Below are 56,130 nucleotides of genomic sequence, written 5' to 3'. Positions count from 1 at the left end.
GGCCCGCGGCCCCGGGTCAACCGGGCGCGCCAGGCTCGGCGGCCCGCGGCCCTAGGCCGATTCGGCGAGGATCTCGCGGATCACATGCCGTGAGTTCTCCGCCAGCGGCGGGTTGGTCTCCCAGTAGTACGGCAGTTGGATGAGCGAGATCGACAGGGCCCAGCCCCGGCCACGCGCCCACTGGGCGTCGTCGGCGCCGACGGCCCGGCGGAAGGCGTCCCGGGCGGTCGCGGGCAGCAGGTTCCAGGCCACGATCAGGTCGACCGCCGGATCGCCCACCCCCACGGTGCCGAAGTCGATCACGGCGCTGAGCCGGCCGTCGGCGACCAGCACGTTTCCCGGGGACAGATCGCCGTGCGCCCAGACGGGCGGGCCGGTGTGCCCCGGTGCGCGCAGGGCCTCCTCCCACCGGGCCGTGACCGCCGCGGTGTCGACCCTGCCGTCCAGCTTGTCGATGGCCTCGCGAGTGGCCGCGTCCCGGGTGGACAGCGGGACGCCCCGGTGGCCGGCCGGCCCGCCGTGCGCGTCGATCCGGCGCAGGGCGCCGACGAACGAGGCGAGGTCCTCGGCGAGCGGTCCGGGCTCCTCGACGGCCCCGGCGACGGGATTGCGTCCGTCCAGCCAGCGGTAGACGGTCCAGGGCCAGGCGAAGCCCGCGCCGGGCCCACCTCGCCCCAGCGGCTCGGGAGTGGCGACCGGCAGCAGCGGCCCGAGCCGGGGCAGCCAGTGCTGCTCGTGCGTCACGTCCGCCACCGCACCGGGACGCCGGGGCAGCCGTACCACCAGATCGGTGCCCAGCCGGAACATGGCGTTCTCGGTCCCGGAGGACATCAGACGCTCGGCGGGCAAGGATGCCCAGTCGGGGAACTGTCCGGCGATCAGCCGGCGGACGACCGAGGCATCGAGGTCCACCTCGTCCTCATGCATTCTCACGGCACACACGTGGGCCATTCCAGCCGTCAACGAGCCTGCTGTCGAACGAAATTGGAGGGCGATCGTCGCGCACGGACCGGGGGCGGCGTCCCGCGACACCGCCCCCGGCACAGCCCCGGCCTCGGATACGGCCTCAGATACGGTCGGCCACGATCAGCAGGTACTGGAAGCTGCCGTTGCGGTAGGCGGACAGGAAGGTTTCCTCGATGCCCGTCACCAGGTGGCCGGCGTCCTTGCGCAGTTCCCAGTAGGGGATCGTGGCCTCGGTCAGATCCTCCACGTGGACCGGCACCAGCCGGTTGCGGGCCATGGCCCGGAAGTACTCCGACCGCGGGTGGATGTCGCAGATGTAGTGCGCGTTGATGAGGGACACCTCGCGCGAGGCCCGGCCGTAGGTGTCGTTGTAGCAGCCGGTGATCACCACATAGCGTCCGCCGCGCCGCAGCAGCCGGGCGTGCTCGGCGAACAGCAGGTCCAGCTCGACGTACATGGTGGACTCGTTGTTCCACGAGGCCGCGTACGCGCCGGACTCGAAGCCGGTGTCGAGCATGTTGCGGTGGTGGTAGCGCACCTTGTCGTCGATGTCCCGACGGCGGGCCGTCTCATTGGCGAAGTCGGCCTGCTTGGCGGAGATGGTGACGCCGTCGGCGTGGCAGCCGTACCGCAGATTGGCCACCACACTGCCGCCGCCCCGTCCGCAGCCGGCGTCGAAGACGCGGTCGGCCGGGATGAGCGGGCCGAGCCGGGAGGCGAGGAACTCGGCCTGGGCGTGCTCCAGGCGGTGCAGTTCGGCGGTGATCCGCTCCCGGCGCAGGTCGGGGTCTGGCTCGTCGAGCACGGTCCAGTCGACGTTACCGATGCCGTAGTGATGGTGGTACAGGTCGTCGATCTTGCCGAGTTCGAGGTTGACCGGATTTTCCTCGGCGTTCCAGTAGTCCGCGACGCGGTTCTGGTACGTGGACTGGGTCGGCACAGCCGCGGCCGTGGTCCGGGCGACGGGGGCGGTGGTCAACAGTGACTCCTCGTGACGCGTCTGACGGTGTTTCAGATGTTGCTCTGTGGTGCGGAATTGGCGCTGTTACCAGTAGTCGGGCAGGTGGTATCGATGGGTGTTGGTGGCATGCCACTCGTGGTTGCCGGACACCCAGGCGGCAAGCCCCTGGGCATAGCGCTCCACGAGCGGCGAGGTGGCGGACAGCAGGGCGGACTCCTCCTCGAAGGCCTCCATGATCCGGTTGTGGATCTCGACGGACCTCAGATAGGCGGCCTTCAGCCCGCACCGTTCGTCGGCTGCGACGACCTGCGGCAGGTTGAGGTGGTCCGGGTCGCTCTCCAGCTCCTTGGTGAAGGAGTAGAGGTCGTTCATGACGGTGGTGGCGTTGCACGCGAGGGCGGTGATCCGCTGGATCTCGGGGCGGGCGTAGACCTGCTCGGGCAGTTCGTAGCCGTCCACCGCGTCGACGAGCGACAGACAGGGGCGGAAGTTGTTGAACTGCCGCATCACCAGGTACTCCCACACCCGCGGCCGGTACCGGGTCTCCATCCAGGCGGCCTCGCCGAGATAGCCCAGGTGCAGCCGGGCCATGTCGTGCACGAACCTGCTGGTCTGGCTGGGCGTGGCGAAGCCGGCGTAGTCCACGAGGGCGGACCGGTACGAGCGCAGCGGTCCGTCGGCCGACAGGCCCTGGCGCCACTCCTCCTCCAGCTCCGGGGTGCCGTGGAAGGGGTCGAGTGCCGACTGGGCGATGATCAGCGGGCCACCCAGGCCGCGCCGTGATCCGCCCCGGCCCTCGTCCTCCTCGCAGTAGCAGGAGTCCACGATGTTCTCGGCGAGCAGCAGCTTGCCGGCGGCGGTGAGGCGGTCCAGGTCGAGGGCGCCGGGATGCTGGAGGGTGACGGCCCGGCCGAACTGGAAGCCCGCGAAGTCCCCCTTCCAGGCCCGCGGGAACAGATCGAGGTCATGGGCCCAGGCCTCCAGCCTGCGGTCGATCTCGGCGGCCTTGTCCGGATCGGCGGGAGCGGCCGGCCGGTGGTGAAGTCCGGGGATCACCCCGGTGCGCCGGGTCGTGCGCAGGCTCCGGGCGATGTTCGGCGGCCCAGGGAGCGTGTACGAGTGGGTGGGTGTGCTCATGGTGTGCTCCACGCCGGGGTGGTGTGCGAGTGGTGTGCGAGTTGGTGGTGCGCCTGGACAAGCCAAACAGCCGTGGTGATCTTCCGGTACGGCGCGAAAGGGGCGGTTTCTGTCCTTGGTGGTGCAAACCTGTCGTTCGGGGTGTACGGCACAGGGGAGCGTGATCGCGCGCGCAGGTTCCGCCCCCGCGCCCCGGGGGCTTGTGGATCATCCGGGGTTTGGGATCAGGAAAGATCGTTCACCAGGACGGCCGCCCCGTCGAAGCGGCCGGCCTTGAGGTCCCTGAGGGCCTCAGGCGCCTGCGACAGCGGATAGGCGTGGGTCGTGGCGCGGACCCCGTGCACCGCGGCCTCGGCGAGGAACTCACGGGCGTCCGTACGGGTGTTGGAGGTGACGCTGCGCAGTTCCTTCTCGTAGAACAGATCGGTCTCGTAGTGCAGCGGCGGTACGTCGCTCAGGTGGATGCCGGCGACGGCCAGGACCCCGCCCCGGTCCAGGGCCCGCAGCGCGACCGGGACCAGGTCGCCGACCGGGGCGAACAGGATCGCCGCGTCCAGGGGCTCCGGGGGCAGCTCGTACGCGTCCCGCGCCGAGGCGGCGCCCAGCTCGAGGGCCAGCCGCCGGGCATCCGCGCCCCGTGTCAGGACGTGCACGGTGGCCTCCTCGGCGAGCGCCACCTGCGCGCACAGATGGGCGCTGCCCCCGAACCCGTACAGCCCGAGCCGGCCTCGGTGCGGCAGCGAGGTGCGGCGCAGCGCACGGTAACCGATGATCCCCGCGCACAGCAGGGGGGCCAGTGCCACGTCGTCCAGTTCGTCAGGCAGACGGTGGGCGAAGCCGGCCGGGACGGTCGTGTACTCGGCGTAGCCGCCGTCCGCGTCCCAGCCGGTGTACCGCGACCGGGGACACAGGTTCTCCGAGCCCCGCAGACAGTATCGGCACTCGCCGTCGGTCCACCGCAGCCAGGCCACGCCCACCCGGTCGCCCACGGCGAAGTCCGCCACGGCCGCCCCGGTCCCGGCCACCACGCCGACCACCTCGTGCCCGGGTGTCACCCCGGGCCGGCGCACGGGCAGGTCCCCCTCGGTGACATGCAGGTCGGTGCGACAGACCCCGCAGGCGCGCACCTGGACCAGGAGCTCGTCGTCACCGGGCGCGGGCACCGGCCGCTCGACGAGCCGGAGGGGGTCCTCCTCGACCGGTCCGGGCCGGGTCACCGACCACGCCCGCATCGTGCCTGCGGCCACCGAGTCCGTCATGCCGCGCCCCTGTCCTGCCGACGCCCGCCGTCTCCGCATTCCAGTGTCCGGCAGACCGGTCGGTTCGGCGCGCGGGCCGACGAGGGGATGGCTAGCGTGTGGAGCGTGACGATCCAGGCAGTCCGTCGATCCTGAGAGGTCCCGCGCCATGGCCGTTCAACCTGAAGGTACCCCCTGCTGGGCCGACGCGATGTTCAGTGACGTCGAGGGAGCCAAGAGCTTCTACGGTGATGTCCTCGGCTGGACCTTCGGCGAGGCGTCGTCGGAGTACGGCAACTACACGCAGGCCTATGCGGACGGCAAGGCGGTGGCGGCGGTCGTCCCGCCCATGCCCGGTCAGGAGGGCCAGTCGCAGTGGTGCCTCTACTTCGCCTCGCCGGACGCCGCGGCCACCGCCGAGACGATCCGTGAGAACGGCGGCGAGGTGCTGATGGAGCCGATGCAGGTCGGCGACTTCGGCACGATGTGCCTGGCCCGCGAGCCCAGCGGCGCCGTGTTCGGCGTCTGGCAGGGGGGCACCCACGAGGGCTTCGAGGCGACGGCCGTGCCCGGCGCCTACTGCTGGGCCGAGGTCTTCACCCGCGAGCCCGAGCAGGCCGACACGTTCTTCTCCGCGGTGTTCCCGTACACGGCCAAGCAGATCGACGACGCCTCCGTCGACTTCCGGATGTTCAACCTGGGGGAGAACACGGTCCTGGGCCGGATGAGGATGACCGACGACTTCCCGCCCGAGGTGCCGTCGTACATCAACGTGTACTTCACCGTCGGCGACTGCGACGCGGCCGTGGCCAAGGCCACCGAGCTCGGCGCCATCCTCCGGTTCGGGCCCATGAGCAGCCCGTTCGGCCGGTTCGCGGCCCTCAGCGACCCACAGGGCGCGAACTTCTCGGTGATCGACATCACGACCACCGAGGGCGAGATGCCGAAGACCATGGACGTCTGACCCGCGCGGGTCGGGGGTCCCCGCGACCGTGGCATGATCGGGGCCATGCGTGAACGTGTTGTGGCCGCGTGCGACGGGGCTTCGAAGGGGAACCCCGGACCGGCGGGCTGGGCCTGGGTGGTGTCCGACGATTCCGGGACCCCGTCCCGCTGGGAGGCGGGGCCGCTCGGCAGGGCGACCAACAACGTCGCCGAACTGACGGCGCTGGAGCGGCTGTTGGTGGCGACCGACCCCGGCCTGCCGCTGGAGATCCGGATGGACTCGCAGTACGCGATGAAGGCCGTCACCAGCTGGCTGCCGGGCTGGAAGCGCAACGGCTGGAAGACGTCCGCCGGAAAGCCGGTCGCCAACCAGGACCTGGTGGTGCGCATCGACGAACTGCTCGACGGCCGCTCCGTCGAGTTCCGCCACGTCGCCGCGCACCAGGTGGACGGTGATGCGCTGAACGACTTCGCGGACCGCGCCGCCAGCCAGGCGGCCTCGGTCCAGGAGTCCGCGGGCAGCGCGCTCGGCTCGCCCGAGCCGCCGCCCTCGTCCGTCACCGCGGCGTCCGCCGCCCCGCGCCGCAAGGCGGCACCCCGCAAGCAGGGCGGCGGTTCGTCCTCCCGCACGATCAAGGCGAAGTTCCCCGGCCGCTGTGTGTGCGGCCGCTCGTACGCGGCCGGCGAGTCCATCGCCAAGAACACGCAGGGCTGGGGTCATCCGGAGTGCCGGACGGCCGAGGCCTGATCAGACGTCGAACGTGTAGAACTTCGTGTGGTCCAGCAGGTCCGCCGGCCGCACGTCGTTCCACGGCTTCATCGTGTCGTTCAGGTCGACCACGTCCGGCGTCCCGCCGGTCGGCGCGTAACCCGCCCCCGGGTGCCGGCGCTGCCAGTCGGCCCACAGCTTGTCGATGAAGGCGTGGTGCAGCCAGAACACCGGGTCGTTGGGGGAGACACCGGTGGCCATCTGCCCGCCGACCCAGACGTGGACCCGGTTGTGCAGGTTGACCCCGCGCCAGCCCTCCAGATGGTTGCGGAAGCCGTCCGAGGCGCTGTTCCAGGGCGCCATGTCGTACGTCGTCATCGCCAGCACGGAGTCGACCTCGGCGCGGGTCGGCAGCTCGCGGACACTGGTCCCGAGCGACCTGCGCAGATAAGTACGGCCGTCCACCCGCACGTTGAGCGGCCAGTTACCGGCGCCCGCGGCGAACGGCCCGTCCGTCACCCGGCCGTCCGAGCTGCGTCCCGTGCCGCCGAGGAAGTCGGGCGCCCACAGCGAGGCACGCACCGTGCGGTCGGCGGTCCAGTCCCAGTACGGCAGCGCCACCGACGCGTCCACCGACTGCAGCGCCCGTTCGAAGTCGAGCAGGAATCTACGGTGCCAGGGCAGGAAGGACGGTGAACGGTGGCCGGTCCGCTCGGAGTTGTCCATGTCGGACATGATGAAGCCGTTGTGCGTCGTGACGAACGCGTCGTAGCGTCCGCTGCGCTTGAGCTCGAGGACGGCGGCGACGAAGCGCCGCTTCTCGTCGGCGGTCAGGCTGGCCTGGTTCTTGCGTACGGTCATGTGCGGGTGACTCCGGATTTCCTTGCGGGGGCGGTCAGTTGGCGGGGAAGGGGAGGAGCTTGGCGCCCTGGAGCTCGTCGACCGCGGCGCGGGCGGCGGCACGCGGCGTGGGCACCGGGTCGTAGTGGCTGACGACGCTGATCCAGCTGCCGTCCGCGTTCTGCATCACATGCAGCTCCGCCCCGTCCACGAACACCCCGTAACCGGCGCCGTGCTCGTGGTGGTGACCGCCCCCGCTCATCGGACGGCCCTGTATCCGGCGGCCCTTGTAGACCTCGTCGAAGGAATCGGGGGAACCGTGCTGATGCCCTGCGGCCGAGGCGGCGGGCGCGACGAGCGTCTGGGCTCCGGCGGCCGCGGCGAGGGCGGCCGCGGCGGTGAGCGCGCGGCGACGGGTGAGTTCCGGCATGCGGGACCTCCTGGTGCGTTCGGGTGATGTCCTCGCATGCCTATCGGTCCCGCCGAGAGCGGGAGAAATCGTCCGGAGTCGGTTGGCTGCGATCAGGACAATTGGCCACATGCCGTACGGGATTGAACGAAGGTGATCTTGCTGTGGGCCGGTGCTCCCGACCCCCGGAAGGGGCAATTCCTTGCCGTCGCGGGGGTGTTCACGGAGATCTTTCGCGATCGGCGGCGCCCCGAGTGGCGCGGCTCACTCCGGCAGACTGACGCGATTCGAAAGTCTGGCCGCATGCGCCACTCGCGTTCCCCTGTGGAACCGGCCGGTCGCGTAGCGTGACGTCGCCCGTCGCGCACCGCTCGACGGGTGCGAGGGGGCCGGCGTTGGTGAATGACCATTCACCGAGTAAGGTGAATTCATATTCACCTCATATTCCTGACGTCAGCTGGAGTGCCGATGGACCAGCCCGCTCCGATATCCTCCCCGCCCGGAGCGAGCGCCGGGGCCACCCGAGTCCGGGACCGGCTCACCATTCCTGTACTGGCAGCGGGTGGCATTCTCATGGCCGTCATGCAGACCGTGGTCGTCCCGCTGCTGCCGGACCTGCCGCGACTGACCGGGTCCTCGGCGGGCGCGGTCTCCTGGATGGTCACCGCGACCCTGCTCTCCGGAGCGGTCCTCACCCCGGTCCTCGGCCGGGCCGGCGACATGTACGGCAAGCGGCGGGTGCTGACGGCGGCCCTGTCCCTGATGACCGTGGGCTCGGTGATGTGCGCCCTGTCCTCCGACATCGGCGTGCTCATCGCCGCCCGGGCGCTGCAGGGCGCCGCCGCCTCCGTCGTCCCGCTGTCGATCAGCATCCTGCGCGACGAACTGCCGCCCGCGCGGCGCGGCTCGGCGGTCGCGCTGATGAGCTCCACCGTCGGCGTCGGCGCCGCCCTCGGCCTGCCGCTGGCCGCGGTGGTCGTGCAGTACGCCGACTGGCACACCATGTTCTGGCTGACCAGCCTGCTCGGTGCGCTGGGCGTGACTGCAGTGTGGTGGGCGGTGAAGGAGTCGCCCGTACGCGAGCCGGGCCGCTTCGACGTGCTCGGCGCACTCATGCTGGCCGTCGGGCTGACCTGTCTGCTGCTCGGGGTGTCCCAGGGCGGGCAGTGGGGCTGGGGCAGCCTCCGTGTGCTGGGCCTCTTCCTCGGCGCGGCCGTCGTACTGGCCCTGTGGTGGTTGCAGCAGCTGCACACCGCGCAGCCCCTGGTCGATCTGCGGCTGGTGACCCGGCCCCGGGTGGGCCTGTCCCATGTGGCGGCCCTGCTGACGGGATTCGCCTTCTACGCCAACTCACTGGTCACCGCCCAGCTGGTACAGGCACCCGAGGCCACCGGGTACGGGCTCGGACTCTCGATCGTCGCCACCGGCCTGTGCCTGCTGCCCGGCGGTGTCACGATGCTGCTCTTCTCGCCCCTCTCCGCCCGCATCTCGGAGAAACGCGGCCCGCGCATCACCCTCGCCCTCGGCGCCGCCGTCATCGCCTGCGGCTACGCCGTCCGCATCGCCGACAGCCGTGACCTGTGGATGATCATCCTGGGTGCCACGGTGGTCGCGACCGGCACCACGCTCGCCTACTCGGCGCTGCCCACCCTGATCCTGCGCGCCGTCCCCGCCGCGCAGACCGCGTCCGCCAACGGCGTCAACGTCCTGATGCGCACCATCGGCCAGGCCACGTCCAGCGCCGCCGTCGCCGCCGTCCTGGTGCACCACACCAGCCTCGTCGGCGGCGCCCCCATACCCACGCTGCACGGCTATCTGCTGGCCTTCGCCATGGCCGGCGCGATCGCCCTCGCCGCGAGCGCGGCCGCGCTGACCATTCCGGGCGAGAGCCGTCCCGACGGCACGCGGCGGGCCCGAGGCGGCACCCGGGGCGCCCGCGACGAGGCGATGGAGGGAGCATGAGTCCGTGAGCACTCCATCCGGCGTCCCCGCCGTCTCCCCCTCCCGCCGGGATGCCGAGACGACCAAGGCGGCCATCCTCAAGGCGGCCCGGTACCTCCTCGCCCGGCACGCCCACGCCGACATCACCCTCAAGGCCGTCGCCGAACGCGCCGGTGTCAGCCCGCCGTTGATCCTGAAGTACTTCGGCAACAAGGACGCCCTCTTCGCCCGCGTCATGTCCTTCGAGGCCGACGCGGACGCCCTGCTGGACGCGCCCCTGGCGGACCTCGGCCGGCACATGGCCGAGCACGTCCTGCGCAGCCAGCGCGAACGGGGCGCCGACCCCCTGCTGCGCATCGCCTTCGCGCCCCTGCACGGCGACCAAGGCGACATCCTGCGCGCCAACTTCCGCGCCCAGGTGACCGAACGTCTCGCCGACCGGATCGGCGGCCCCGACGCGGGCCTGCGCGCCGAACTCGCCGTCGCCACCCTCATCGGCCTGGGCGTGATGTACGGCATCGCACGCGGCGAACAACTGCGCGCGTCCGCGATCGACACCATCGCCGACCGCTACGGCCCCGTCGTCCAGGCACAGCTGACACCCTGACTCACCGCCGGGCACCGGGACCGGTCAGCAGCGCTTCGGCGGCCTTGCGCGGCAGGGCTGTTCCGGTCCGCCCGGGCTCGGCACCTTCGCCTCGGTCGATCTCCACACGGCCGGCGACCTGACCCGGAAGCTGCTGTACCGGCGTCCGGTACGGCCCGGCAAGCGGAAGGTGGTCAAGGAACGGTCCGGCCGCCGGTGGATGACAGACTGGGCGGCATGGACGAACGTGTAATCGGCAGGTCGGGGCAGCGGGCATCGGTCGTCGGGCTCGGCACTTGGCAGTTGGGCGCCGACTGGGGCGAGGTGGACGACAAGCAGGCCCGCGCCGTGCTGGAGGCGGCGGCCGAGTCGGGGGTGACCTTCTTCGACACGGCCGACGTGTACGGCGACGGGCGCAGCGAGCAGGCCATCGCCGCCTTCCTCGGCGGCAGGCCGGATCTGCATGTGCTCGTGGCCACGAAGATGGGCCGCCGGGTCGAACAGATCCCCGAGAACTACGTCCTCGACAACTTCCGCGCCTGGAACGACCGCTCCCGCCGCAACCTCGGTGTCGACCGCATCGACCTGGTGCAGCTGCACTGCCCGCCGACGCCCGTCTACTCCTCGGACGAGGTGTACGACGCCCTGGACACCCTGGTCGAGGAGGAGCGCGTCGCGGCCTACGGCGTGAGCGTGGAGACCTGCGCCGAGGCGCTGACCGCGATCGCCCGGCCGGGCGTGGCGAGCGTGCAGATCATCCTCAACCCGTTCCGGATGAAACCCCTGCACGAGGTGCTCCCCGCCGCCCGCGAGGCCGGCGTCGGCATCATCGCCCGTGTGCCGCTGGCCTCCGGTCTGCTGTCGGGCAAGTACACTAAGGACACGGTCTTCGCCGCCGCCGACCACCGCACCTACAACCGGCACGGCGAGGCCTTCGACCAGGGCGAGACGTTCTCCGGCGTCGACTTCGGGACCGGTGTCGAGGCGGCCGCCGAGTTCGCCGCGCTCGCCCCCGAGGGATACACCCCGGCCCAGCTGGCGCTGCGCTGGATCGTCGAGCAGCCCGGCGTCACCACCGTGATCCCGGGCGCCCGCTCCCCGGAGCAGGCCCGTGCCAACGCGGCCGCCGCGAAGCTGCCGGCGCCGCCCGAGGAGACGTTCACGGCGATCCGGGAGCTCTACGACCGCCGGATCGAGGACCAGGTCGAGAACCGCTGGTAGTCCGCGTGCCGCCGGGATCGGCCGCCCCGGCGCTCCGGGCGGCCCCGTTCGTTTGGGTGATCGGCGCCGCGGTTACTCGCAGGGCATGACGCAGGAAGTGAGACGGAAGGGGCGCGACGAGACCGAGGAGGAGCGGGCCGACCGGATGTGGAGCGACATCATCCAGGAGGTCCGCGTGGCCCAGACGGGCGTGCAGATCCTGTTCGGTTTCCTGCTCACCGTCGTCTTCACCCCGAAGTACGACGACCTGACCCATACCGACCAGGTCATCTACATCGTGACCGTCATCCTCGGCGCGTCCGCCACCGGCGCGCTCATCGGGCCCGTGTCCCTGCACCGCCTGGTGACCGGGCGGCGGGTCAAGCCCCGGGCGGTGCGGCTGGCGTCCCGGCTGACCTTCGTCGGCCTGCTCCTGCTGCTGGCCACCATGACCGCGGCACTGCTGCTGATCCTGCGGGTGGCGACCCACGACGGCCTGGTGCCCTGGCTGGTCGCCCCCGTGGTCGCCTGGTACCTGATCTGCTGGTTCTGGCTGCCGCTGTGGGTACGACGCCGTCACACGACCCGCTGAGGCCACTCCCGCAGCGCCGCCAGCTGCCGGTCGTGCACCCGGCTGAGCACCAGCAGCGAGAGCGTGGCCCCGATCAGGGCGCAGAACATGTCCCACTGCGTGTCCCACACATCGCCCTGGGTGGCGAGGAAGGCGTCCGCGCCGTGTCCGCCGATCTCGGCCGCCGCCCACTCCAGCAGTTCGAAGCACGCGCTGAAGGCCAGGCAGGCGCACACGGTCAGCGGGGCCGGCCAGCGGCTGCCGCGCAGCGGCGAGGTACGGCTGAGCAGCTTCCGTACCAGGACGGCCGGGACGAAGCCCTGCATGAGGTGGCCGAAGCGGTCGTACGGATTGCGGTCCAGGCCGAAGGTGTCACGCACCCAGTCGCCCAGCGGCACCTGCGCGTAGGTGTAGTGACCGCCCACCGCGAGCACCACCGCGTGCGCGGCGAGCAGGCCGCACAGCAACCCGGTGAGCGGGAACCGCCGCCGGGTCAGGACCACCGGCGGAAGTCCGATCAGCACCCACACCGTCTCCAGGAACCGGGTCGTGCGGTCGCGCGCACCCCAGGCCGACAGGGCCGTCACGGCGACGACCGACGCGGCCAGGACGACGGGCAGGGTGACTCGGGTGGCGCGGCGCGGGGCCTGGTGCACTGCGGTCATGGCAGGCTCCTTGTCGTGGAGGCCCCATCGTGGTGCCGGGGGACCGGCCAGGGCATGAGTACGACTACTCAGCCCGTGGCCAGGATCTCCGCCAGGACGTCATCGACCCGGACCTCCTCCTGCCCCGGCGGCACCACCTCCCGGGTCTCCCGCACAAAGGCCGCGACCGCGGGCGCCCAGGCGAACGCCACCGCGCGATGCCGGCCGCCGTCGGGCCGGACGTCGCCGAGGAACTCCATGCGCAGCTCCTGCCACATACCGGTGGCCACCGGGCGGAATCTCACGTCCCCGACGCCGACCGGCCCGCGCAGGCCGTCGGCGAGCATCTGCCGGTCCAGCCGCCAGCGGGCCAGCACATGGCCGTCATGGGCGAACACCGCCGTGACGGCGAACGGGTCCTCGGCGTCGTACGTCAGATGGGCGAGCACGGAGAAACGGTCCGTGCCGCCCGCCTGGATCTGCACCACCAGGGTCTTGCGCACGAAGGGGTTCACGTGGGGGCCTCCGAGAACAATCGACGTAGGGCCCTCTAGTACCCGTCCCGCGGCGAATCTGCTCATTCGCCGGGCTGATTTCCTCCCGCGCCCCGCAGCGCGGTGAGGCAGGTGCCGATCGCCCGCTGCAGATCCTCGAGGCGCTGGACCATGTCGTCCTCGTAGAAGTCCTGCGCATCGTCGAAGGTCAGCTCCTCGAACGCCCTGGTGGCCTTCTGCAGGCTGTTGTAGAACTTCGTCCGCCGTTCCTGGACGCGCAGTTCCGGGTCGGCCTCCACCGCCTCGGCCACGAGCGTCTTCATGGTGTCGTAGGCCTCGGTGGCCCACTCACCGCTGTCCTCGCCCTCGTCCAGCTCGTCGAGCAGCGACAGGTGCCGCTCGGCCTCCTGGCGCACGTCGGCGGGTGCGTCCACCCTCTGTCCGGCGGGCGTCCTGATCTGCCCCGACTCGGCGATCTGCCGCACATATCCGATCCGGTCCGCCGACCGGCTCTCGCTGGCCACCGCCTTCTTCAGATCGTCCGTGCGGACCACGTCACGGGCCAACTCGGCCTGGAGATCCGGGTCTTCCCGCACCCGGTCCAGCAGGGCCGTGCGCGCCGCGCGGGCCGTGGAGGGGTCGGCGAGGATCGCTGCGCGGAGCGCGGTGGGGTTCTCCGCGACCTCCAGGGCCTTGGTGGGCCGGATGCCCTCGGCCTCGGCGGCCTCGGCGATGGCCGTACCGCGCTCGGAGCCGGCGCTCGAGCGGGAGACGTAATAACCCAGCCACACGTCCGCGTCCGGCAGTTCGACCTCCTGGCCCGGGGCCAGGGCCTCGAAGTGGGGGACGAGACCGTCGTCCGCGGCCCGGTCCCAGGCCTTGTAGTAGCGCATGACCCGCTCGGTGGAGCAGCCGGCGAGCTCCGCGAACTCCTTGGCCGACACCTTCGGCGTCTCGTCCGCGCCCTGCCCGCCGGGCCGCACGCTGCGCGCCACCATCAGCCCGAAGGCCCACCCACCGGTCCGCGCGTGGACGCCGAACTCACGCGCGTCCCGCGCCACTAGGTCGGACAGGGGTGCCGGGGATGCGGGGGACGCCTCGGACGGGACGGTCGCTACGGTCACGGATGACTCTCCTGGGAGCGCGGCTGGTCGGACTGCACTGTGCAGACCGACCACCCTATATGGACCAATTTCACCACCGGAACGTGCCCAGGATCGTCTTCAGCGCCAGCCGGTCGGCGGTGGTGTTCCAGGCGGTGGCCGGAGCCGTGAAGCGCAGTGAGTAGCTGTGCCCGCCGCCGATCAGGAAGCCGCGGCCGAAGGTGCGCACCCGGTCGCTGCCGGATCCGGAGAACCATTCCATGTCGGCGCCTTTGTAGCCCTGGTAGGTCGTCGCCTCGATGTCCCCGATCCGCTGGAATCCGTCCGTGCGTCGCAGATCGGGCTGGACCTCGTCCCGCCAGACGGCGACCGGGTCCGGGCCGACCCGCGAGTTGTAGGTGACGGCCAGGGTGCGGGGATCGTCGCCGCCGGGTCCGAACGTGACGCGGTAGGCGAGATCGCCCTCGCGTGCGGTGGTCTGCCTCTTCCAGCCGGCGGGGAGGGCGACCGAGAAGCCCTCGGGGGCGGTGTAGCGGCGGTAGCCGGTCGGCAGGGCGCCGGAGGTGGCCGAAGCGGAGGGCGAGGCCGTCGCGGTGGGGGTGGTGGTGCCGCGCGTGGGTGCCGGCGTGGGGGTGCGGGAGCCGTTGCCGTCGGTGCGGTTGCCGGACGGGCCGGCCGCGGCGGACGGCGGGGTCGCCGGTCCCGCCGTGTCGGAGGTGCCGCCGCCGGGGAGCCCGTGGGTGACGGCGAACACGGCGGCGGACACGGTGAGGACGGCCAGCGCGGTGCCGACGGCCATGGTCCTTCTGCTCCACCCCTGACCGGCGCGCAGGGCGGTCAGATAGGCGCCGCGCAACCGGGGAACGGGGGCGGCCTCCCGGTCCGCGTCGGCGTCCTCGGCGAGGATGCGGACGAGCGCCTCGCGCACCACGGTTCCGGTCAGCCGCTCCCGGTGGTCCTTGCGCAGCAGTCCCTGGACGACCTGGGCCAGCGGACCGGCGCGCAGCGGGGTGCGCAGCGGCAGCCGGTCCACCGCTCTGAGGGTGGTCTCGGGCCGGCCGCGGTCGCGGAACGGCGGGCGCCCCTCGACCATCGTGTAGAGGATCGCGCCCACCGCCCACAGGTCCGCGGCAGGGTCGAGGCGCTCGTCACGGGCCTGTTCGGGAGCGGCGTACGACGGTGCCGTGACCCGCGGGGCCAGAGTTGCGCCCGCCAGTCCGAAGCCCGTGACCACGACCGGGCCCTGGTCGCGCACGAACACCTGGCCGGGGCTGAGTTCGCCGTGTGTGAAGCCCTCGCCGTGCGCGGTCTCCAGTACCTCGAGCAGCTCCAGGCCGATCCGGGCCGCCCGCACATAGTTCAACGCGCCCTGCTCGGACAGGAGTTCGCCCAGTGGCATGCCGTCGATCCACTCGATGACCGTCCACAGCGTGCCGGCGTCCTCGATCGCGTCGATCACCGTGGCCACCCGGCCGGGCCGGAGCATGCCCATGAGCTCGGTGGTGCGCAGCACGCGGGCGGTGGTCCGGCGCCCGGTCTCCTCGGCCGGCCGGTCCGGCAGCTCGGTCTGCGTCACCAGCCGGGGCCGCTGCGCCTCCAGGTCCTCGGCGTACCAGCAGATCCGGTTCGTCTCGCGGTGGACCACCTCGAGGAGCCGATACCTCCCGGCGACCAGTTCCTGTCCGGAGACGTGCGCCTTGACCATGGTCATCCCTCGCTGAAACCCCTGCCTCGTCTTTCCCAGAGGTACGCGGGGCGCGACGGTGAGCGTTCAAAGGATCTGCAACTCCGGGCTGCTTCCTGCCTTCTATTCAACCGGCCCAGGGGGCGTACGACTTGTGGAGAACAGCGAATTTCCCCGCCTCGACCTGCGGGTAACCGAGGGTAAACGTTTTGGCGCGGTGCCGGCTCAAGACAGGCCGAATTGTTCCGTCCACTTCTTGACGTCCCCGGGGCTCGTGTTGCCCCCGCACACCACCAGCCCGAGCCGGGCGCCGGCGCCCACCCGGTCCAGCACCTGCCGGGCCGCGGGCAGCAGACAGCCGGCGGCCGGTTCCGCCCACACCTTGGCGTGCTCGGCGAGGTCGAGGCAGCCCCGGACGGCCTCCCGGTCGGGGACCACCAGGACCTCGGTGACCAGGGCGGAGACATGGTCGTACGTCAGCCGTGACACGGTCGGCGCGCTGAGCGTGGTCACGATCGAGGACAGCGCGACCGGCACCGGCCCGCCCGCCGCCAGCGCCTCGGACATGGCCTGGGCGCCCTCCGTCTCCACGCCCCAGATCCGGACGCCGGGACGCAGGGCGCGCAGCGCGGCCGCCACACCGGCGATCAGACCCCCACCGCCGATGCTGACCACCACGTCGGTCAGCTCATCGGCGTCCGCGGCCAACTCCAGGCCGACGGTGCCCTGTCCGGCGACCACGACCGGGTCGTCGAACGGGTGGACCAGGGTCAGCCCCTCGTCCCGCAACCGGTTCACCAGCTCGAACGCGCTGTCCATCCCGTCGGTCAGCCGCACCGACGCCCCCGCGTCCTGCGCGATCGCGATGGACCGCGCGGGCGCCGTGCGCGGCATGACGACCGTCGCCTTCACATCGAGAGCGGCGGCCATCACCGCGAGGGCGATGCCGTGGTTGCCGCCGCTGACCGCCACTACGCCCGCGGCCCGCTCGGCCTCGCTCAGCGACAGCAGTTTCGCGGTCGCGCCGCGCGCCTTGAACGAGCCGGTGCGCTGCAGGAGTTCGAGCTTCGTGGTGACCGGGACGCCGAGCAGTGCGGACAGACCGGGACTCGGCACGGTCGGGGTGTGGACGACGTGTCCGGCGATCCGCTCCGCGGCGGCTTCGATGTCCGAGATACCGATCAAGGAAGTTCACCCTCTCGGCGCGGGGTGAGGGACCGCGCCATCTGCACCCTGACCCGGCGACGCGGTGCAGGTCAACACGGTTTCAGAGGTCGCGGCGCAGCAGATGGTCCAGCAGGAGGCGCAGCTGTGCGGCGGCCCCGGGCGCGAGCGGCACACCGGCGAGCGCCGACTTCGCGGCGGCCGTGTGCCGACGGGCTTCGGCGAGCGTCGCGGTGCGGCCGCCCGCCTCCTCGATCAGCGCGGCCGCCGCGACCGTCTCCCCGGTGTCGAGCAGCACGGCCAGGCGCTCGGCGGCGGGGGAGGAGAGCGCGGCCAGGACCGGGAACGTCCTCTTCCGCTCGCGCAGATCGCCGTGCACGGGCTTGCCGGTGACGGCCGGGTCGCCCCAGATCCCCAGGACGTCGTCGGTCATCTGGAAGGCGATCCCCAGATGCCGACCGGCCCGGTCCAGCGCGGCGGCCATGGTCTCGGGAGCGCCGCCGAGCGTGGCACCCAGCGCGGCCGCGCAGCCCAGCAGGGCACCGGTCTTGTGCTCCGCCATGGCCCGGTACTCCTCGGGGCGGACCCGCTCAGGACCGGTCCAGGGCCGGGTGCTGAACAGCAGGTCGTCCGCCTGCCCGCGCACCAGGTCGGCCAGGGCCGCGGACAGCAGCCGCAGCGCCGGCGCACCGCCGGGGGCGGCGGCGAGGGTCTCGACGGCCAGCGCGAACAGGGCGTCCCCGGCCAGTACCGCGGGGCCGGTGCCGTAGGCCTTCCAGACGGTGGGGCGGCGGCGCCGGGCGGTGTCGCCGTCCATGATGTCGTCGTGCAGCAGCGAGAAGGTGTGCACCAGTTCCACGGCGACCGCGGCGCCGACCCCGGCCCGCCCCGGTGCGCCCGCCGCCTCGGCCCCGAGCACGGCCAGGGCCTGCCGCACGCCCTTGCCGCCCGGCGCCACGGCGGGCGCGCCGCCGATCTCGCACCAGCCGAAGGAGTAGGCGGCCATCTCACCCACCCACGGGTGCAGCCGCCCCACGGCGTCGGCCAGCGCGGGCCGGACCAGCTCCCGGCAGCGGTCGAGGACCCGGGACGCGGAGGGCGGTGCCTGCACCGCCGAGTCGAGCGCCGTCACCGTACGGCCTCTGCCCCGACGAGAGCGAACTCCTCCTGGGCGCGGGCCACCATCTCCCGTGCGTGCCGCAGCCCGCTGCCCTCCAGTGTCCGGGCCAGCTCAGCCAGTTCGGCGGCCGTCTCGGCACGGTCGCGGCCGAGGCGGGCCAGCGCCTTGGCCAGGCCGAGCCGGGCCAGCGCCTCGCCACGCGGCTCGCGCATCGCGCGGAACTCCGTCAGCGCCTGCTCGTACAGCTCCCGGGCCTCGCCGTAACGGCCTGCGCGGTAGAAGACGTTGCCGCGCATCTTGTGGTTGTAGGCCAGCGCGCTGGTGAGGTTCATCGCGCGGCACGTGGCCTCCGCCTCCGACAGCAGTTCCAACGCCCGCTCGGTGTTCTGGTCGCGCACCGAGAGGATGTCGGCGAGTCCGCGCAACGCCCAGGCGTGACCGCGCCGGTCCTCGGCCCGCGCGGCTATCTCCGCCGCCTCCTCGAACATCGCGTACGCCGTGTCGTAGGAACCGGTGTTGCGGTGCATCTGCGCGATGCCCTCCAGCGCCCACACCGTGTGCCGTGCCTCGCCGCGCCTGCGGGCCTCGGCCAGCAACTGCTCGTGCAGCCGGCCCACGGCCTCGTAGTCACCCTGGATACGCCCGGTCTCCGCGAGACCGGCCAGCGAGTAGCCCCGTACGACGATGTCGCCGCCGCGCTCACCGAGTTCGGCCGCCAGCCCCAGCAGCCGCCAGGCCAGCGGGAACGCGCCGCGCTGCCGGGCCAGCGTGCCGCCGCTCCACAGCGCCCAGGCCATCGCCGCCGTGTCCCCGGCCTCCCGGGCGGCGCGGTAACTCGCCTTCCACGCCCGGTCCGCGTCGCCCACCTGGCCGAGCCGCCGGTGTGCCTCGGCGACGGCGAGCCCGCAGCGCGCCGCCTCGTCGCGCCGTCCGGCCCGCTCGGCCTCCCGCAACTGCTCGGTGCCCGCGGCGAGCACGTCGACCAGGGAGGAGTTCACGGACAGGGTGGTCAGGGCGCCCTGGTACTCCGGGGCGGATGCCTTGCCGTACATGGATGCCTTTCTCTACACGGAGTGTATACACGGCGCGTATGCACTCTATGTATACGCGCCGTGTATAGTCCGCCGGAAATGTGCCCCGGCCACCCGGGCCAGGGCATCACCTTGTTGCCGATCAAGACGCCGACAACAGCGGAGGGGTTGCCTCCGAGACGCAGATCACTGTGTCGTGGGTCAGTGCTGCTGCGCCTTCTGAGGCGTCGCCTCGCTCGGCCGGACCACCACGTACCCCTCGCCCTGCAGCATCAGCTGGACGGCTTCCCCGGAACCTCCGCGCAGCATCGACCCGATGGACTGCGAGCGGTGCAACGACGTCTGCAGATGTGCCGTCCAGCCCACCACCGCGTCCGTGTCGACATACACCGGGTACTGCGCCGAGACCGGTATGACCAGCGGGTTGCCCTCGCAGACCAGACCGAGCCTGCCCTGCCCGGTGAAGACACTGTTGAACAGGCCGCCCCCGGCGATGCCCGAGCCCTTGACCGTCTTGATCTCGTACGACAACGAGGCGTCGAAACACAGGACGTTGCGGCCGTTGACGGTGAACTCGTCGCCGGGCTCGACCTCGACGATGAAGCAGTTCTGCGCCTCGTGCGCGAACCATGCCTCGCCCTGGCCGCGTACCGCCATCAGCGGCAGCCCCTCACCGGTGACCGCGCGCTTGAGCATGCCGCCCACGCCCTGCCCCTTGCGCTCGAACTTGAGGCTGCCGCGATAGGCGACCATCGCGCCCTGGCGGGCGAGCATCTCGCCGTTCACCGCGTACTTGAGGCACTTGGCGTTCTCGACGGTCATGCCCGGCTCGACGGCCGGCCGCACCATGTGCGTACTGGAAAAGAGTTCACCCTTCATGCGGGCATGGTGTCCCGGACGGGGTCGTTCCGCCAAGATCGCGGACAGCACCGGCTCAAGCGCCGAAGAGCTGGGTCCAGTACGTGCCCGCCCGGCCGCCGCCGGCGAAGCCGACACCGATGTGGGTGAAGCCGGGCTCGAGGATGTTGGCGCGGTGGCCGGGGCTGTTGATCCAGCCGTCCACCACCTCGGCCGGGGAGCGCTGACCGCAGGCGATGTTCTCACCGATCGTGCGCCGGGCCGAGCCCGCGGCGGCGGCCCGGTCCCACGGCTGGGAACCCTCCGGCGCGGTGTGGGAGTAGAAGTCGCGCGCCACCATGTCCGCGCTGTGCGCCTGGGCGGCGGCCGTGAGCAGCGGATCGACGGCCAGCGGCGGCAACCCGGACCGGCGGCGCTCGCCGTTGGTGAGCTCGACCACCTCGGTGCGGGTCCGGTCCAGATCGCCCGCGGCGAGGGGCCGGGCCCACAGGGCGGTCCAGTAGGTGTCTCCCGTGCGGCCACCGGTGACGTACGCCAGGCCGGCCTGGGTGAAGGCGGGGTCCTGGAGCGTGCGCCGGGCCTGCTCGGTGCGCAGGCAGTACGTGATGAACTCGGCGGGGGTGCGCGGTCCGGAGACCAGGTGTTCGCCGACTGTGGCGTAGGTGTAACCGGTGGCCGTGATCCGCTGGTGGACCGAGGTGCCGTCGCGGCTCTCGCCGCCCAGGCGTCCGTCGGCGGCCATCGCGGCGGCATGGGCCCGGGCGGCCGAGACGAGACGCACGTCGAGGGTGACCGGCCGGGAACCGGCCCGAGCGCGGGCGGAGTTGACGAGATTCAGGAAGCCCTCGGGATCGGAGGTGGGGACGGCGGCCGGTGCCGGGGGCCGCGGCGAAGCGGGCGGTGGTGAAGTGGGCGGTGGTGAAGTGGGCGGTGGTGAAGTGGGCGGTGGTGAAGTGGGCCGTGATGAAGTGGGCCGTGGTGAAGGGGGTGCCGATCGCTGCTCGGGCACGCTCGTACGGTGCGCCGGTGCCGTCGGCCCGGGCCGGTCCTCGGCCACGTCCACCCCGAAGTCCCGGGCCAGCCCGGCCAGTCCGTCGGCGTACCCCTGCCCGATCGCGCGCAGCTTCCAGCCGGTGCCCCGGCGGTATATCTCGGCGAGCAGCAGCACGGTCTCGCGCTGCGGGCGGGGCGGGGCGAAGCGGGCGAGCGTGTGGCCCCGCGCATCGGTGACCCGGAGCTCGGACACGGGCAGTCGGCAAAGGGGGGTGTCCGGCTCGGCGGCGCTCACGGCCACGGTGACGCGCACGGCGCCCGGGCGCAGCAGGGCCGGTTCGACGGCCAGCGTGTCGCCGCGCAGTCGGACACCGGGAGCGGCCGGCTGGTTGTAGAACACGAAGTCGGTGTCGCTGCCGACCCTGCCCTCGCCCCCGGTGATGAGCGCCGACACGTCGAAGGGACCGGGCACCCGCAGGATCAGCGAGCCGCCCGGAAGGGGCAGATTGCCCCCGGGAACCAGTTCGCTCATCGCGCCGCCCAGGAGTGGTGGGACCACGGCCCCGGTGGGGGAGCCGTCCGTACAACGTCCGGGCGCGGCGAACTGGTTCCCGCCCTGCCTCAGTTCCGTGCCGGCGCCGGTGCGGCGTCCTCGTTCCGCCCGATGGCCGGAGCATCGCGCGGTGCCTTCTTCGGCTTGCCGCAGAACGCCGACTCCAGCGTGCCCGCCATCGTGTCGAGCACGGTGCCGTTGTTGGAGGTGGTGGCGACCGCGGCGAGGCTGCGCCGGCCGTCCTTGGTGGTGAAGGCGTAGGTGTAGTAACCCTGGACGACGCCTGTGTGGCCGTACACCGAGATCCCGCACGACAGGGTGCGCCGCCGCAGACCGAGTCCGTACGCCGTCGTGCTGTTGACCGGTGTGAAGCGTTCCATCTCGGCCAGGCGCGCGGGCGAGGTCAGCCGGCCGCGGACCAGGGCCGAGTAGAACGTGTTCAGATCCCGTGTGGTGGAGATGATGGCGCCCGCGCTCTGCGCCCAGGACAGCGTCTGCTCGGTCGCGTCCACGAGGGGGGCGCCGGCCGCGTCGGGGGTGAGGTAGCCGCGGGTGTAGCGGCCCGGGAGCTTCTTGTCGGGGTGGACGTAGAACGTGTCCTTGAGCCCCAGCGGCTTGAAGATGCGGTTCTCGTACTCGGTGCGCACGGGGTGGCCGGTGAGCTTCTCGATCAGCATCCCGGCGACCACGAAGTTGGTGTTGGAGTACGAGTAGGCGGCCCCGGGCGCGTTGGTGCGCGGCTTCGCGAGGGACAGCTTCACCAACTGGCGGTAGGTGAAGACCTTGTTGCGCACCGACTCGAAGCCGGAGACGGAGCGGGCGAACATGTCGTTCGTGTAGTCGTACAGCCCGCTGCGATGGCTCAGTACGTGCCGCACCGTGATCCGGTCGTCGGGCAGCAGGCCCGGCAGATAGCGGTTGACCGGGGCGTCCAGGGTGAGCCGGTGCTCGTCGGTCAGTTGCAGCAGGACGACGGCGGAGAAGGTCTTGGTGACGCTGCCGACACGGAAGCGGTCGTCGCCGTCGATGGCCCGCCGGGTACCGCGGTCGGCGAAGCCGTAGGTCGCCCGGTACATCGACCCGTTGTCGTCGATCCGCGCCATCGCGCCGGGCGCGCCCTGCGCGATGGCCGACCGCAGCACGCTCCGCAGACCCGCGGTGTCGGGTGCCGGCAGCCCGGCGGCCGCACCTGTGTGCGGCCGGCCGGTCGCCGCCTGTGCCGGCACCGCGAGGAGCGAGACCACGACCGCTCCGAGTACCGCGCTCCTGCCCACCGTTGCTGAGACCATCCGTTGCCTCTCCCATCTCCGCAGTAATCAGTGCGAGATCCGTCACATTCCGCCGAGGGAACCTACTCGCAGCGGGTCACATCTCCACATCTGACACACAGTTGGTCAGCTGTTGATCACCCTGCGGCAGTCTTTTGTAAAGGATTGCCATAGAACACCGCGAAAGTGATCGTTCTGGCTTTACGTGGACATGACTTATCCCTAAGGGTTTCATCCGGGGCCCGACCAGCTCCCGTGGTGCTCAACGACACCATGACGCAAGGCGGTTGGCGATCCCGGCCGTCTTCGAACGAAGGAACCCTGACCAGTGCGTAGACCGCACATACGCAGCGTGGCGGTTGCCGTCGCCGTGACGACGGCCGCCACGGGCCTCGCCGGTACCGCATTCGCGGGTCCCTCCACGGGGGTGGAGCGCGGCGTTTCGTCGCAGGCCTCGACGGCCGCGTCGGTGGTGTCGGCGGCGCGTGCCGCCGCCTTCGCCCACGCGTCGGCGACCGGCGTCTCCACGGGCGACCGGCTTCACGCCCAGGACGTGATGATCGACCCCGAGGGCGCCCGGCACGTCCGGTTCGTCCGGACGCACAACGGAATGCCGGTGCTCGGTGGCGACCTCGTCGTCCACCTCTCCCGGCAGCTGGCCTACACGGGTGTGACCCCCGCGGCCGACCACTCCGTCAAGCCCGCCGCCGCACAGGCCGAACTGACCGCCGAGCAGGCGGAGCAGAAGGCCGCCGCGGCCGCCAAGGGCGACGCGGGCAGCGCCCAGCTCGTGGTGGACGCCCGTGAGGGCGCCTCGGCCCTCGCCTACCAGGTGACGGTGACCGACAGCGGCACCACCGAGGGCAACGGCGCCCGGACGGTCGTCGTCGACGCCGTCACCGGCAAGGTGCGCAGCAACGCGCCCGTGAGCGACGAGTTCCTGTCGCCGAAGCTGCTCGACACCCTGCGCAAGCGGGGCGAGACCATCGACCCGGCCGCCGGCCTCGGTACGCGGGACGCCGGCCTCGCCGGTTCGTCGCTGTCGGCGGCCACCGCCACCCGCTACCCGAAGACGGTGGCGGGCACCGGCAAGTCGCTGTTCGTCGGCACGGTCGGGCTGACCGTCCAGCAGACGGCCCGCACGACCTACCTGCTGAAGGACCCGAACCGCTACGGCACCGAGACCCGGGACGCCAAGGGGACGCAGACCGAGAACTTCGGCGCCGGAAAGAAGATCACCAGCTCGAGCAAGACCTTCGGCAACGGCACGACCTCCAGCCGTGCCAGCGCCGCCGCCGACGCCCAGTACGGCATCACCAGGACCCTGGACTTCTACAAGAAGACCTTCAACCGCAAGGGCATCGCGAACAACAGCAAGCCCGCCAAGGCCATGGTCCACTGGGGCAAGAAGGTCGGCAACGCCTTCTGGGACCCCCAGTGCGGCTGCATGCTGTACGGCGACGGCGACGGCCGTACGATCAAGAAGCCGCTCGTCGCCCTCGACGTCACCGGTCACGAGCTGACCCACGGCGTGGTGGACGCGACCGCGAAGCTCGAGCCGACCTTCGTCGACGACAACGGCCAGTACGGCGAGCCCGGCTCGCTGAACGAGTCGCTGGCCGACATCTTCGGCTCCAACGTCGAGTTCTTCGCCAGGAACGCGAAGGACACGCCGGACTACCTCATCGGCGAGAAGATGGGTCTGTCCCAGAAGTTCCTGCGCCGCCTCGACCACCCGTCACTGGACCGGCTCGAGGGCACCGTCGACTACTGGAAGCCGGAGGTGTACTACACCGAGGTGCACGCCGGTTCCGGTGTCTCGTCGCACGCCTACTACCTCCTCGCGGAGGGCAGCGGCCAGAAGACGATCAGCGGCGTGAAGTACAACTCGCCGACCTACGACGGCGGGACCGTCAAGGGCATCGGCCGGACCAGGGCCACGGCGATCTTCTACCGTGCCCTGACCCGCTACATGGTCTCCTCGACCGACTTCCACGACGCGCGTGTCGCGACGCTGAAGGCGGCCAAGGACCTGTACGGCGCGTCCAGCGTCGAGTACAAGACGGTCGACCGGGCCTGGGCCGAGGTCAACGTCACCGCCGCGAACACGCCTGCCGCCCGTCACTGACGGCAGGCCGGTCCCACGGCAGACCAGGGTGCCCCGCCACGCGCGGGGCACCCGCATGCCGGCCCCCGGCAACGGGTGTTCAGCGCAGAGTCTGTGCCCAGTTCTCGGGTACCCGTCCGGCCGGGCCCGGTGCGGGCTGGTCGGCGGGGTGGGCGACCGGGGGAACGAGCTCGGGACCGGAGGCGTACAACTCGTCGGTGTCGTAGTTCCAGAACCACTCCTCGCCCGGCTCGAAGCTGCGGATGACGGGGTGCCCGGTGGTCCGGTAGTGGGCCGTGGCGTGCTTGGCGGGGGAGTCGTCGCAACAGCCGATGTGCCCGCACTGCGTACAGCGGCGCAGATGGAACCACCAGCCGCCCGCCTCGTCGCACTCCACGCAGCCGGTGCCGCTGGGCGGGACGCTCGGGTCGATCGCGGGGTCGGTGCTCATGCTGTCTCCTCGGGCGTCTCGGCGGTCAGGGGCAGCAGGACCTGGAAGCGGGTGTCGCCGGGCGCCGACTCGACCTGGAGGCTGCCGTGGTGCTTGTTGACGACGATCCGCCAGGAGATGTCCAGGCCCAGGCCGGTGCCCTGGCCGACCGGCTTGGTGGTGAAGAACGGGTCGAAGATCCGGCTTCTGATCTCCGGGGCGATCCCCGGACCGGTGTCCCGGAACTCCACCAGCACCCGCTCGTGGTCGAGCGCCGTCCGCACGGTCAACGTGCCTTCTCCACCGGCGCCGTTCATCGCGCAGACCGCGTTGTCGACGAGGTTGGTCCACACCTGGTTGAGTTCGGCCGGGTAACCCGGGACCGGCGGGAGCGTGCGGTCGTACTCCTTGACGACCTCGATGCGCTGCCCGATCTTGCCGGACAGCATCAGCAGGGTGCTGTCGAGGAGTTCGTGCACGTCCACCGTCCGGTAGGGCGCCCGGTCCAGTTGTGAGTACTGCTTGGCCGCGTCGACCAGATGCGAGATACGGGTGGTGGAGTCCTCGATCTCGTTCATCAGCAGTTCGGTCTCGATGGTGTAGTTGAGCCAGCCGACCGCCCCGGGCAGGATCTCCTCGCCGACGGCCGCCGCGACCTGCTCCAGCCAGTCGACGTCGAGTCCGGCCTGGACGAAGGTGGGCGCCAGCTGCCAGCCGTGGTCGACGCCGTGGTCCTCCAGCCAGTCGGTGAGCGCGTCCTCCCGGTCCGAGGCCTCCAGCGGGCTGAGCGCCGGCGCCTTGGAGACCCGCTCCGCGGTGCGCTCCTGGATCTCGATCAGGCTTGCCAACGCGTCGCGTGAGAAGGGCCCTTCGGCGATCACGGCGAGCTTGTGCCGCATCTTCGCGACCCGCTCCCGCAGCGTCGAGGTGGCCCGGACGGCCGCCGCCGCGGGGTTGTTGAGTTCGTGCGTGAGCCCGGCCGACAGCGAGCCGAGCGCCAGCAGCCGCTCCCGCTGCCCGATGGCGGCCTGCATGCTCTTGGAACCGAAGAACAGCCCCTCCAGCAGATGCACGGCCATCGGGAACCACTGGCTCATGATGTCCGCGAAGGTGTCCCCGGGCAGGACGAAGAACCTGGTCGGCTCCGTCACCCGCATCGAGTTGTTGTACACCTGGCGCACCCGGTCACCGAGATAGGCCTGCATGGCGCCCGCGTACACCCCGCGCTGCGAGGTCCGGGTGACCTCCACGTCGTCCCCGCCGACCCGGCGGGAGAGCACGACCGTGCCCTCGATCATCACGTAGAAGCAGGTGGCCGGTTCACCTTCGGTGTAGACCGGGCCGGGCTGGAACAGTTCCACCCGCCCCGTGCTGCACAACCGCCCGAGCTGCTCCGGAGCCAGCTTCTCGAACAGGAACAGCGAGCCGATCTCCTTCGGGCTGCACGGCATCAGCTGCCCGCTCATGACTGCTCCAGATACCGGTGGACGAGCATCACGGCCATGGCTCCCTCTCCGACGGCGGACGCGACCCGCTTGGCGGACTCTGCGCGGGCGTCGCCCGCCACGAACACACCGGGAACGCTGGTCTCCAGGTGGTACGGCGGCCGGTCCAGCTCCCAGCCGGCCGGCGGCCGGCCGTCGGGGGTCAGATCGGGTCCGGCGAGGATGAATCCGCGCTCGTCGCGCAGCACGGTCTCGCCCAGCCAGTCGGTCAGCGGGGCCGCGCCGATGAACACGAACATCCACTGGGCGTCGACCAGTTCGCTCTCACCGCTCGCCACATGACGCAGCGTCAGCCGCTCCAGGCGGTCGGTGCCGTGCGCGGCGTCGACCACCGTGTGACTGCGCACCGAGATGTTCGGTGCCTCGTCGATCTGCTGGATCAGGTAGTACGACATCGACGCCGACAGGTCGGCGCCACGCACCAACAGCGTCACCGACTTGGCGAACCTGGACAGGTACATCGCCGCCTGGCCCGCCGAGTTGGCGCCGCCGACGATGTACACGTCGTGCCCCTGGCAGGAGGCCGCCTCCGTGAGTGCGGAGCCGTAGAACACCCCGCAGCCGGTGAGATCGACACAGCCCTGGGCCTCCAGCTGCCGGTACTGCACGCCCGTCGCCAGGATCACGCTGTGCGCCGCGATCGCGGAACCGTCCGCGAACCGTACGACGCGGGCCGCCCCGTTGGCCTCCAGTCCCGTCACCTCGCGCGCGGTGAGGATCTCGGCACCGAACTTGGCGGCCTGCCGCCGGGCACGCCCGGTGAGCTGGCCGCCCGAGACGCCGTCGGGGAAGCCGAGGTAGTTCTCGATCCGCGAACTCTGCCCGGCCTGCCCACCGGTGGCCGACCGCTCCACCAGCACGGTCCGCAGCCCCTCCGACGCCCCGTACACCGCCGCGCCGAGCCCGGCCGGGCCGCCGCCGATGACGACGAGGTCGTAGAAGTCGGCCGTCGGCGTGGTCGCCAGTCCCACCCGGGCGGCCAGCTCCGGCGCCTCGGGCTCCACCAGGGGCGTGCCGTCCGGAGTGATCACCAGGGGCAGCCGCTGCCCGTCCTGTCCGGCCGCGGCCAGCAGCCGCTGCCCCTCCGGCTCCTCGACGGAGTACCAGCGGTACGGCACCTGGTTGCGGGCCAGGAACTCACGCACGTCCGACGATCGCGCCGACCAGCGGTGGCCGACGACCTTGGTGCTGGGCACGCAGTGGAAGTCGCTGTGCCGCCAAGCCTCCAGCAGATCGTCCAGCACCGGATAGAGCTTCTCCTCCGGCGGGTCCCACGGCTTGAGCAGATAGTGGTCCAGGTCCACGACGTTGATCGCGTCGATCGCCGCGTTCGTGTCCGCGTACGCGGTCAGCAATACCCGCCGGGCGCCCGGGTACACGTCCAGGGCCTGTTCCAGGAACTCGATGCCGTTCATCTGCGGCATCCGGTAGTCGGCCAGGATGACCGCCACCAGGTCGCCGCGCAGCTTCAGCTCGCGCAGCGCCTCCAGCGCGGACTCGCCGGACTCCGCGCGCACGATCCGGTGCGACTCGCCGTAGCGCCGTCGCAGGTCCCGGGCGACGGCCCGGGACACTCCCGGGTCGTCGTCCACGGTCATGATGACGGTCCGGGCTGTGTCGGCGGCCTGTGCCATACGTCTCCCACCCCGAGAGGTCGTTTCACGGGACGGTGTCCCCGTTGTCACCGCACCGGTCCCGCCCATCGTATGTTCGATCGCCCGGATGCGCTCCGGTGCGCGGAACCGGGCGGCTGTGCGGCGGGGAGGCCGCGGTCAGTGCCGTCGCGAGCTCAGCACGCAGAACTCGTTGCCCTCCGGGTCCATGAGCACGGTCCAGGGCTGCTCGCCCTGCCCGACGTCCGCGCGCCGGGCACCGAGGGACAGCAGCCGGGCGCCGTGGCCCACCGGGGCCGCCGGGTCGGCCGCGTCCACGGCCACCTGCTCCCCCTGCATCGCCATGGTCGCAGCGTAGTGAAGACTGGCCCCTCAGAAGGCGGATCACGAGGAGGCCTGAGCATGACACGCCCGATCACGGCAGGGGTCGACGGTACGGAGGAGAGTCTCGCCGCGCTGGCGTGGGCGGGACGGGAGGCCGTACGCCGGGAGCTGCCGCTGCGCGTGGTGCATGCGTGGCGATTCCACCCGCACGAGGCGGAGGGCGCCGGGGACCGGGACACACAGCACCGGTGGGTGTCGGACGGCGTCACGGAGGCCGTGCGCGCCGTCACCGAGCGCCACCCGGAGCTGACGGTCACCGTGGACGTGGTCGAGGGGCACGCCGCCGAGGCACTGGTCGGGGCCGCGACCGAGGCGGAGATGATGGTGCTCGGCTCGCGCGGGCACGGCGCTGTCATGGGATTCCTGCTCGGCTCGGTCGGACAGCAGGTGATCGCCGAGGCCGCGCGGCCCGTGGTCCTGGTGCGCGCCGGGGACCGGCCGTCCGCCGAGGCGGCCGGGCGGGAGGTGGTCGTGGGTCAGCAGGGCGGCCCGGAGGACAGCGCGGCCGTCCTGCGGTTCGCGTTCGAGACGGCGGCGGCTCGGGGGGCCACGGTCCGGGCGGTACGGGCGTGGACGCTGCCGCCGGTCTTCGCCTACAGCCCGGGTTCGCTCAAGCTCCTCGACGAGGCCGGCGGTCTGGAGCCGTACGAGAAGAAGGCCCTGGCCGACGCGCTGAAGCCCTGGCGGGAGCGCTTCCCCGGCGTCCGCGTGGCCGAGCAGGTGGAGATGGGCAGCGCGGGCCAGGTGCTGCTGTCCGTGGCCGGACAGGCCCAGCTGACGGTCGTCGGGCGGCGCGCGCACCTCACGGCGGTGGGCGCCCGGATCGGCTCGGTGGCGCACGGGGTGCTGCACCACGCCGAATGCCCGGTGGCCGTCGTCCCGCACGACTGACCTACTCCGGCGTGGTCGGCTCCAGCGTCTCGCGTGCCTTGGGGAGGACGTTCTCGATGTAGTCCTGGACCGCCGTGTCCAGGCCCATGTCCTGCTCCGCCCGCTCGGACAGGTACCAGCGGTGTTCGAGCAGCTCGTGGTAGATCTCGGCCGGGTCCATGGAGCCGCGCAGATCGAGCGGTACGGCGCGCACGGTGGGGCGGAACACGTCCCGCACCCACCGGTGCGCCAGTACCTCCGGGCGGGCGGCGAGGGGATCGCCGGGCCCGTAGTCGTCCTGGGTGGCCATCCAGCTCTCCAGGTCGTTCAGCAGCCTGCGGGCCTGGTTCTCCTCGGTGTCGAGACCGGTCAGGCGCAGCAGTTGGCGCTGGTGGTGGCCGGCGTCGACGACCTTGGGCACGAAGGTGACCGTGTCGCCGTCGGCGGAGCGCTCGATCTGCATCTCGGCGACGTCGAAGCCGAGGTCGTTGAGCCGTCGTATCCGGCGTTCTATGTAGTGGTACTTGCCCACCGGGTACACGGACGTGCGGGTCAGCTCCTGCCACAGGCCCTGGTAGCGGGCGCAGATCTCCGTGCCGAACTCGACAGGGTCGACGGACGGGTGCAGCGCCCCCGACGCCTCCAGGTCCAGCAGTTCGCCGCTGATGTTCACCCGCGCGAGATCGAGGTCGTAGTCCCGCTGCCCCGGGCTGAGCCGTGGGTGCAGGTCGCCGGTCTCCGCGTCCACCAGATAGGCCGCATACGCGCCCGCGTCCCGCCGGAACAGCGTGTTGGACAGCGAGCAGTCGCCCCAGGAGAACCCGGCCAGATGCAGCCGGACCAGCAGCACGGCGAGGGCGTCCATCAGCCGGTGCATGGTCGCCGGGCGCATGGTCGTCTCGAACATCGAGCGGTACGGCATCGAGCCGCCCAGGTGCCGGGTGACCAGCACCGACTCCAGCGGGGCGCCTGACCTGTCGGTGCGTCCGGTGAGGACGGCCAGCGGGTCCACCGCGGGGATGCCGAGCCGGTCCAGGTCGCGCAGCAGCTCGTACTCGCGCAGTGCGGGCCGCTCGGCGAGCTCCTTGACGGCGATCACCTCGTCGCCGGCCCGCGCATAGCGCACGACGTGCCGGGAGATGCCCCGGGGCAGCGGCACGAGATGCTCCTCGGGCCACTCCTCCAGGGGCACGTCCCAGGGGAGTTCGAGCAGGAGCGCGGGGTGCTCCGGGTTGGTCGCGCTGATCTGCAGTGCCATGGGACGAACCCTAAGGCCGCGTACCGGGCTTCAGCGCCCCGGTCGGTGCGCCCGTTCCCGGGCCTGCCGGGCGGCCTCGCTCACCGAGCCGTGGTGGACCGGGCCGTGGCCGGGCAGCAGGGTGTCGCCGTCCAGCGCCTCGATCACGTCCAGCGAGGCCACCGCGCGGGCGCGCTCGTGGTGGAACATGTCGGGCAGCAGCTGCGGGCCCTTTGCCCGTGCGGTGGCATGGCCGGTGGCCAGGGCGTCGCCGGACAGCACGATCCCGGCCTGCGGCAGGTGGTAGACGCAGTGGCCGTCCGTGTGGCCGGGGGTGTGCACCGGGACGGGCCGGCCCGGCAGGTCGAGGGCTCCCTCGCGGGGGAACGACTCGGGAGCGGCGACCGGGTGCTGCTCCACCCCGCCGACGCGCAGCACGTGCACCAGCCACGGCACGACGCCCGGACGCCAGGCGTTGCGCACCACCTGGCCGGGGGTCACCTGCTGGAGGAAGTCCCGGCGGGCGTGCGGGACTTCGGCCTCGTGGAGGTAGACCGGCGTGCCGTAGGTGCTGCGCAGGTACTCGGCCGAGCCGAGGTGGTCGTTGTGGGCGTGGGTGATCAGGACGGCCGCCAGCGCGTGTGGTGAACTGCCCACGGCGGCGAGCGAGTCGAGGAGCCGCTGCCGGTCCCCGGGGTAGCCGGTGTCCACCAGGGTCGCGGCGTCCCCGTCGGTGAGGATGACCCAGTTGGTGTTGCTGCCGTGCACCAGGTAGGTGCCGTCCGCCACTTGGTGTACATCTGCTCGCATGGTCTTCCCGAGGTGTGAGCGCGCCGTTCGACGAGGGACAGCCAACCAGATGGCCAGGGGTCCGCGACGGACGGGGCCGCGGACTCTCATCGCACGCCGCGCGGGCGGTACTGGACGCTGATGCGCGGACCGGTGGCGCGCGCCGTCTTGGGTACGCAGTGCTCCCAGGTGCGCTGGCAGGAGCCGCCCATCACGATGAGATCGCCGTGGCCGAGCGGGCGCCGGACGGTGTCGCCGCCGCCCACCGGGCGCAGCAGCAGGTCCCTGGGCGCGCCCACGGAGAGGATGGCGACCATCGTGTCCTCGCGTGCGCCCCGCCCGATCCGGTCGCCGTGCCAGGCGACGCTGTCCCGGCCGTCGCGGTAGTAGCACAGCCCGGCGGTGGTGAACGGCTCGCCGAGTTCGTCGGCGTAGCGCCGGCAGAGCGCCTCGCGGGCCTCCGCCAGGACCGGGTGCGGCAGCGGATCGTCCGCGCCGTAGAAGGCGAGCAGCCGCGGTACGTCCACGACGTTGTCGTACATCGTGCGGCGCTCCGCGCGCCAGGGCACGTCCGCGGCCAGCTGTTCGAACAGGGCGTCGCCGCCGCTCAGCCAGCCGGGCAGCACGTCGATCCAGGCGCCGGAGCCGAGCCGGGTCCGGCGTGTCCCGTCGAGGGAGCCGAGCCGCAGCTCGTCGGTCTGGTCGAACAGGGAGCCCTGGAGGTGCGTGGCCATGGGAGCAGCGTACTCCTTAATCGAAAACATGTTCCCTTTAGATCTTGACGAGGGTCTCGGCGGAGATCTTTCGATACATTGGCGTATCCGATACATTCGCGTATCGAACGGAGGTCGGACATGGCGGCGGAGGGCACGGCCAAGCGCGTGACCAGGCGCCGGATCCACACCCGGGCCCGGCTGCTCGAGGCCGCATTCGGTGTGTTCGCCGCCAAGGGCTTCGGGCGGGTGTCCATCGAGGAGGTCTGCGAGGCCGCCGGATTCAGCCGGGGCGCCTTCTACTCGAACTTCGCCACCCTCGACGAGCTGTTCTTCGCCCTGTACCAGGAGCGCGCGGACCTCATCGCGCGGCAGGTGACCCACGCGCTGGCCGGTGACGGCCCCGACCTCGACGTGCCCGCTTCCGTGGACCGGGTCACCGAGGTACTGCTGCTCGACGTGGACTGGCTGCTCGTGAAGACCGACTTCCTGGTGCACGCCGCCCGTGACCCCGACGTCGCCCAGACCCTCCTCGACCACCGGGCCCGCCTCAGGACTGCCATCGCAGACCGGCTCTCACGGGCCAAGGGCCACACCGAACTGCCCGCCGTGCTCGGCGATGCCGACGGAGCGGCGCACGCAGTGGTCGCCGCGTACGACGGGGTCACCACCCAACTGCTGCTGGACCGGGACGTCGAGACCGCCCGCGCCTGGCTCAGACAACTGCTCACCGCGCTGCTGACCGATGCCGGCGGCGCCCCCGGACGAGTCGCACAGTGAAGGGAAACGGTCGCCATGGACGCGGACGTCATCGTCGTCGGAGCGGGCCTCGCGGGCCTGGTCGCGGCGCACGAACTCACCAGCCGGGGCAGGCGCGTCGCCCTGGTCGACCAGGAGAACGCCGCCAACCTCGGCGGTCAGGCGTACTGGTCCTTCGGCGGGCTCTTCCTCGTCGACTCCCCGGAGCAGCGCCGCCTGGGCATCAAGGACTCCTTCGACCTCGCCTGGAGCGACTGGCAGGGCAGTGCCCAGTTCGACCGGGTCGAGGACGAGGACTCCTGGGCGGTGCGCTGGGCCCGCGCCTATGTCGAGTTCGCGGCGGGGGAGAAGCGGTCCTGGCTGGAGGGCCACGGCATCTCGCTGCTGCCCACGGTCGGCTGGGCCGAGCGCGGCGACCTGCGCGCGGACGGCCACGGCAACTCCGTACCGCGCTTCCACGTCACCTGGGGCACCGGCACGGGCGTCGTCGAGCCGTTCGCGCGGTACGCCCAGCAGGCCGCGCGCGCCGGGCTGCTCACCTTCCACCACCGCCACCAGGTGGACGAGCTGATCATCGGGGACGGGGCGGCGCGCGGCGTGCGGGGCACGGTCCTCGCCGACGACGACTCGCCGCGGGGAGTGGCCTCCAACCGCGACCGGACCGGCGAGTTCGAACTCACCGCCCAGGCCGTGGTCGTCACCACCGGCGGCATCGGCGCCAACCACGACATCGTCCGCCGCCACTGGCCCGAGCGGCTCGGCACGCCCCCCGCCGAGATGGTCACCGGCGTCCCCGCCTATGTCGACGGCCGGATGCTCGACATCAGCGCGGACGCGGGCGTACGGCTCGTCAACCGGGACCGCATGTGGCACTACACCGAGGGCCTGCAGAACTGGAACCCCATCTGGCCCGGCCACGGCATCCGCATCCTGCCCGGCCCGTCCTCCATCTGGCTCGACGCCCTCGGCCGCCGGCTGCCCGACCCCTGCCTGCCCGGCTACGACACCCTCGGCACGCTCAGGCATCTGCGCACCACCGAGGACATCGCGGGCCACGACCACTCCTGGTTCATCCTCACCCGGAAGATCATCGAGAAGGAGTTCGCGCTGTCGGGCTCCGAGCAGAACCCCGACATCACCGCCAAGGACCGCAAGGCGGTGCTGCGCGACCGGCTGCTCGGCAGGGGCGCGCCCGGACCGGTGCAGGCATTCCTGCGCAACGGCGCCGACTTCGTGGTCGCGGACACCCTCGACAAGCTCGTCGAGAAGATGAACGGCCTCGCGGACAAGGCGCTGCTCGACGCGGCCGAGGTGCGCCGCCAGATCGAGGCGCGCGACCTGCAGATCGCCAATCCGTACAGCAAGGACTCCCAGGTCCAGGGCATCCGCAACGCCCGCCGCTACATCGGTGACCGCCTCGGCCGGGTCGCGACCCCGCACCGCATTCTCGACCCGGCGGCCGGCCCGCTGATCGGCGTCAAGCTGCACGTGCTCACCCGCAAGACCCTCGGCGGCATCCAGACCGACCTGGACTCGCGCGCCCTGGGCGCCGACGGGCAGCCCATCGACGGGCTGTACGCGGCGGGCGAGGTCGCCGGCTTCGGCGGCGGCGGCGTCCACGGCTACAACGCCCTGGAGGGCACCTTCCTCGGCGGCTGCCTGTTCTCCGGGCGCGCGGCCGGGCGGGCCGCGGCGAAGCAGACGGCCTGAGTCAGTCCGTCAGGAGCCGCGCCAGCACCGAGGCATGACTCTCGTCCGGGGTCTTGGAGGAGGTCAGCAGCGTCACCGGGCCCTTGCGGGCCGCCTCCCGGAGGCCGTCGAGAAGTTCGGCGGCCTCCGGCGCGGCGAGCTCCGCCTCGTACCGCCTGCGGAACTCCTCGAAGGAGCCCTCGCCCGCGTGATACCAGCGGCGCAGCTCGGTGGACGGGGTGAGGGCCTTGGGCCACTCGTCCACCTCGGCCGCGTCCTTGGACACACCGCGCGGCCAGAGGCGGTCGGCCAGGACGCGCAAGCCGTCCTCGGGCTCGGGCGGTTCGTAGATCCGGCGCACGCGGACGCTCATGCTCGGGCCTCCGTCCACAGGGTGGGTGGGGAGCCTGCAGCGTACTGTTTCCACTCGTGCCGACGACCGGAACTGATCGGCGACGCGGCGTAACTTGACCTGAACGAGGGGGATTTGGTCGGCTTGGGCGCCTAGTCTGTGGTGCGTTTGATCATTCGCCACCCCCAGGGAGCGCACGTGACACCACTCCGCAGGCAGGCCGACAGACGACGCACCGCAGTCCTGTGCCGCGAGGCGGTCCTCGCCACCGTCCCCGTCGCCGTGGCGGCACTGCTCGCCGCCGCCGGACCGGCCGCGGCCGGCACGACCGGCTCCTCCGGCGTGGGCGACCCGTACTTCCCGCTCGAGGGCAACGGCGGCTACCACGTCCGCCACTACGGCCTGACCCTGCGCTACGACACCGCCTCCCGCCACCTCGACGGCACGGCGGTGCTCAGCGCCCGCGCCACCCAGAAGCTGACCCGCTTCGACCTGGACCTCAAGGGCCTCAAGGTCACACGCCTCACCGTCGACGGCACCACGGCGCACTTCCGCCGCGACGGACAGGAACTCGTCATCACACCGCGCCGGGCGCCGCACAAGGGCCAGGACTTCCGCGTCGAGGTCACCTACCATGGCACCCCCAAGCCGGTCACCGACCCGGACGGCTCCCCCGACGGATGGATCCCCACCGACGACGGAGCCTTCGTCGCCGGTGAGCCCCAGGGCGCGATGACCTGGTTCCCGGCGAACAGCCACCCCAAGGACAAGTCCTCGTACGACTTCAGGATCACCGTCCCCCAGGGACGCACCGCGGTCGCAGGCGGCGTCTTTTTGGGACAGCGCACCGCGCACGGGCAGACCACCTACCGCTGGCGCCAGACCGCACCCATGGCCGCCTATCTCGCCACGGCGACCATCGGCAGGTTCAAGGTCGAGCGGTACACCACCCGCGACGGCATCGAGGTGTACAACGCCGTCGACCCGCGCGAGGCGAGCGCCGCGGCGCCCGTCCTGAAGAAGCTGCCGTCCGTCCTGGAGTGGGAGAGCGGGCTCTTCGGCCGCTACCCGTACCGGGCCGCCGGCTCGATCGTCGACCGGGCGCCGGACGTCGGGTTCGCCCTGGAGACCCAGACCCGGCCCGTGTACGACTCGGCGCCCGATCTGAGCACCCTCGTCCACGAGAACGCCCACCAGTGGTTCGGCGACTCCGTCTCCCTCACCACCTGGAAGGACATCTGGCTCAACGAGGGCTTCGCCACCTATGCCGAGTGGCTCTACCAGGAGCAGCACGGCGGCGACAGCGCCCAGAAGACCTTCGACAAGCTGTACGCCACCCGCGCGAGCGACGACCTGTGGGCGTATCCGCCCGGCAACCCCGGCAGCGGCGCCAACATCTTCGGCACGCCGGTCTACGCCCGCGGCGCCATGGCCCTGCACGAACTGCGCAAGGCCGTCGGCGACCGGGCGTTCTTCCGCATCCTGCGCGCGTGGGCCGCCGAGCACCGGGGCGGGCACGGGACGACGGCGCAGTTCGTGAAGCTCGCCGAGCGGGAGTCCGGCAAGCGGTTGGACGGACTGTTCCGGACCTGGCTGTACACCCAGGGCAAGCCGGGCAGGGCGTAGAGCGACCACGGTCGGAGCATGATCGATCGCAGAACGGACGGGTGAGGAACGGCCCGTGCCCCTCAGGGACGCCGCCGTATGCCGACGCGCCGGTTCAGCGCGCGCCGTTCCATCTCCGTCGTGCCGCCCCAGATGCCGCCGGACTGACCCGTCCGCAGCGCCCAGTCCAGGCATTGCTCCCGGACCCGGCAACGCCCGCAGACCGCCTTGGCCCGCTGTGTCTGCCGCACCGCCGGTCCTGTGGTGCCGATCGGGAAGAAGAGGTCGGGGTCCTTGTGATGGCATGCGGCCTGTTCTCGCCAGTCGCCCATGGGAAAGTCACCTGCGATCGATGTCGTCCGCGCCCTTGCACATGTGTAACGCGACTTCGGGTCACCGTCGACCCGGTTGTGAAACACATGAGCCATCGGTGGGCGACCGGGGCGGGATCACTGCTCCCGCATGCCCCAGGGCGAGCCGTAGGCGGTCAGCAGATCCAGGAACGGGCGGGCCGAGAACGCCTCCGGGCCGAGGACTCCCGAGCCCGACCAGGCACCGGTGGCGAGGAGTTCGAGAGCGACGACCGGGTTGACCGCCGTCTGCCACACCACGGCCTGGCAGCCGTACTCCGCCATGGACCACTGGTTGTCGACCACGTGGTACAGATACACCTCGCGCGGCGCGCCGTCCTTGGTGCCGCGCACCCAGGTACCCGCACAGGTCTTGCCGTGCATGCGCTCGCCCAGCGTCGCCGGGTCGGGCAGACAGGCGGCGACCACGTCACGCGGTGACACCGCGACCGGACCGCCGGCGCCCGGCACGGTCACCGGGCCGGTGCGGTCCAGGCCCAGCAGATGCAGCGTCTTGAGGGTCTCGATGAACTCCCGGCCCAGCCCGTACTTGAAGGTGACCCGCCGGGCGTCGACCCGGCGCGGCACCAGCAGCACCTCCTCGTGCTCGACGTTCACGCACTCCACCGGACCGATCCCCTCGGGGAAGTCGAACACCTCCGGCTCGCTGAACGGCGCGGTGGTGAACCAGCCGCGCTCCGCCTCGTACACCACCGGCGGGTTCAGACACTCCTCGATGGTGGTCCAGATGCTGAACGACGGAGCGAAGTCGTGGCCGTCGACGGTGAGGTTCGCGCCGTCACGGATGCCGATCTCGTCGATCTCGTCGAAGAGTTCGTCGGCGGCGTACCGGGCGAACACGTCCGACAGACCGGGCTCCACCCCCATGCCGACGAGCGCCAGCGCGCCCGCCTTCTCCCAGTCGGCGGCCAGCTCGAACTGCTCGTCGCCCAGCTTGACCCCGCACTGTTCGTACGGGTGCTCGGCGTGCGGCCGCGACAGGGACATCGCCATGTCGAGGTAGGTGGCGCCGGCCGTCCGCGCCGCCCGGAACAGGGGCATCACGAAGCGCGGGTCGGTGGCGTTGAGGAGCGCGTCGCAGCCGTGGCGCGCCAGCAGCTCTGCCACGGCGGACTCGTCGCCCGCGTCCACCCGCTCGGCGCGGAACCGGGCGGCGTCGGCGCCGAGCGCCGCGACCGCCGCCTCGGCCCGCGCGAGGTCGTAGTCGGCGACGACCATCAGGTCGAAGAACGGACGCCGGGCGGCGATCCGGGTGATGGCGGTGCCGACACCGCCTGCTCCCACGAGCAGCACACGCATGACGAAATCCCTCACGATCGAAAGTCGAAAGTCGAAAGTCGAAGTTGCAGTTGAAGTTGAAGCCAGGCGCGCCCTGGCCCGAGATACAACGCCCCGGGCTCCCGTAAGGTCAATGGCGTTGGCATAAGAGCCAGGAGCGGCACGGGAGGGTGGAGCATGCCGAAACCGGTGGTGCCCGAGGAGAAACGGCGGCGGCGCCGGCCGACCAGGAGCGGCACCGTGCTCTCCGAGCGGCTGATCGTCGAGACCGCGCTGCGCATGCTGCGCGAACACGGCAGCGCCGGCCTGACCGCGCGCCGCCTGGGCCTGGCCCTGGACTGCGACCCGAGTACGCTGTACCGCTACTTCCGCGGTATGGACGACCTGACCCTGGCCATCGGCGACGCGCTCATCGGGCAGGCGCTGCGCGGCTGGGAGCCCACGGGGCGGTGGCGGGCGGACCTGCGGGCGATCGGGCTGCGCATCCACGCAGCGTATGTGGCGCATCCGCAGGCGGCCCTGCTCACCGCGAACCGGGTCACCGGCCGGGCGCACGAACTGGCCGCCGACGAGGCCGTCCTGGACGTGCTGCGCACGGCCGGCTTCCCGCTGCCGGAGACGGTGCGCGTCTACCACGCCTTCATCGACCAGACGCTGGCCTTCGCCGCCCTCGACGCCGCGTCCCTGGCCCTGCCGAGCGCCTCCCAGCGGGCCGACGACGACCAGTGGGACTCGACCTACGCCCGACTGCCGCGCGCCACTCACCCCCGTATCGCCGAGGCGGCACCGCTCCTCGCCGCCCGCATGCCCACCAGCGCCTATCCGACGGCCCTGGACATGCTCCTGGACAGCGCGGCCGGTACCCTGGCGGCCCGTACGGGGCCGGAGCCGGCCGGAGCGGGAAGCCGATAGCCGACCCGGCCTGGTTCGTCCTGCGGCCGCTACCCGTGCAGTGTCTCCGCCGCGGTGGCCACCACCGCCTCGGCCATCGCCGCCAGCGCGGGGGAGTCGAGCTTCCACTGCTGCCAGAACAGCGGCATGTCCACCGACCGCCCTGGAGTGAGGCGGACGAGGCAGCCGGTGCGCAGGAGCGGGTCGGCCTGGGCCTCGGGCACCATGCCCCAGCCGAGACCCGCGGCCACGGCCTGAGCGAAGCCCTCCGACGTCGGGACGTGGTGCCGCAGCGCGCTCGCCGCCGCCCGCCCGTTGGACAAGGTGCGCACGAAGGCGTCCTGGAAGTCGTCCCGCCGGTCGAAGACCACCACCGGCGCCCCGGCGAGCGCGTCCCGCAGCGGGCCGCCCAGATGCGCCGCGGCGAAGGCGGGGCTCGCCACCGGGAGGTAGCGCATCCGGCCCAGGGCCCGCACCGAACAGCCCGGAACGGGCTCGGGCGACGAGGTCACCGCCGCCATCACCAGCCCCTCGCGCAGCAGCGCCGCCGTGTGGTCCTCGTCCTCGCGGCGCAGTTCGAAACAGAGCCGCGGCTCCTGCGGCACGCGCGTCAGCGCCCCGAGGAACCAGGTCGCCAGCGAGTCCGCGTTCACCGCGACCGACACCCGCGTCGGCTCCCCGGCACCGCTCATGCCGAGTTCGCCGCGCGCGTCCCGCTCCAGCCGGGCCAGCTGCCGGGCGAACCGCACCAGCACCTCGCCGGACTCTGTCGGCTGCACCGGCTTCGTGCGCTGGAGCAGCACCCGGCCCGTGCGCTGCTCCAGCGCCTTCACCCGCTGACTGACCGCCGACGGCGTCACATGCAGCGCCGCGGCCGCCGCGTCGAACGTGCCCTCGTCCACCACCGCCAGCAGCGTCCGCACCTGGTCGAGGGGGAGCTCCGACATCATGTGCGCCCTCACTTCGTCATGACGAGTGCTAATGGTACGTAAAAATCTTTAGCTGTACGTGCGGTGATCCCCTTGCCTAGCGTCAAGGGCATGTCCAACGCCTTGACCGCCGCGGCCGCCGGATTCGGCACCGGCCTCTCCCTCATCGTCGCCATCGGCGCCCAGAACGCCTTCGTCCTGCGCCAGGGGGTACGCCGTGACGCGGTCCTCGCCGTCGTCGGGATCTGCGCCCTGTCCGACGCCCTGCTCATCGCGCTGGGCGTCGGCGGCGTCGGCGCCGTGGTGGTGGCGTGGCCGGGGGCGCTGACCGCGGTCGGACTGATCGGCGGCGCCTTCCTGCTTGGCTACGGCGCCCTCGCCGCCCGCCGCGTCCTCAAGCCCGGGACCGGACTGAGGACGGAGGGCGAGGCGGCGGGCTCCCGCAGGCGGGCGGTGCTCACCTGCCTGGCGATGACCTGGCTCAACCCGCACGTCTATCTGGACACCGTGTTCCTGCTCGGCTCCCTGGCCGCCGACCGGGGCGCCCTGCGCTGGACCTTCGGCCTCGGCGCGGCGCTCGCCAGCCTGTGCTGGTTCGCCGCGCTGGGCTTCGGCGCCCGGCTGCTCGGCCGGTTCCTCGCCGGCCCGTCGGCCTGGCGCGTCCTCGACGGTCTGGTCGCCGCGACGATGATCGGTCTCGGAGCGGTGCTCGTCGCCGGATCGTGAGACAGGGGTCGTGCGTCGGCCGGATCGTGGGACAAAGCGGTTCGGCAGGTGCGGGAGTTGCTGCGATAGTGAGGCTCGCCATCGAAAGATGTAGTGAGCAACCACAGCGAGCAACAGGAAGCCCGTGGACACGAGCGAGAGCCCAGGCAGCGGCACCGAAGTGCAGTCCGACCCGCCCGCTGCGCCGGCCCCGCCCCGGCACGGCTGGCGCCGCTGGGCGATGGACACCCGCCCGCTGCGCCGTCCCGCCTACCGCCGGCTGTGGTCCTCGACCATCGTCACCGCCGTCGGCAGCCAGCTCACCGCCGTCGCCGTACCCAAGCAGATCTACGACATCACGCACTCCTCGGCCTGGGTCGGCTACGCGAGCCTCGCCGGTCTGGTGCCGATGGTGGTGTTCGCGCTGTGGGGCGGGGCGGTCGCCGACACCGTGGACCGCCGCAAGCTGCTGCTGGTCACCAACAGCGGGATAGCCGTGACCTCGCTCCTGTTCTGGGCACAGGCCGCGACCGGACTGGACTCGGTCGTCGCACTCATGGTGCTGCTCGCGATGCAGCAGGCGTTCTTCGGACTCAACTCTCCGGCCCGCAACGCCTCCATCGCCCGGCTGGTGCCCGAGCGGGAGCTGCCCGCCGCCAACGCCCTCGGCTCGACCGTCATGCAGACCGGGCTGGTGGCCGGGCCCCTGCTGGCCGGTGCGCTGATTCCGGTCATCGGCCTGCCCGAGCTGTATCTGATCGACGCCCTGGCCCTGTGCGTCACGGTCTGGGCCGTCGTACGGCTCCCCGCGCTGCCGCCGCTGGGGCAGGCGCTGGCCCGTCGCGCCGGGTGGCGGGAGATCGCGGCGGGCTTCCGCTACATCTCGCTGCACAAGGTGCTGCTGCTCTCCTTCCTCGCCGACATCGTCGCCATGGTGTTCGGCATGCCCCGCGCCCTGTTCCCGCAGCTGGCGGCCGAGACGTACGCGTCGTACGGGGAGGGGCTCGCGCTCGGTGTGCTGTTCGCCGGGATCCCCGTCGGGGCGGTGCTCGGCGGACTGCTCTCCGGCACGTTCTCGCGGGCGAGGCGGCACGGCCTGCTGGTGATCGGCTCGGTGGTCGGCTGGGGCGTGGCCATCGCCGGGTTCGGGCTGAGCCGGAACCTGTGGGTCGCCCTGGCGTTCCTGGCCGCCGGCGGGGTCGCCGACATGGTCTCCATGGTCTTCCGCGGGGCGATCCTGCTGTCCGCCGCGACCGACGAGATGCGCGGCCGGATGCAGGGCGTGTTCACGGTCGTCGTGGCGGGCGGCCCGCGCCTGGCCGACGTGCTGCACGGCACCGCGGGCTCGGCCTTCGGCCCGCGGTCCGCCGTCGCGGGCGGCGGCCTGCTGGTCGTGCTCGTCATGCTGGTCCTGGCCGCCGCCGTACCGGCACTGCGCCGCTACCGCGTCTGAGGGTTCTAAAGAGGCCCGCGCCGGCGCAGTGTGTACTGGTCCATCAGCTTGCCGCGGGTCATCTCCAGCCGGTGGGCGAGGATCTCGGCGACGGTCCGTACCAGCGACAGCCCGAGCAACGGGTCCTCCACGGACACGCCCAGCACCGCCGCCGCGTCGAACTCGTAGGCGCGCACGGGACTGAAGGCCACCGCGCCGAAGTCCCACTGGTACGGCGGGAACAGCCACGACCAGCCAAGGAGGTCGCCGGCGCCGAGGGTGGCCACGGTCACGCGTTGGTGGGTTGTCACCTCCTGATCGAGGTTGACCGCGCCCGAACGGATCACCCAGAAGCGGTCGGCGGTGCCACCCGCCTCGAAGATCCGGGTGTCCTCCGGGAAGGAGACCTCCTGGGCCAGCTCCATCAGACGCTCGCGCTGCACTTGCGGAAGGGCGGTCAGCAGTTTTATCGCTTTGGTCATCGCGCAGGGCTCCTCGCCGGCGGGGGTTTCCGGTGTTTTCCCTGCACCCATTTCAGCCGCTGCCGCCGCGCTGAGCACCTCGGCGGAGTGGAGAACCTCTGGATTCGGTCCCTGGGGCATTAAAAAGCCCTGGCTGGACGGGGGAAACCAGCCAGGGCCGTAAGCGGTGACACAGGGAGGACTGTCGCGGTCGACTCCGAGGCCACGTATGTATGAACGGTAAACCACCTACGGCGGCTTCGCGTACCTGAGAGCGGGTCACGTGACCGGTTTCACTTCTTCCCGTCGCCGTGCCGCCCCGGTACCGCGATCTCGTCCAGCACACGGAACACGGCCTCGTACGCCCAGGCCCGCGCGGACGCCTCCCGGGCCCCTTCCGGATCGGTCGCCTTCAGGTTCTCCGCACAGGCCCGCCAGGCCCGCTCCTCGGCCGCCGCGCAGTCCCGCCCGCGCTGGATGCGCCGCAACAGCTCGCTCGAATCCACGACGTCGGTCATACCGTCCCCATACCCCGAAACGACGCCCCGACCGGACCGATTCACGGGTTTGGCGGCGCCCGGAGAGATCATGCGAGTGGGACTCGGAGGGGGCGGGCCAGGCCCATGGCCGCCTCGTCCAGGCGCTGCAGATGGCGCAGCACGCGGTCGGTCACGCGGTCGCAGCGCGGGGTCGCGAGGGTGCCGGGCTCGAGCAGGGAGGCGATGCTGGGGCCGGTCTCGACCCTGGACTCGGCGTGCCGGTCGGTGACGTGCTCGGCGATCGCCTCGATGTTGTGCACGATCCGCTGCCCCACCCCGCGCAGCCGGGGATCCGCGGCGATCGAGGGGTATGCGGGCAGCAGTTCGGCGGTGGCAGCCAGGGAACGCGCGTGATACGCACAGGTCTCCAGGAGGGCCACGACATAGCGGGCCGTGTCCCGGCGCGACCGCTGCGGTGCGATCGGGTGGGTCAGTGGCTGGGTGGAGGCACGCAGATCGGCCAGCGCCTGGTCCAGCTCGCGCGCCCGGTCCAGCAGCTCGGCCGGGGGCCCACCGCTCAACTGGTCCACCGCGGCCCGCGTGACGTCGGCCAGCCGGTTCAGCGCGCCGGCCAGGAGTTCGTTCGTACGGCGGTCGGTGTGCACCGGCAGGACCACCGCCGCCGCGAAGACCCCGCACGCCGCGCCCAGCACCGTCTCCTCCACGCGCAGCACCAGGACCGACGCGCTATAGGTGTTGAGCAGCGTGTACAGCAGCCCCAGCATCGCCGTCACGAAGAACGACATCAGCGTGTAGGAGAGCGGGGCCGTGTAGAACATCGCGAAGATGAGCAGCAGCACCAGCCCGAACGCCGTCCACGTGTGGTGCCCGACCAGTCCCGCAAGGCCGATGCCGGCCACGACGCCGAACACCGTGCCGAGCACCCGGCGATAGCCCTTGACCAGGATCTCCCCGGTGGACGCGGTGTTGATGAACACGATCCAGCAGGTCAGCACCGCCCAGTACCAGCGATCGCCCGACAGCAGCTCACCGCCCGCCATGGCGAGCGCCGATCCGACCGCCACCTGCACGGCCGCCCGCGTCGTCGGCCGCAGCAGGCCGGTGGGCCGCTCCTCCTCCGGCTCGTCCTCCTCACCGCCGATCGCCGCGTCCTCCGCGTCCAGCTCCTCGCGCGAGCGGGTCGTCGCGGGGGTGTCGGCGGACTCGTCCTGCGGCCCGTCGAGGGCGATCCGCAGCCCCAGGACCGTGCGCGCGGCCTCGCCGACGCCCCGGAAGACGTCCTGCACGGCGGACGGGGCATCGGGCAGGTTCTCCTCCCCCCGGTAGCCGAGCAGCCGGTTCCGCAGCCGTGAGAGGCCGGTCCCCGTGTCCTCGCCGACGGGTCGCAGCACCAGCAGCCGCAGCGCCTCCAGCGCGCGGCGCAGCTCGGCCGCCCACTCGTCGCGCACCGGCAGCTCACCCCCTGAGGGCAGGGGCGCGCCCGGCAGATGCAGCGTGAGCGTGTCCGCCCGCTCGGTGCTGCGCGCGGTCAGCAGCATCAGCCCGAGCCGCTCGGCGGCGATCTCGGCGTCCGCGATCCGGCGCTGGAGCAGCCGCGCCACCGACCCGTCGGAGGTCCCGTCCTCCAGCCGGCCCTGGATCAGCAGCGCCGTCTCGTGCAGCCGGGCCGTCCTGACCCGGACCACCTCCAGGGCCTTGTCCACGTCCTGTGGGCCGGCGTCGAGCAACTCGATCTGGGCCTCGACGAGTTGGGCGAGCCGGGCGCGGAAGGCCCGCCGCAGCCGGTCGAGGGTGCCCGCGGGCGTCTGCCGTACGAGGACGAACCGGGCGAGGGCGCTGCACACGAACGCCACGCCCATCGCGCCGTAGAGCCCCGGCAGGGTCGGCACGGTCGCGTGCACGAACAGCGAGAGGAAGTAGATCTGGAAGCCGATCAGCCCGAGCGCCGTACCGCGCTCCCCGTACCGGCGGCCGTAGACCGCGCAGAAGATGAGCGCGACGAAGAACAGGTCGCCGGCCACGATGTGCGCGCTGAGCAGCGCGCCCAGCGACACCGAGGCCAGGGCCACCGGCAGCCCCAGGGCGAGCGTGACGGCCTGCCGGCCCCGCTGCTTCTCCCGGATGGCGAAGGTGGCGACCATCGCGGCCATGGCGGCGGCCACCAGATGGGTCACATCGGCCCCCGCCAGGGCCAATGCGGCCAGCGACAGGCTGATGGCGAGGACGGTCCGCAGGCCCGCCGCGAGCCGCAGCAGGCCGGGATCGGACGCCGCGAGACGGTCCCGCAGCTCCGCCCGCACCGACCGTCCCGCAGTCCTCACGCCGCCGCGCTCTCTCCCGTGTCACGTCGTGATCCCGCACCCAGCATGGCACGGTACGGCCCATGGCCACCGGGGACGACCGCCGGCTCAAAGCGCGGCCGGCCGGCGGCCGACGGGGTGCCCCGGGTCAGCTCGACGGGCCGCCGCCGCGGCCCTCCACATACGCCCGCACCTGTTCGGGCGTCATATAGGCGTCGGCGTGCTCGAAGTCCTTGAGTCTCATGGACTTGCGGGCCTGGAACCCGGTGCGCACGAAATCGTCGCCCGCCACCGAGTTGAGCAGCCAGTTGGTCATGACGCGGGTCTTGGCGACATTGGTGCGCAGCGCCGTCCAGTGGTAGCCGCGGGCGACGACCTGGGCAGGCAGGCCGCGCAGTTCGATGCCCAGCGGCTTGGACACCGCGTCCGTGCCGCCCAGGTCGACGACGAGCCCGAGGTCCCGGTGCTCGTACGGGCGCAGCGGCTGATTGCGCAGCGTCGCGATGACGTTGTCGGCGACCCTCCTGCCCTGCCGCATGGCGTGCTGCGCGGTGGGCGGGCAGATCGCGCCCTCCTCCTTGGCCCGGTCCGGCACGGCGGCGGCGTCGCCGAGCGCGAACACGCCGTCGTGGCCCGGGAGCGACATATGGGGGTCGACCGCGAGCCGCCCCCGCACGGTCTGCGCGCCGAGCGTGGCGATCAGCGGGCTGGCGACCACACCGGCCGTCCAGATCAGGGTGCGGGTCGGGACCACCCGGCCGTCGGTGAAGGTGACCTCCTCGGGGCCCGCCTTCGCGATGGAGACGCCCAGCGAGATGTCGATGCCGCGCCGGCGCAGGATCTCCTGGGCGCTGCGCCCGAGCTTGTCGCCCAGCTCCGGCATCAGCTTCGGCGCGATGTCGATCAGATGCCACTTGATCAGGCCGGGGTCCAGCCGCGGGTAGCGCTTGACGGCCGCGTGCGTCAGCCGCTGCAGGCAGGCGGCGGTCTCGGTACCGGCATAACCGCCGCCGACCACCACGAACTGCAGCCGCGAGGCGCGCTCCGCCGGGTCGTGACTGGCGTCGGCGAGGTCCAGCTGGGAGATGACGTGGTCGCGGACGTAGGCGGCCTCCGCGAGGGTCTTCATGCCGAAGGCGTGCTCGGTCAGGCCCGGGATGTCGAAGGTGCGGGTGACACTGCCCGGCGCCAGCACGATGTAGTCGTACGACACGTCGACGGTCTCGTCCGTTATCGTGCGGATGACGCAGACCTTGGACTTCAGGTCCACGCCGATGGCACTGCCCGGGATGATCCGGGTGCGGTACTTCTTGCTCCGGCGCAGCGACACCGCGATCGACTGGGGCGTGAGCACGCCGGAGGCGACCTGGGGCAGCAGCGGCAGATAGAGCTGGAAGGCGGAGGGCGTCACCAGGGTGACGTCGGCCTCGTCGGGGGCGAGTTTCCGTTCCAGGCGGCGAACGCACTCCACTCCGGCGAAGCCTGCGCCGACCACCAGGATCCTGGGTCGTGTCACGTCGTTCATCCCTTTCCGCGGCTCCGGGCGGTCCGACTCGACACCATGCGCGTGCCCCGGATCGCTGCTTCGCACCACATCGATCCCACCGCGCCCCGAGCCGCCCCGCCAGTCGGGTGCGGCAGGCAGACGACGGCGTGGGCACCAGCATGCGCCTCCCGCGGCCCCGAGTAACCCGTGTGTCGCACGGATATGCGCCGTATCGCTGTGACAGTGGCAGTCCGAGGGTTCCCGGGCCGGGGCGCGCGCCGGTCGCGGCGGGCTCGAACCAGGCGTCCGGAAAAGGCTCCTGGACCGCGAGCCGTGCGCCGTAGAGTGCGCGGCATGGCGCAGACACGGCCCGGTTCGGGCTTCCGGACTAGGAACATCGACGCACGGAACCCCGAAGCGGCGGCACATCTGATCGGCGCGCTGGACGTCCAGGACGCCAACCCGGGAGTACGACGGCTGCGCGCCTGGGCCCACGAGGCGCTCGCGCCCAAGGACGGCGAGCGGACGCTGGACGTCGGCTGCGGGACCGGCTCATGGACACGGGAACTGGCGGCCGCCGTCGGCCCCCATGGATCGGCCCTCGGCGTCGAACCGAACCCCGCGCTGCGCGCGGTCGCCGAGGAACGCGCGGGCGGCGGCGGGGCGCGCTTCACGGACGGCGACGCCCTCGCGCTGCCCCTGCCCGAGGCCTCGGTGGACGTCGTGTGGTGCGAACGCGTGCTGCAGCATCTCGCCGAACCGGACCGGGCCGTCGCGGAGATGGCCCGGGTGCTGCGCCCCGGCGGCCGTGTGGCGCTGCTCGACACCGACTGGGCGACCACCATCCTGCACCCCGGCGACCCGGAGATCATGCGGGCGCTGACCTCGGGCGCCCTGACCAGCGCGGCCAACCCCTACTCGGGGCGCCGCCTCGTCGGCCAGCTGGCCGCGGCCGGATTCGTGGTCGACGACCGCGGCTCCCAGGCCCTGCTCCAGGACCACCGGTCCGTCGCCTGGCCGCTGATCCGCATGCTGGGCAAGTCGGCGGTGCACCGCGGACTGCTGACCGAGGCCCAGTGCGACACCGCGTACGCCGGTCTTGCCGAGGCCGCCGAGCGGGGCGCACTGCACATGTCCGTGACGATGTTCGGCGCGGTCGCCCATCGCCCGGGCTGAGACGACGACCTTGCGGGAACGTTCCGTCGCCAGGGAAGAGGGTTCCTCACCAGGGAAGAGAGTCCCGTCACCGGGGAAGAAAAGTTCTGTCACCAGGGAAGAAAGGCGTGCACGTCCTTGCCGGTCTCCGTGACGACCACGCTGACCTGCTCGCACAGCGTGTGAATGAGGTGCCAGCCGATACCGCCCCCGCCCTTGCTGGGCCGGAACGGACGCGGCTGAGGCCGGGTGGTGCTGGTGTCGTGCATCGTGACGTGCACGCCGTCGAACGTGCGGCGCATCCGCAGTTCGAAGGGGCCCGGGGCGTACTGGACGACGTTGGCGGCCAGTTCCGTGACGACCAGCAGGATGTCGTCCCAGTACTCCGGAGCCGCCGGCGGCGACCTGCGTGCGAGGACACACAGGAACTCCTCCGCGGCGAGTCGTGTACCCGTCACGTTCCGCAGATCGCCCGGAAAGGAGAACGTACGCTCCAGCGTCTCCTCGGAGGGCGGTGTGTCGTCCCGGCGCGGCACGATCGGCATCTCGTCTTCCTCAGTCCCGGGAGAGCAGGACTGCTGTCGGTGCTCATCCGTCCCACGATGCGAGTTCCCAGGGACGGCGGCTCCTCACCGGAACACGTCGTCCGAGTCGTCCCAGTCGGCCGGCTCCTCCAGGGCGGGCCGGTGCGCGGCGCGCGTCCGGACCTGGTACATAGCGTCGATCTCGGCCGCGTAGTGCCGCACTATGGCGTCCCGGCGCAGCTTCAGCGAGGGCGTCAGCAGCCCGTTGGCCGGGTCGAAAGGCGCGGGGAGCACCCGGTACACCCGGATGGACTCGGAGCGTGACACCGCGCTGTTGGCCGCGGCGATGGCCCGCGCGATCTCCTCCCGCAGCGCGTTGTCCTCCCGTGTCTGCCGCCCGGGAGTGTCGGGCTGCAGCGCCAGAGCCGCCCGCCAGTGCGCCAGATACTCCGGGTCCAGGGTGATCAGGGCCCCGACACAGGGCCGGTCGTCGCCGACCACCACCGCCTGGTGGACGAGCGGATGCATCCGCAGCCGCTGCTCCAGCGGCGCCGGGGCCACGCTCTTTCCGCTGTTGGTGATGATGACGTCCTTCTTGCGGCCCGTGATCGTCAGATAGCCCTCGGAGTCGAGCCGCCCGATGTCCCCGGTCGCCAGCCAGCCGCCGCGCAGCGCGGCCCGCGTGGCCGGCTCGTCGTTGACGTAGCCCTGGAACACCGACGGGCCGCGCACCAGGATCTCCCCGTCGTCGGCGACCTGGATCTCCGTGCCCGGCAGTGCCTGCCCCACGGTCCCGGACTTCTCCCGGCCCAGCGGCTGCATGGTGATGCCACCGCTGACCTCGGTCAGCCCGTAGCCGTCGTGCACATAGATGCCGATGCCCTCGTAGAACAGGGACAGTTCACGATTGAGCGAGCAGCCGGCGGAGGTGGCCCGGACCACCCGGCCGCCCAGCACGCCCCGCAGTCTTCGGTACACCGTCCGCTCGTACAGGGCGTGTTGCAGCCGCAGGTCGAACCCGGGGCCCGACCCCGTGCCCAGGCGCCGGCGCTCCTCGGCCTCGGCGAAGTCCCGGGCCGTCTCCGCCGCCCGCTCGAACAGGGCACCCCGGCCCGCCTGTTGGGCGGTGCGCAGGAACGTCTTGTAGAGCTTCTCGAACAGCGACGGCACGGCGTAGAAGTACGTCGGCCGGAAGGTGCGCAGGGCCGAGGCCAGTGCCTCCTCGGTCATCTCCGGCTCGTGGCCCATCAGCACCCCGCCGCGCACGCAGATCACCTGGATCATCAGCCCGTACACGTGCGAGAACGGCAGGAAGGCCAGGACCGATGGCTGCTCTCCCGGGGGCGCCGCCGTGTGCCCCCAGCCCGCGAACAGGATGTCGCACGGATGCGCCAGGCTGCGATGGGTCAGCGCGCAGCCCATCGGCCGGCCCGATGTGCCCGAGGTGTAGGCGATGACCGCGGTCGAGTCCGGCAGCACGATCCGGCGCAGCGACTCCACCGTGGTCAGCGGGATGAACTGGCCCCGCTCCGTCAGCTGGGCCAATGCCCCCGAGTCCAGCTGCCAGACGTGCCGCAGCCGCGGAAGGCCCGCGCACACGGTGCCGACCGTCATGATGCCCTGCTCGTCCTCCACCACGACGGCCACGCACTCGGCGTCCCTGAGGATCCACTCGACCTGCTCCCGGGACGACGCCGGATGGATCGGTACGACCTCCGCGCCGACCGCCCACAGGGCGTGCGCGAGCACCGTCCACTCGTACCGCGTCCGGGACATGACGGCCACCCGGTGGCCCGGCGATATCCCGCAGGCCACCAACCCCTTGGCCAGATCGACCACTTCGTCCCGCAACTCGACCGCCGTCACCTCCTGCCAGGTGCCGGAGGTGCCGTCCGGGCGGTGCGCGAGCACCGGCAAAGTGGGGTTGCGGACCGCCATGTCGAAGACGCTGTCGGCGAGTCCGCCGGTCAGGGCCGGAACCGCCGCCGGAGCGAGGGCGAAGTCGCGCATGCGCTGCTCCCGGGATGTACGGAGGGTGACACTGCCGATCAGTACCGTGGTCGGCGGTGCTCGAATGTATCCGAGGCGGCGCCGTTTGGCGCCTGGAACGGTCAAGTCGTCGCCGACTGTGATCCGGACGTGTCCGAGGGCGTCCCACAGGACGCGTACTCAGGACCGTTCCGGCTGTGTGTGCCCTATGCACTCGGTGACGACGTCCCGCAGACTCCCGGTCCGCTCCAGTGCCTTGCGCTGCACCGATGCGCCGTTGCCCCGCCGCAGCAGCGCCTCGAGCGCCTCCTGCGCACGCTCGTTGTCACCGGTGCCGGCGAGCGCGTCCGCGATGTGCTCCAGCAGGTCCCGCAGCACCGACTCCGCGGGTGCCGGGCGCATGGTCTTCGGGTGGAGCAGTTCCCCGGACAGCCCGGAGCGCGCCGCCCGCCATCCGGCGAGCCGCAGCAGGCTCACGCTGTGCTCCGCCGGCTCGGAGCCGGCCCGCCAGTCGCGCGCCGCCGTCTCCACCAGCCCGCGCGTCAGGGCGGCCAGGAGAACCGTGGTGTCCGAGTGCAGACATACATCGGCGACCCGGATCTCCACCGTCGGGTAGCGGTCGGACAGCCGCGCATCGAAGTAGATCATGGCCTTGTCGAGGAGCACACCGGTGGCGACCATGTCCCTCACCCGCCGGTGATACCGCTCGGCCGAGCCGAAGACCTCCGTCGGTCCGGCCGACGGCCAGCGCTGCCAGACCCGGCTGCGACAGCTGTCGTAGCCGCTGTCCCTGCCCTGCCAGAAGGGGGAGTTGGCGCTCAACGCCGTCAACACCGCCAGCCACGGCCGGATCCGGTCGAGGACGGCGACGCCCTCGTCGTCGGACTCGACGGCCACGTGCACGTGACAGCCGCAGACCATCTGTTCGTGCACGGCGATCCCGTACTGCTCGGCCATCCACTCGTAGCGGCGGTTCGCGCTGATCGAGGGGTTGACGGGCAGCGGCGAGGAGGCGAGCGCCACGACCGCACATCCCGTCTCCTGGGCCAGCCGCGCGGCCTCCTGACGGCAGCGGACGATCTCCGAGGCCAGTTCGTCCAGGTCCGCCTTCGGACGCGTGGCGAACTCGAGCTGCTGGCTGTGCAGCTCCTCCTCGAACGCCTCTTGGCCCTGGTCGCCCCGGTCGGCGCGGGCGAGCACCGCGGCGGACATCGCCCGGGGTTCGCCGGTTGCGGGATCGACCAGGAGGAGTTCCTCCTCCACTCCTACGGTGCGCATGTTCCCCGACTGCCCCGTTCGGTCATGTGCTGAACCGGGTGCGGGACCAGCCACACCGTGGCGAGGGGCGGCAGGGTCACTCGGAGCGCGCCCTCGTCCGCCACGAGCGGTCCGCGGTGGGTGATGTCGCCGCCGCCGTACCGCGCGCTGTCGGTGTTGAGGATCTCCTGCCAGGCGGCGATGCCGTCGGGTACGCCGAGGCGGTAGTCGTGGCGGACGACCGGGGAGAAGTTGGACACGGCGAGCAACGGTGTTCCCCGCCCGTCGAACCTCAGGAAGGCGAATACGTTGTCGTCCGCGGCGTCGCCGACGACCCAGCGGAAGCCCGCCGGGTCGGTGTCCCGCTGCCACAGGGCGGGGTGGGCCCGGTAGACGGTGTTGAGGTCGCGGACCAGGTCCTGCACCCCACGGTGGTCCGCCTCCGCCTCGTACGCGGAATCCAGCAGCCACCACTCGGGGCCGTGGGCCTCGGACCATTCGGCGCCCTGGGCGAACTCCTGCCCCATGAAGAGCAGTTGCTTGCCGGGGTGGGCCCACATGAACCCCAGGTACGCACGGTGGTTGGCGCGCCGCTGCCACCAGTCGCCCGGCATCTTGGAGACCAGGGCCTGCTTGCCGTGGACGACCTCGTCGTGCGAGATGGGCAGGACGTAGTTCTCGCTGTAGGCGTACACCATCGAGAAGGTCATCTCGTTGTGGTGGTACTTGCGGTGTACCGGCTCGTGCTGGATGTACTCCAGCGAGTCGTGCATCCAGCCCATGTTCCACTTCAGCCCGAAGCCCAGACCGCCGCTGTCCGTCGGCCGCGTCACCCCGTCCCACGCGGTCGACTCCTCGGCGATGGTCAGCACGCCCGGCGCCCGGCGGTACACGGTCGCGTTCATCTCCTGCAGGAACGCCACCGCGTCCAGGTCCTCCCGCCCGCCGAACACATTGGGCGTCCACTGGCCGGAGTCGCGCGAGTAGTCGAGGTAGAGCATGGAGGCGACCGCGTCGACGCGCAGCCCGTCGATATGGAACTCCTCGCACCAGTACACGGCGTTGGCGACCAGGAAGTTGCGCACCTCGATGCGCCCGAAGTCGAACTCGTACGTCCCCCAGTCCGGATGCTCGGCCCGACGCGAGTCCCCGGGCTCGTACAGCGGATCCCCGTCGAAGCGCGCCAGCGCCCAGTCGTCCTTGGGGAAGTGCGCGGGCACCCAGTCCATGATCACGCCGATGCCGGCCCGGTGGAGGGCGTCGATCAGGTACTTGAAGTCGTCGGGGGTCCCCAGCCGGGAGGTCGGAGCGTAGTAGGACGTGACCTGATAGCCCCACGAGGGGCCGAAGGGGTGCTCGGCGACGGGCATCAGCTCGACGTGGGTGAAGCCGAGGTCCTTGACGTACGCGGGCAGCTGGTCGGCCAGTTGACGATACGTCAGGCCGAGGCGCCAGGAGGGGAGATGGATCTCGTACACCGAGAACGGTGCCTCGTGCACCGGCGTGCCGGCCCGGCGCGCCATCCACCCCGCGTCGCCCCACTCGTAGTGCGAGGCCGTGACGACGGAAGCGGTGTCGGGCGGCACCTCCGTGCGCCGGGCCATCGGGTCGGCCTTGAGGAACCGGTCGCCGTAGCGCGACGTGATCTCGAACTTGTACCGGGTGCCCTCGCCGATGCCCGGCAGGAACAGCTCCCAGACGCCGGACGAGCCGAGCGAACGCATCGGGTACTGGGTGCCGTCCCACCAGGTGAAGTCCCCGGCGACCCGCACCCCTTGAGCGTTCGGCGCCCACACGGTGAAGCGGGTGCCGGTCACACCTTGGTGCGTCATCGGCTCGGCGCCCAGCGCCTGCCACAGCTGCTCGTGGCGGCCCTCGCCGATCAGATGCAGATCGAGCTCGCCGAGAGCGGGGAGGAAACGATAGGGGTCGTCCACCTCCTGCTCGGTGTCCTCGTACTCCACCAGCAGCGTGTACGACGGAACCGTGTCGTACGGCAGTACGGCGGCGAAGAGACCGTCCCCCTCGGAGACGAGGCCGCTGTGCGTGCCGTCGACCACGACGCTCACCGCGCGGGCGAACGGGCGCAGCGCCCGGAACAGGGTCCCGCCGGGGACCGGGTGGGCGCCCAGCAGGGCGTGCGGATCGTGGTGGGAGCCCGACAGCAGGCGCTCACGGTCCCTGGGGTCCAGCGGTACGGCCGTGGGCGGGAGCGGGCCCGAGTGCTCGGGGAGCGAAGTGTCGCGCAGTGCCATGAGGTCAGCCTCCCCTTACGGCGAGCCGCTCGATCGCGGCCATGGGAACCGGAAGCCAGTCCGGGCGGTGCCGGGCCTCGTACAGCACCTCGTACACCGCCCTGTCCGTCTCGTGGGCACGCAGCAGGGCGTGCTTCTTGCGTGGATCCCACCCGGCCCGCGCGGCATAGCCCGCGCAGAACGCCTCCCGGCAGCGGCGGGCCCACTCCGGGCGCCAGGGGCGGCGCTGCCGGGCCGCGTAGTCGAAGGAGCGCAGCATGCCGGCTATGTCCCGCAGCGGGGACTGGGCGCTGCGCCGCTCGGTGAGCGGGCGGGACGGTTCGCCCTCGAAGTCGATGACGAACCACTCGGGGCCGGTGCGCAGCACCTGCCCGAGGTGCAGGTCGCCGTGTATTCGCTGCGCGGGCGGCCCGGTGTCGCAGGTGGCGAGCGCGCCGAACGCGGTGCGCAGCCCCGGGACGAACGGCCGCAGCGCGGGCACGCAGTGCACGGCGGCCTCCAGCCGGGCCGTCATCGCCTCCGCCGTCGGCTCGTTCTCGCCCGGGACGTCCGACGGGAAGGCCGTGGCCAGCGCGAGGTGCACCTCGGCCGTGGCCCGCCCCAGTTCGCGCGCCGCCGTGGTGAAGTCGTCGCCCGTGGCCAGTGCGCGCAGGGCGAGCGTCCAGCCGTCGTCGGCGCCGGGCAGGAAGGGCTGGAGCACGCCGAGCGTCGCGGGCCACGGCTGTGTGGTCCGGAACCAGGCCACCGGCGCGGGCACGCGCGTGCAGCCCTGTGCGGCCAGTGCCCCCGACACCTCCAGATCGGGGTTGATCCCGGGCTGGATGCGCCGGAAGACCTTCAGGATGTACGCGTCGCCGTACACCAGCGAGGAGTTGGACTGCTCTGCGTCCAGCAGACGCGGCGCGAGTGCGCCGGGCACCCGTACGGCCGGGTCCGCCTCGAAGCGCAGCGGGCCCGCCGCGCCGGGCTGCCGCAGCCGCTCCAGGAGCAGTTCGGCCGAGCGCGGGTCGTGCAGGGCGTCGTACACCGCCAGACCGGCCAGCGGACCCTCGTCGGGCCGGCCGATGTAGGCCCGGCCCAGGCGCGGCGTCGGATGCTTCTGCGCGCCGAGCAGCAGCTGGTAGCAGTCACCGTCCGGGGGTGTGCCCACGGGCGCGGGGACCCCGGCGTGTCCGGCGTGGACCAGCAGGTGCAGACAGCCCGGGAACAGCTCGGTCATGGACAGCAGGGAGATCTCCGTGACGGGTCGGTCCTTGCCCGCGAACCAGCGCTGCCCGGGCAGCCATTCGCGCAGCAGTCCGGTCAGTGAGGCCCTGGGCCGGTCGGAACCGGTCCGGCGCCTCGGCCGGAGGGAAACGGTCTTCGTCATGGTGAAGCCTCCTTTCCTCGGTGCCGCGCGCTCAGCGTCGTCGGCCGATGCGGGATGCGACTCGGGAGAGCCGGAACCAGTAGAAGCCGTGTCCCGCGAGGGTGAGCAGATAGGGCAGTTCACCGATGGCGGGGAAGCGGACCCCGCCGATGAGCTCGACGGGATGACGTCCGTCGTAGACCCGCAGGTCGAGTTCGGTCGGCTGGGCGAAGCGGGAGAAGTTGTGCACGCACAGGACGAGGTCGTCCTCGTGCTCGCGCAGGAAGGCGAGGACCGCGGGGTTGGAGGACTGGAGCTCGGTGTAGGAGCCGAGTCCGAAGGCGGGGTTCTGTTTGCGGATCTCGATCATGCGGCGGGTCCAGTGCAGCAGGCTGGACGGGGAGGACATGGAGGCCTCGACGTTGGTGACCTGGTAGCCGTAGACCGGGTCCATGATGGTGGGGAGGTAGAGGCGGCCGGGGTCGGAGGAGGAGAAGCCGGCGTTGCGGTCGGGGGTCCATTGCATGGGGGTGCGGACGGCGTCGCGGTCGCCGAGCCAGATGTTGTCGCCCATGCCGATCTCGTCGCCGTAGTAGAGGATCGGGGAGCCCGGGAGGGAGAGCAGCAGGGCGGTGAAGAGTTCGATCTGGTTGCGGTCGTTGTCGAGGAGGGGGGCGAGGCGGCGGCGGATGCCGATGTTGGCGCGCATGCGGGGGTCCTTGGCGTATTCGGCCCACATGTAGTCGCGTTCCTCGTCGGTGACCATCTCCAGGGTGAGTTC

General features: G+C 71.7%; 51 protein-coding genes and 1 pseudogene (1 of these 52 cut by a window edge). 15 read left to right on the top strand and 37 right to left on the bottom strand.

Annotation, left to right across the window (positions count from 1 at the left end; genetic code table 11):
- Window positions 1–51 precede the first annotated feature (51 nt).
- The 4 genes from N8I87_RS04065 to N8I87_RS04050 all read right to left on the bottom strand — a co-directional run bounded on the left by N8I87_RS04065 (window position 52) and on the right by N8I87_RS04050 (window position 4,296).
- Window positions 52–927 (bottom strand): aminoglycoside phosphotransferase family protein, encoded by an 876-nt coding sequence (locus tag N8I87_RS04065; RefSeq protein WP_263216294.1) that lies wholly within the window; start codon window positions 925–927, stop codon window positions 52–54.
- Window positions 928–1,066: 139 nt separating this feature from the next.
- Window positions 1,067–1,945: a geranyl diphosphate 2-C-methyltransferase gene (locus N8I87_RS04060; RefSeq protein WP_263205512.1), complete on the bottom strand. Its 879-nt coding sequence runs from the start codon at window positions 1,943–1,945 to the stop codon at window positions 1,067–1,069.
- A 66-nt stretch (window positions 1,946–2,011) separates the two neighbouring features.
- Complete coding sequence (locus N8I87_RS04055) at window positions 2,012–3,064, bottom strand: family 2 encapsulin nanocompartment cargo protein terpene cyclase (protein ID WP_263205511.1); 1,053 nt, start codon at window positions 3,062–3,064, stop codon at window positions 2,012–2,014.
- 224 nt (window positions 3,065–3,288) lie between these two features.
- Complete coding sequence (locus tag N8I87_RS04050) at window positions 3,289–4,296, bottom strand: zinc-binding alcohol dehydrogenase family protein (protein ID WP_263216293.1); 1,008 nt, start codon at window positions 4,294–4,296, stop codon at window positions 3,289–3,291.
- A gap of 175 nt (window positions 4,297–4,471) precedes the next feature.
- Here N8I87_RS04050 and N8I87_RS04045 point away from each other — a divergent pair, with 175 nt between their 5' ends.
- Window positions 4,472–5,266: a VOC family protein gene (locus N8I87_RS04045; RefSeq protein WP_263205510.1), complete on the top strand. Its 795-nt coding sequence runs from the start codon at window positions 4,472–4,474 to the stop codon at window positions 5,264–5,266.
- Window positions 5,267–5,299: 33 nt separating this feature from the next.
- The gene (locus N8I87_RS04040) at window positions 5,300–5,995 is read left to right on the top strand and encodes a ribonuclease H family protein (RefSeq protein ID WP_263205509.1); all 696 of its coding nucleotides are present in this window, start codon (window positions 5,300–5,302) and stop codon (window positions 5,993–5,995) included.
- Here the strand turns inward: N8I87_RS04040 and melC2 are convergent, their stop codons facing one another.
- Together melC2 and melC1 are read right to left on the bottom strand one after the other, a co-directional pair.
- Window positions 5,996–6,817: a tyrosinase MelC2 gene (gene melC2, locus N8I87_RS04035; protein ID WP_263205508.1), complete on the bottom strand. Its 822-nt coding sequence runs from the start codon at window positions 6,815–6,817 to the stop codon at window positions 5,996–5,998. It lies immediately after the preceding gene.
- Window positions 6,818–6,851: 34 nt separating this feature from the next.
- Window positions 6,852–7,226 (bottom strand): apotyrosinase chaperone MelC1, encoded by a 375-nt coding sequence (gene melC1, locus N8I87_RS04030; protein WP_263205506.1) that lies wholly within the window; start codon window positions 7,224–7,226, stop codon window positions 6,852–6,854.
- Between the two features lie 447 nt (window positions 7,227–7,673).
- Here melC1 and N8I87_RS04025 point away from each other — a divergent pair, with 447 nt between their 5' ends.
- The 4 genes from N8I87_RS04025 (at window position 7,674) to N8I87_RS04010 (ending at window position 11,524) form a co-directional block, all read left to right on the top strand.
- Window positions 7,674–9,167, top strand: a complete 1,494-nt coding sequence (locus N8I87_RS04025) for an MFS transporter (protein ID WP_263205504.1) — start codon at window positions 7,674–7,676, stop codon at window positions 9,165–9,167.
- A 4-nt stretch (window positions 9,168–9,171) separates the two neighbouring features.
- Window positions 9,172–9,753, top strand: a complete 582-nt coding sequence (locus N8I87_RS04020) for a TetR/AcrR family transcriptional regulator (RefSeq protein ID WP_263205502.1) — start codon at window positions 9,172–9,174, stop codon at window positions 9,751–9,753.
- Between the two features lie 216 nt (window positions 9,754–9,969).
- On the top strand, window positions 9,970–10,953 hold the full coding sequence (locus N8I87_RS04015; protein WP_263205500.1) for an aldo/keto reductase: 984 nt from the start codon (window positions 9,970–9,972) through the stop codon (window positions 10,951–10,953).
- A gap of 85 nt (window positions 10,954–11,038) precedes the next feature.
- Window positions 11,039–11,524 (top strand): DUF6328 family protein, encoded by a 486-nt coding sequence (locus N8I87_RS04010; RefSeq protein ID WP_263205498.1) that lies wholly within the window; start codon window positions 11,039–11,041, stop codon window positions 11,522–11,524.
- On the opposite strand, the gene N8I87_RS04005 is transcribed toward N8I87_RS04010, so the two are convergent.
- The 10 genes from N8I87_RS04005 to N8I87_RS03960 form a co-directional block, all read right to left on the bottom strand.
- On the bottom strand, window positions 11,509–12,168 hold the full coding sequence (locus N8I87_RS04005) for a DUF2238 domain-containing protein (RefSeq protein ID WP_263205496.1): 660 nt from the start codon (window positions 12,166–12,168) through the stop codon (window positions 11,509–11,511). The two genes, N8I87_RS04010 and N8I87_RS04005, sit on opposite strands and share 16 nt — an antisense overlap.
- Window positions 12,169–12,236: 68 nt before the next feature.
- Complete coding sequence (locus tag N8I87_RS04000) at window positions 12,237–12,662, bottom strand: SsgA family sporulation/cell division regulator (protein ID WP_263205494.1); 426 nt, start codon at window positions 12,660–12,662, stop codon at window positions 12,237–12,239.
- A gap of 62 nt (window positions 12,663–12,724) precedes the next feature.
- Window positions 12,725–13,765, bottom strand: coding sequence for a hypothetical protein (locus N8I87_RS03995; protein ID WP_263205492.1), 1,041 nt, complete (start codon window positions 13,763–13,765; stop codon window positions 12,725–12,727).
- Window positions 13,766–13,835: 70 nt separating this feature from the next.
- Window positions 13,836–15,455 (bottom strand): serine/threonine protein kinase, encoded by a 1,620-nt coding sequence (locus N8I87_RS03990; protein WP_263205490.1) that lies wholly within the window; start codon window positions 15,453–15,455, stop codon window positions 13,836–13,838.
- Window positions 15,456–15,653: 198 nt separating this feature from the next.
- Window positions 15,654–16,613 (bottom strand): threonine/serine dehydratase family protein, encoded by a 960-nt coding sequence (locus N8I87_RS03985; RefSeq protein ID WP_263205488.1) that lies wholly within the window; start codon window positions 16,611–16,613, stop codon window positions 15,654–15,656.
- An 82-nt stretch (window positions 16,614–16,695) separates the two neighbouring features.
- On the bottom strand, window positions 16,696–17,724 hold the full coding sequence (locus N8I87_RS03980) for a polyprenyl synthetase family protein (protein ID WP_263205486.1): 1,029 nt from the start codon (window positions 17,722–17,724) through the stop codon (window positions 16,696–16,698).
- A complete protein-coding gene (locus tag N8I87_RS03975; protein ID WP_263205484.1) occupies window positions 17,721–18,764 on the bottom strand; it encodes a tetratricopeptide repeat protein in 1,044 nt (347 codons plus the stop codon). The genes N8I87_RS03980 and N8I87_RS03975 overlap by 4 nt, the downstream gene beginning before the upstream one ends.
- 180 nt (window positions 18,765–18,944) lie before the next feature.
- Entirely contained in the window at window positions 18,945–19,622 is a 678-nt protein-coding gene (locus N8I87_RS03970) for an AIM24 family protein (RefSeq protein WP_263205482.1), read from the bottom strand.
- 55 nt (window positions 19,623–19,677) lie between these two features.
- Window positions 19,678–21,126, bottom strand: a complete 1,449-nt coding sequence (locus N8I87_RS03965; protein ID WP_263205480.1) for a CAP domain-containing protein — start codon at window positions 21,124–21,126, stop codon at window positions 19,678–19,680.
- An 89-nt stretch (window positions 21,127–21,215) separates the two neighbouring features.
- The gene (locus N8I87_RS03960) at window positions 21,216–22,436 is read right to left on the bottom strand and encodes a serine hydrolase domain-containing protein (protein WP_263205479.1); all 1,221 of its coding nucleotides are present in this window, start codon (window positions 22,434–22,436) and stop codon (window positions 21,216–21,218) included.
- Between the two features lie 307 nt (window positions 22,437–22,743).
- On the opposite strand from N8I87_RS03960, the gene N8I87_RS03955 reads away from it, so the two are divergent.
- Window positions 22,744–24,543: a M4 family metallopeptidase gene (locus N8I87_RS03955; protein WP_263205478.1), complete on the top strand. Its 1,800-nt coding sequence runs from the start codon at window positions 22,744–22,746 to the stop codon at window positions 24,541–24,543.
- A gap of 79 nt (window positions 24,544–24,622) precedes the next feature.
- Here the strand turns inward: N8I87_RS03955 and N8I87_RS03950 are convergent, their stop codons facing one another.
- The 4 genes and pseudogenes from N8I87_RS03950 to N8I87_RS44270 all read right to left on the bottom strand — a co-directional run.
- The gene (locus N8I87_RS03950; protein WP_263205476.1) at window positions 24,623–24,973 is read right to left on the bottom strand and encodes a UBP-type zinc finger domain-containing protein; all 351 of its coding nucleotides are present in this window, start codon (window positions 24,971–24,973) and stop codon (window positions 24,623–24,625) included.
- The gene (locus tag N8I87_RS03945; RefSeq protein ID WP_263205474.1) at window positions 24,970–26,418 is read right to left on the bottom strand and encodes an ATP-binding protein; all 1,449 of its coding nucleotides are present in this window, start codon (window positions 26,416–26,418) and stop codon (window positions 24,970–24,972) included. Before N8I87_RS03945 ends, N8I87_RS03950 begins: the two co-directional genes overlap by 4 nt.
- On the bottom strand, window positions 26,415–28,091 hold the full coding sequence (locus N8I87_RS03940; RefSeq protein ID WP_263205472.1) for an NAD(P)/FAD-dependent oxidoreductase: 1,677 nt from the start codon (window positions 28,089–28,091) through the stop codon (window positions 26,415–26,417). Before N8I87_RS03940 ends, N8I87_RS03945 begins: the two co-directional genes overlap by 4 nt.
- A gap of 138 nt (window positions 28,092–28,229) precedes the next feature.
- Window positions 28,230–28,346, bottom strand: a pseudogene (locus N8I87_RS44270) (VOC family protein); the annotation flags it as partial.
- A 126-nt stretch (window positions 28,347–28,472) separates the two neighbouring features.
- Between N8I87_RS44270 and N8I87_RS03930 the strand changes: the two are divergent.
- On the top strand, window positions 28,473–29,345 hold the full coding sequence (locus N8I87_RS03930) for a universal stress protein (protein ID WP_263205468.1): 873 nt from the start codon (window positions 28,473–28,475) through the stop codon (window positions 29,343–29,345).
- 1 nt (window position 29,346) lies between these two features.
- On the opposite strand, the gene N8I87_RS03925 is transcribed toward N8I87_RS03930, so the two are convergent.
- The 3 genes from N8I87_RS03925 to N8I87_RS03915 all read right to left on the bottom strand — a co-directional run bounded on the left by N8I87_RS03925 (window position 29,347) and on the right by N8I87_RS03915 (window position 32,084).
- Complete coding sequence (locus tag N8I87_RS03925; protein WP_263205466.1) at window positions 29,347–30,582, bottom strand: DUF4032 domain-containing protein; 1,236 nt, start codon at window positions 30,580–30,582, stop codon at window positions 29,347–29,349.
- Window positions 30,583–30,612: 30 nt separating this feature from the next.
- Complete coding sequence (locus N8I87_RS03920) at window positions 30,613–31,371, bottom strand: MBL fold metallo-hydrolase (protein ID WP_263205464.1); 759 nt, start codon at window positions 31,369–31,371, stop codon at window positions 30,613–30,615.
- A gap of 86 nt (window positions 31,372–31,457) precedes the next feature.
- Entirely contained in the window at window positions 31,458–32,084 is a 627-nt protein-coding gene (locus N8I87_RS03915; protein WP_263205461.1) for an alpha-ketoglutarate-dependent dioxygenase AlkB, read from the bottom strand.
- Between the two features lie 120 nt (window positions 32,085–32,204).
- Here N8I87_RS03915 and N8I87_RS03910 point away from each other — a divergent pair, with 120 nt between their 5' ends.
- Complete coding sequence (locus tag N8I87_RS03910) at window positions 32,205–32,843, top strand: TetR/AcrR family transcriptional regulator (protein WP_263205459.1); 639 nt, start codon at window positions 32,205–32,207, stop codon at window positions 32,841–32,843.
- Between the two features lie 15 nt (window positions 32,844–32,858).
- Entirely contained in the window at window positions 32,859–34,532 is a 1,674-nt protein-coding gene (locus N8I87_RS03905; RefSeq protein ID WP_263205458.1) for an FAD-binding dehydrogenase, read from the top strand.
- A 1-nt stretch (window position 34,533) separates the two neighbouring features.
- Here N8I87_RS03905 and N8I87_RS03900 read toward each other — a convergent pair whose 3' ends face one another.
- Complete coding sequence (locus tag N8I87_RS03900; RefSeq protein ID WP_263205456.1) at window positions 34,534–34,884, bottom strand: DUF488 domain-containing protein; 351 nt, start codon at window positions 34,882–34,884, stop codon at window positions 34,534–34,536.
- Window positions 34,885–35,061: 177 nt separating this feature from the next.
- On the opposite strand from N8I87_RS03900, the gene N8I87_RS03895 reads away from it, so the two are divergent.
- Window positions 35,062–36,489, top strand: a complete 1,428-nt coding sequence (locus N8I87_RS03895; protein WP_263205454.1) for a M1 family metallopeptidase — start codon at window positions 35,062–35,064, stop codon at window positions 36,487–36,489.
- A gap of 62 nt (window positions 36,490–36,551) precedes the next feature.
- On the opposite strand, the gene N8I87_RS03890 is transcribed toward N8I87_RS03895, so the two are convergent.
- Together N8I87_RS03890 and N8I87_RS03885 are read right to left on the bottom strand one after the other, a co-directional pair.
- A complete protein-coding gene (locus N8I87_RS03890) occupies window positions 36,552–36,800 on the bottom strand; it encodes a WhiB family transcriptional regulator (RefSeq protein WP_263205452.1) in 249 nt (82 codons plus the stop codon).
- A 117-nt stretch (window positions 36,801–36,917) separates the two neighbouring features.
- On the bottom strand, window positions 36,918–38,138 hold the full coding sequence (locus tag N8I87_RS03885; protein ID WP_263205450.1) for a saccharopine dehydrogenase family protein: 1,221 nt from the start codon (window positions 38,136–38,138) through the stop codon (window positions 36,918–36,920).
- Window positions 38,139–38,294: 156 nt separating this feature from the next.
- On the opposite strand from N8I87_RS03885, the gene N8I87_RS03880 reads away from it, so the two are divergent.
- A complete protein-coding gene (locus N8I87_RS03880) occupies window positions 38,295–39,029 on the top strand; it encodes a TetR/AcrR family transcriptional regulator (protein ID WP_263205447.1) in 735 nt (244 codons plus the stop codon).
- Between the two features lie 29 nt (window positions 39,030–39,058).
- On the opposite strand, the gene N8I87_RS03875 is transcribed toward N8I87_RS03880, so the two are convergent.
- The gene (locus tag N8I87_RS03875) at window positions 39,059–39,958 is read right to left on the bottom strand and encodes a LysR family transcriptional regulator ArgP (RefSeq protein ID WP_263205444.1); all 900 of its coding nucleotides are present in this window, start codon (window positions 39,956–39,958) and stop codon (window positions 39,059–39,061) included.
- Window positions 39,959–40,048: 90 nt separating this feature from the next.
- On the opposite strand from N8I87_RS03875, the gene N8I87_RS03870 reads away from it, so the two are divergent.
- The gene (locus N8I87_RS03870; protein ID WP_263205441.1) at window positions 40,049–40,663 is read left to right on the top strand and encodes a LysE/ArgO family amino acid transporter; all 615 of its coding nucleotides are present in this window, start codon (window positions 40,049–40,051) and stop codon (window positions 40,661–40,663) included.
- 124 nt (window positions 40,664–40,787) lie between these two features.
- Window positions 40,788–42,095, top strand: coding sequence for an MFS transporter (locus N8I87_RS03865; RefSeq protein ID WP_263205438.1), 1,308 nt, complete (start codon window positions 40,788–40,790; stop codon window positions 42,093–42,095).
- 5 nt (window positions 42,096–42,100) lie between these two features.
- On the opposite strand, the gene N8I87_RS03860 is transcribed toward N8I87_RS03865, so the two are convergent.
- The 4 genes from N8I87_RS03860 to N8I87_RS03845 all read right to left on the bottom strand — a co-directional run bounded on the left by N8I87_RS03860 (window position 42,101) and on the right by N8I87_RS03845 (window position 46,860).
- Complete coding sequence (locus N8I87_RS03860; protein WP_263205436.1) at window positions 42,101–42,556, bottom strand: cyclic nucleotide-binding domain-containing protein; 456 nt, start codon at window positions 42,554–42,556, stop codon at window positions 42,101–42,103.
- A 272-nt stretch (window positions 42,557–42,828) separates the two neighbouring features.
- Window positions 42,829–43,053 carry a hypothetical protein gene (locus N8I87_RS03855; protein ID WP_263205433.1) on the bottom strand — a complete coding sequence of 75 codons (225 nt, stop codon included), beginning with the start codon at window positions 43,051–43,053 and terminating at the stop codon, window positions 42,829–42,831.
- Between the two features lie 68 nt (window positions 43,054–43,121).
- Window positions 43,122–45,356 carry an FUSC family protein gene (locus tag N8I87_RS03850; protein ID WP_263205431.1) on the bottom strand — a complete coding sequence of 745 codons (2,235 nt, stop codon included), beginning with the start codon at window positions 45,354–45,356 and terminating at the stop codon, window positions 43,122–43,124.
- 127 nt (window positions 45,357–45,483) lie between these two features.
- Window positions 45,484–46,860 (bottom strand): NAD(P)/FAD-dependent oxidoreductase, encoded by a 1,377-nt coding sequence (locus N8I87_RS03845; RefSeq protein ID WP_263205428.1) that lies wholly within the window; start codon window positions 46,858–46,860, stop codon window positions 45,484–45,486.
- A 315-nt stretch (window positions 46,861–47,175) separates the two neighbouring features.
- Between N8I87_RS03845 and N8I87_RS03840 the strand changes: the two genes are divergently transcribed.
- The gene (locus N8I87_RS03840; protein ID WP_263205426.1) at window positions 47,176–47,997 is read left to right on the top strand and encodes a methyltransferase domain-containing protein; all 822 of its coding nucleotides are present in this window, start codon (window positions 47,176–47,178) and stop codon (window positions 47,995–47,997) included.
- Between the two features lie 89 nt (window positions 47,998–48,086).
- Here N8I87_RS03840 and N8I87_RS03835 read toward each other — a convergent pair whose 3' ends face one another.
- The 6 genes from N8I87_RS03835 to treS form a co-directional block, all read right to left on the bottom strand.
- Complete coding sequence (locus N8I87_RS03835) at window positions 48,087–48,521, bottom strand: ATP-binding protein (RefSeq protein WP_263205424.1); 435 nt, start codon at window positions 48,519–48,521, stop codon at window positions 48,087–48,089.
- A gap of 84 nt (window positions 48,522–48,605) precedes the next feature.
- Window positions 48,606–50,510, bottom strand: coding sequence for an AMP-dependent synthetase/ligase (locus tag N8I87_RS03830; RefSeq protein ID WP_263205422.1), 1,905 nt, complete (start codon window positions 50,508–50,510; stop codon window positions 48,606–48,608).
- A gap of 159 nt (window positions 50,511–50,669) precedes the next feature.
- Entirely contained in the window at window positions 50,670–51,767 is a 1,098-nt protein-coding gene (locus N8I87_RS03825) for a glutamate--cysteine ligase 2 (RefSeq protein WP_263205420.1), read from the bottom strand.
- Entirely contained in the window at window positions 51,755–54,001 is a 2,247-nt protein-coding gene (gene glgB, locus N8I87_RS03820; RefSeq protein WP_263205418.1) for a 1,4-alpha-glucan branching enzyme, read from the bottom strand. The genes N8I87_RS03825 and glgB overlap by 13 nt, the downstream gene beginning before the upstream one ends.
- Before the next feature lie 4 nt (window positions 54,002–54,005).
- On the bottom strand, window positions 54,006–55,370 hold the full coding sequence (locus tag N8I87_RS03815) for a maltokinase N-terminal cap-like domain-containing protein (protein ID WP_263205416.1): 1,365 nt from the start codon (window positions 55,368–55,370) through the stop codon (window positions 54,006–54,008).
- A 31-nt stretch (window positions 55,371–55,401) separates the two neighbouring features.
- Window positions 55,402–56,130 carry the 3' end of a maltose alpha-D-glucosyltransferase gene (treS, locus tag N8I87_RS03810; protein WP_263205414.1) on the bottom strand. The gene runs 990 nt beyond the window's last position, so 729 of the gene's 1,719 nt are visible here — the last part of the coding sequence; the start codon falls outside the window, past its right edge — the gene reads right to left on this strand; the stop codon is at window positions 55,402–55,404.

The organism is Streptomyces sp. HUAS 15-9 (genome assembly GCF_025642155.1).
Taxonomy (GTDB): domain Bacteria; phylum Actinomycetota; class Actinomycetes; order Streptomycetales; family Streptomycetaceae; genus Streptomyces.
This window is presented reverse-complemented; position numbering and strand designations above follow the sequence as displayed.

Bases quoted from the DNA above. Each gene is read 5' to 3' on its own strand.
- N8I87_RS04065 (WP_263216294.1), bottom strand. From the start codon at position 927: ATGCATGAGGACGAGGTGGACCTCGATGCCTCGGTCGTCCGCCGGCTG.
- N8I87_RS04040 (WP_263205509.1), top strand. From the start codon at position 5,300: ATGATCGGGGCCATGCGTGAACGTGTTGTGGCCGCGTGCGACGGGGCT.
- N8I87_RS04050 (WP_263216293.1), bottom strand. From the start codon at position 4,296: ATGCGGGCGTGGTCGGTGACCCGGCCCGGACCGGTCGAGGAGGACCCC.
- N8I87_RS04010 (WP_263205498.1), top strand. From the start codon at position 11,039: ATGACGCAGGAAGTGAGACGGAAGGGGCGCGACGAGACCGAGGAGGAG.
- N8I87_RS04005 (WP_263205496.1), bottom strand. From the start codon at position 12,168: ATGACCGCAGTGCACCAGGCCCCGCGCCGCGCCACCCGAGTCACCCTG.
- N8I87_RS03970 (WP_263205482.1), bottom strand. From the start codon at position 19,622: ATGAAGGGTGAACTCTTTTCCAGTACGCACATGGTGCGGCCGGCCGTC.
- N8I87_RS03965 (WP_263205480.1), bottom strand. From the start codon at position 21,126: ATGAGCGAACTGGTTCCCGGGGGCAATCTGCCCCTTCCGGGCGGCTCG.
- N8I87_RS03940 (WP_263205472.1), bottom strand. From the start codon at position 28,091: ATGGCACAGGCCGCCGACACAGCCCGGACCGTCATCATGACCGTGGAC.
- N8I87_RS03920 (WP_263205464.1), bottom strand. From the start codon at position 31,371: ATGCGAGCAGATGTACACCAAGTGGCGGACGGCACCTACCTGGTGCAC.
- N8I87_RS03950 (WP_263205476.1), bottom strand. From the start codon at position 24,973: ATGAGCACCGACCCCGCGATCGACCCGAGCGTCCCGCCCAGCGGCACC.
- N8I87_RS03930 (WP_263205468.1), top strand. From the start codon at position 28,473: ATGACACGCCCGATCACGGCAGGGGTCGACGGTACGGAGGAGAGTCTC.
- N8I87_RS03875 (WP_263205444.1), bottom strand. From the start codon at position 39,958: ATGATGTCGGAGCTCCCCCTCGACCAGGTGCGGACGCTGCTGGCGGTG.
- N8I87_RS03915 (WP_263205461.1), bottom strand. From the start codon at position 32,084: ATGGCCACGCACCTCCAGGGCTCCCTGTTCGACCAGACCGACGAGCTG.
- N8I87_RS03945 (WP_263205474.1), bottom strand. From the start codon at position 26,418: ATGAGCGGGCAGCTGATGCCGTGCAGCCCGAAGGAGATCGGCTCGCTG.
- N8I87_RS03925 (WP_263205466.1), bottom strand. From the start codon at position 30,582: ATGGCACTGCAGATCAGCGCGACCAACCCGGAGCACCCCGCGCTCCTG.
- N8I87_RS03880 (WP_263205447.1), top strand. From the start codon at position 38,295: ATGCCGAAACCGGTGGTGCCCGAGGAGAAACGGCGGCGGCGCCGGCCG.
- N8I87_RS03910 (WP_263205459.1), top strand. From the start codon at position 32,205: ATGGCGGCGGAGGGCACGGCCAAGCGCGTGACCAGGCGCCGGATCCAC.
- N8I87_RS03870 (WP_263205441.1), top strand. From the start codon at position 40,049: ATGTCCAACGCCTTGACCGCCGCGGCCGCCGGATTCGGCACCGGCCTC.
- N8I87_RS03905 (WP_263205458.1), top strand. From the start codon at position 32,859: ATGGACGCGGACGTCATCGTCGTCGGAGCGGGCCTCGCGGGCCTGGTC.
- N8I87_RS03990 (WP_263205490.1), bottom strand. From the start codon at position 15,455: ATGACCATGGTCAAGGCGCACGTCTCCGGACAGGAACTGGTCGCCGGG.
- N8I87_RS04025 (WP_263205504.1), top strand. From the start codon at position 7,674: ATGGACCAGCCCGCTCCGATATCCTCCCCGCCCGGAGCGAGCGCCGGG.
- N8I87_RS03885 (WP_263205450.1), bottom strand. From the start codon at position 38,138: ATGCGTGTGCTGCTCGTGGGAGCAGGCGGTGTCGGCACCGCCATCACC.
- N8I87_RS03830 (WP_263205422.1), bottom strand. From the start codon at position 50,510: ATGCGCGACTTCGCCCTCGCTCCGGCGGCGGTTCCGGCCCTGACCGGC.
- melC1 (WP_263205506.1), bottom strand. From the start codon at position 7,226: ATGCCGGAACTCACCCGTCGCCGCGCGCTCACCGCCGCGGCCGCCCTC.
- N8I87_RS04055 (WP_263205511.1), bottom strand. From the start codon at position 3,064: ATGAGCACACCCACCCACTCGTACACGCTCCCTGGGCCGCCGAACATC.
- N8I87_RS03860 (WP_263205436.1), bottom strand. From the start codon at position 42,556: ATGACCAAAGCGATAAAACTGCTGACCGCCCTTCCGCAAGTGCAGCGC.
- N8I87_RS03900 (WP_263205456.1), bottom strand. From the start codon at position 34,884: ATGAGCGTCCGCGTGCGCCGGATCTACGAACCGCCCGAGCCCGAGGAC.
- N8I87_RS03815 (WP_263205416.1), bottom strand. From the start codon at position 55,370: ATGACGAAGACCGTTTCCCTCCGGCCGAGGCGCCGGACCGGTTCCGAC.
- N8I87_RS03855 (WP_263205433.1), bottom strand. From the start codon at position 43,053: ATGACCGACGTCGTGGATTCGAGCGAGCTGTTGCGGCGCATCCAGCGC.
- N8I87_RS03845 (WP_263205428.1), bottom strand. From the start codon at position 46,860: ATGAACGACGTGACACGACCCAGGATCCTGGTGGTCGGCGCAGGCTTC.
- N8I87_RS03960 (WP_263205479.1), bottom strand. From the start codon at position 22,436: ATGGTCTCAGCAACGGTGGGCAGGAGCGCGGTACTCGGAGCGGTCGTG.
- N8I87_RS03825 (WP_263205420.1), bottom strand. From the start codon at position 51,767: ATGCGCACCGTAGGAGTGGAGGAGGAACTCCTCCTGGTCGATCCCGCA.
- N8I87_RS03890 (WP_263205452.1), bottom strand. From the start codon at position 36,800: ATGGGCGACTGGCGAGAACAGGCCGCATGCCATCACAAGGACCCCGAC.
- N8I87_RS03835 (WP_263205424.1), bottom strand. From the start codon at position 48,521: ATGCCGATCGTGCCGCGCCGGGACGACACACCGCCCTCCGAGGAGACG.
- N8I87_RS04015 (WP_263205500.1), top strand. From the start codon at position 9,970: ATGGACGAACGTGTAATCGGCAGGTCGGGGCAGCGGGCATCGGTCGTC.
- N8I87_RS03975 (WP_263205484.1), bottom strand. From the start codon at position 18,764: ATGTACGGCAAGGCATCCGCCCCGGAGTACCAGGGCGCCCTGACCACC.
- N8I87_RS03840 (WP_263205426.1), top strand. From the start codon at position 47,176: ATGGCGCAGACACGGCCCGGTTCGGGCTTCCGGACTAGGAACATCGAC.
- melC2 (WP_263205508.1), bottom strand. From the start codon at position 6,817: ATGACCGTACGCAAGAACCAGGCCAGCCTGACCGCCGACGAGAAGCGG.
- glgB (WP_263205418.1), bottom strand. From the start codon at position 54,001: ATGGCACTGCGCGACACTTCGCTCCCCGAGCACTCGGGCCCGCTCCCG.
- N8I87_RS04045 (WP_263205510.1), top strand. From the start codon at position 4,472: ATGGCCGTTCAACCTGAAGGTACCCCCTGCTGGGCCGACGCGATGTTC.